A 57,671-nucleotide genomic window follows, 5' to 3' on the forward strand; every position below is an offset into this window, starting at 1 on the left:
TGGGAATATCGAATCATTCGAAAAGCGAAGAGTCGTGGGTGCGTGCCGTAAAGAATGGCGATGCCGTTAACTGGAAGACCAATACAGTCGGGACCGGTATTGTACCCGATGTGATGGGGATGACCTTCCGCGATGCGTTGTATTTGCTGGAGCGTGCCGGACTGATGGTTTGGTATGAAGGCACCGGCCGGGTTCAAAGCCAGTCGTTACTGCCGGGTGCGCGGATATCGAAGGGCGATCGTGTTTACATAAAACTGGGATAATGCCTGAACTGAAGGACATATTATATAACGTAAACATCACCTCAACCTATGGCGACATGGCTGTTGGTGTGAAAGGCATTTGCTTTGATTCGCGTAAAGTGAAAAAGGGATTTTTGTTTGTTGCCGTACGAGGCACCCAGTCTGACGGCCACCTGTTTATCGAACAGGCCATTGCCGGTGGTGCCATTGGAATAGTATGTGAAAAACTACCCGATACCATCCATGAAAAAAACACCTACGTCACAGTCAAAAATAGCGCGCGCGCGCTGGGAATTATTGCTGCTAACTTTTTTGGCGCTCCGTCACAAAAACTGAAACTGGTTGGAGTAACGGGCACCAACGGCAAGACTACGGTGGCCACGTTGCTCTATAAACTGTTTGGCTCGTTGGGGTACCGGAGCGGCTTGATTTCAACGGTGGAGTATAAAATTGTTGATCAAACACTCCCGTCAACCCACACTACGCCCGACCCGATTCAGTTAAATGAGTTGCTTAAAAAGATGGTTGAGGCAGGCTGCACACACGCCTTTATGGAAGTGAGTTCGCATGCCATCGACCAGGAGCGGATTGCCGGCCTGGAGTTTACCGGGGCAATCTTTACCAACATTACGCACGATCACCTTGATTACCACAAAACGTTTGAAAACTACATTAAGGCGAAAAAGAAATTTTTTGATGACCTGAGCAGCCGCGCATTCGCCCTGGTTAATGCCGATGATAAACGCGGCATGGTGATGCTGCAGAACACCAAAGCCAACCGGAAAACCTACGGCCTTAAAAAAATGGTTGACTTCAAGGGCAAGATCATCAGCAATACGCTGGAAGGGCTTGAAATGGAAGTTGACGGCAAAACCGTGTGGTTTAAACTGATTGGCGACTTCAACGCGTACAACCTGATGGCCGTGTATGCTGCAGCCGTGTTGCTGGGCGAATCGTCCGACCAGGTGCTCACAATCCTGTCGAACATAACCGGTGCTGCAGGGCGGTTTGAACTCATTGCCCCCGGTTCAAAAATCACCGCTATTGTGGATTACGCCCACACACCCGATGCATTGAAGAATGTGCTGGAAACGATTAAGCAATTCCGGTCAGGGCAGGAGCAGGTAATAACTGTTGTAGGCTGTGGCGGTAACCGCGATCGGGCCAAGCGCCCGCTTATGGCTTCCATTGCGGTGCGGTTAAGCGATAAAGTGGTGCTCACATCAGATAACCCGCGCGATGAAGAGCCGATGGACATTATCCGCGAGATGCAAACCGGTGTCGGGCCAACCGATGCACGAAAAACAGTTGTTATTGCCGACAGGGAAGAGGCTATTAAAACGGCCTGCCTGATGGCCAAGGAAAAGGATATTGTGCTGGTAGCCGGCAAAGGTCATGAAACTTACCAGGAAATAAAAGGAGTGAAGTATCCTTTTGATGACAGGGAAGTGGTTGAACGGATGTTAAAATTAATTGTCAATTAACTGATTGTTTAATGTGTCAATGTGCAGATTGAAATGAGGAATTACACGGAAAATATAATCGTTAAAATGACGTTCGAATTTGCTCTTGAAATAATGGAGTTTTCCGAAATCCTTCGGGAGAAGAAACGATTTGCCTTCGCTGATCAGGTTTTGCGTTCAGGCTGTTCCATAGGGGCTAATGTGAGGGAAGCACAGGGAGCCGAAAGCAAAGCTGATTTTATTCACAAAATGAAAATTGCGTTTAAAGAGGCTGAAGAAACCGAATATTGGCTGGAGCTATGTGATTTTGGGAGGAGTTATCCAAAACCCGGAATACTGTTGAATAAGATTGAAGGTATTCTTAAAGTTTTGAACAAAATAATTTCATCCTCTAAAAAAAGTAATGGAAAGGGTAGAATTAAGGAATTGGCTAATTGACAAAGTAAGTAATTAGAGATGCTGTACTATCTATTCGATTATCTCGACAAGCAACACGACCTCATCGGGGCGGGTGTGTTCCAGTACATCTCGTTCCGCGCGGGTATGGCAGCATTTCTTTCGTTATTGATCACCATCTTTTTCGGTAAAACACTGATTGGCTTTTTAAGGAAGAAACAAGTTGGTGAAGAAATCCGCGATCTCGGCCTTGAGGGCCAACTGCAGAAAAAGGGAACACCCACCATGGGCGGTCTTATTATCATCGCGGCTATTCTATTGCCCACTTTGCTCTTCGCTAAACTTGATAATATTTATGTCATTCTTCTTATAACAGCTACCGTTTGGCTCGGCCTTATCGGCTTTGTTGATGATTACATCAAGGTTTTTAAAAAAGATAAGGAAGGCCTTGCGGGGCGATTTAAAATTGTCGGGCAGGTTGGCCTTGGGCTTATCGTGGGGTTAACCCTTTTCTTTCATAACGATGTTGTTGTGCGTGAAGTGAAGCCCGTACCATCGCAAAGCCGGCTTTCCGAATCCGTGCAGGATATCAACGTGGATGCGCTGCAGGAAGAAGACGGAAGGCCGTACCAAAATGTTCGGTCAACCAAAACCACCATTCCGTTTTTGAAGAACAACGAATTCGACTACGCTTATTTTCTTCCGGCTTCGCTTAAGGATTTTACGTGGATAATCTATGTGGGTGTTGTCATCCTGGTGATTACGGCAGTGTCCAACAGCGCAAACCTTACCGATGGCATTGACGGCCTGGCGGCCGGCACTTCGGGAATCATCGGGCTAACGCTGGCTATTTTTGCGTACCTCTCCGGCCGGGTCGATTTCTCCAGCTACCTCAACATCATGTACATACCCAACCTGAGCGAGTTGGTGATTTTTTGCACCGCCTTCGTGGGCGCGTGCCTTGGCTTTTTGTGGTATAATGCTTATCCCGCACAGGTTTTCATGGGCGATACCGGCAGCCTTACACTGGGCGGTATCATAGCCGTGATTGCGTTGGCCGTGCGCAAAGAGTTGCTCATCCCGGTGCTGTGTGGAATTTTTTTCATCGAAAGCCTATCGGTGATAATTCAGGTAAGCTATTTCAAGTACACGAAGAAAAAATTCGGTGAAGGCAGGCGTATATTTTTGATGTCACCCCTGCATCATCACTATCAGAAAATGAATCTGCACGAATCCAAAATTGTGACGCGTTTTTGGATTGTGGGCAGCCTGTTGGCAATTGTTACACTGGCAACTTTAAAATTACGATGAGCAAGCGGTTAGTTATATTAGGTGCAGGCGAAAGCGGAACAGGGGCAGCCTTGTTGGCAAAGACTAAAGGCTTTGAGGTTTTCGTTTCCGATCAGGGAACCATTAAAGATAACTACCGCGATGATCTGATCAGGAACAAAATTGATTTTGAAGAAGGGGTACACACCGAAGCAAAAATTCTTAATGCCGATTTGATCATAAAGAGCCCGGGTATTCCTGAAAAGGCCGAAATGGTTGTACGGGCAAAACAAAAATCTATCGAGATTATTGATGAAATTGAATTTGGTTTCCGGTTTATCAAAGGAAAGGTAATAGCAATAACCGGTACAAACGGAAAGACCACCACCACCCTGCTTACCTACCACCTGATGAAAGCAGCCGGGTTCAGTGTGGCATTGGCCGGTAATGTGGGCGAGAGCCTGGCCCGTAAAATTGCGCACGGCAACCACGATTGGTACGTGCTCGAAATCAGCAGTTTTCAACTGGATGGCACCAAGACCTTCCGCCCGGAAATTGCCGTACTGTTGAACATCACCCCCGACCACCTGGACCGCTACGGGTATGAAATGCAAAACTACGTCAACTCCAAATTCCGGATCATCCAAAACATGGAAGCCGGCAATCACTTCATCTATTATGACGATGACGGGGTTATTTCTAAAGAAATCAACCAGCGGAAACCGGTGGTAAACCGTATTCCGGTTTCATTGAAAGCAGGAGCCTTGCCGGTTTATGCCAGCGGAACCACCATGCATTTTAAACTCGGTGCCGAGGTGTTTTCCATCCGGCAGGAAGAAACCACACTGAAAGGTCCGCACAACCTTATTAATACCATGGCCGCTGTATCAGCTGTTTGCCTGGCAGGCGCAAAACTTAAGTTAATTAAAGAGGGGCTAAAAACATTCCGCAACGCCCCGCACCGGCTGGAATTAATTGCAACGATCAACGGTGTTGACTTTGTGAACGACTCCAAAGCAACCAATGTAGATTCGGTTGTGTATGCTTTGGGAAGCTACACCCAGCCGCTCATCTGGATTGCCGGTGGTATTGATAAGGGCAATGATTACAACCTCATTAAAGATGACGTGCAGAAAAAAGTAAAAGCGCTCATCTGCCTGGGCAAGGACAACGATAAACTTAAAAAGTTTTTTACCGGCATAGTACCGGCCGTTCATGAAACACAAAGTGTTTCTACGCTGGTGCGGCTTGCGTTGCAGGAAGCTAAACCGGGCGATGTGGTGCTGCTATCTCCGGCCTGTGCCAGTTTCGACCTGTTTAAAAACTATGAAGACCGGGGCGAACAGTTTCGTAAAGCGGTGCTGGAGTTGAAAAAAGAAGTTGAAAACCAATTGGTATGAATAAACTAAAAACATGGGCTGACGAAAATCTGCAGGGCGACCGGGTAATCTGGGCGGTGGTTTTCATCTTGTCCATGATCAGCATTTTGGTGGTGTACAGTTCAATCGGCACGCTGGCCTATAAGCGCTCGGTAAGCCCCGAAAAATACCTGCTTACCCACACCCTACACGTGTTTATCGGGCTGGCCGCCATGTGGTTTGCACACCGTGTGGATTACCGCTACTATTCCAAACTTTCGCGGCTAGCGTTGTGGATCAGCGTGCCTTTGCTGATATACACCTTTACAAATGGTACTACCGTAAATGACGCAGCCCGCTGGCTCAACATTCCTATTATCAACACATCGTTTCAGCCGTCCGACTTTGCCAGTCTGGCCCTGATCATCAACCTGGCCAGCATGCTCTCCAAGCGGCAGCAAAACATTGCTGATATAAAGGAATCACTTATACCCATCCTGTTCTGGTGTGGCTTAATCTGCGGGCTGATTGCTCTTACCAACATGTCAACGGCCGTGTTGCTGCTGCTTACCTGCATGCTCATCATGTTTATCGGCAGGGTGCCGATGCGCTACCTGGCCATGCTGCTGTTTGTGGGTGTGTTGTTCGGTGCGTTGGCATTCAAGTTTGGTATGCGTGGCGGCACAGTGATTAATCGGGTGAATGATTTTATCGGATATGTGCAGGGTACAAAAGAACTGCCGTTTCAGGCAAAGCATGCCCACATCGCTGTGGCAACCGGAGGCATTACCGGAAAGGGTCCGGGTAACAGCGACCAGCGCAACATCCTGCCCCATCCGTACTCTGATTTTATCTATGCGATCGTCATCGAAGAATACGGTCTTATTGGTGGTGTGGTTGTATTGGTGTTGTACCTCATCCTGTTGCATCGCGGAATGAAAGCCGCCTACAACAGCGAGCGGGCATTTGCTGGATTGCTGTCGGCCGGATTGAGTTTCGACCTGGTGTGCCAGGCCATGATCAACATGGGAGTGGTGGTGGGCCTCGGCCCGATAACCGGACAACCGCTGCCGCTGATCAGCATGGGTGGAACATCCATGGTGTTTACCGGCATTTCACTCGGTATCATTTTAAGTGTGAGCCGGGGCGAGCGCGATGAAATGTGGCAGCAGCAAACGGAAATGAAAGATAAAAATGTAGAAATGAAGGCAGCGTAGTTTGAACAAAAGTTAGCATATAGAATATAGAACTTAGAAATGTTAAAAAATGAGTACTAGGGAAACTGCAAAATCATTTCGTGACCTGATTGTTTGGCAAAAGGCACATCAGTTGGTTTTAGATGTTTACCGGAAAAGTTCACTTTTTCCTAAAGAAGAAGTTTATGGTTTGGTTTCTCAGATCAGGCGCGCAGCAGTTTCTGTCGCAGCGAACATTGCTGAAGCATTCAAGAAAAGAAGCGCTAAGGAAAAATTGAGACTACTAAATATTAGCCAGGGGTCTTTGTCAGAAACCGAATACTACCTGATACTAGCGGAAGATTTAGGTTATGGCGATGAAAAGTCGCTCAAAGCAAATGCACAAGAGGTGAGCAGGATTTTACAAAGTTATATGAAGGCAATAAAAAGTAATTCTTAATGCGAAATACTAAATTCTGAATTCTTAATTCTTGAAGAGAGACAAACCATATCGACTCATCATCAGCGGTGGCGGCACCGGGGGGCACATCTTTCCGGCTTTGGCTATTGCCAATGCGTTTAAAGATCGTCATCCCGATGCGAAGATTTTGTTTGTGGGCGCCAAAGGAAGAATGGAAATGACACGCGTGCCCGATGCCGGCTATGAAATTGTTGGTTTATGGATCAGCGGCATCCAGCGCAGGCTCAGTCTTTCTAATTTGTTGCTGCCGCTTAAACTGATAACCAGTTATTTCAAGGCTTCGTCTATCCTTAAAAAATTTAAACCACACGCAGTAATTGGTACAGGCGGATACGCCAGCGGCCCGATTATGCTGGCGGCAACTTCAATGGGCATACCGTCATTGATTCAGGAGCAGAACTCATTTGCCGGCCTGGCCAATAAACAGGTGGCCGGCAAGGTGAGCCGTGTGTGCGTGGCCTACGAAGGCATGGAAAAATATTTCCCTAAAGAAAAGATTGTATTAACCGGTAATCCGGTTCGGAAGGATTTACTGGCAATAACGGATAAGCGCACCAAAGCATTAAGCCATTTCGGATTCGATTCATCGGTAAAGACGCTGCTGGTTCTTGGCGGAAGCCTCGGCTCAAAAACTATTAACGAATGCATTTATGCCGGTATTGAAAAACTGATGGATGCCCGCATCCAGTTGATCTGGCAAACCGGTAAGGGGTACTTCCATCAGTACTGCGAACTGCTCAAGAATACTGATAAACGAAAAATCCGCCTGTTCGATTTTCTGAAAGAGATGGATCTGGCCTATTCAGCTGCCGATGTGGTGGTTAGCCGGTCGGGCGCTTTGGCGGTTTCCGAGTTGTGTGTGGCCGGCAAACCCTGCATCCTGGTGCCATCGCCCAATGTGGCTGAAGATCACCAGACCAAAAATGCAAGGGCACTGGTAGAGAGAGGGGCGGCACGAATGATAACCGATGCGCAGGCAGGTGCAGAACTGGTTGATGAAGCGTTGAAATTATTGTTCGATGAGCAACAGGCTGCCCGGCTTTCGGCAAACATCAGTAAGCTGGCCATGCCACATGCCACCGAAAAAATTGTGGATGAAATTGAAAATCTTATCGGTATCCGGGCTAACGGTAGTTCAGTTGCCGGTATAACCAATCGGGCCATGTTAATCAGTTAAGCAGTGAAGTTGGAAAACTACCATAACGTTTATTTTCTCGGCATCGGGGGCATTGGCATGAGCGCCATAGCCCGTTGGTTCCTGAAAAAAGGTTTGCGTGTTTCGGGTTACGATCGCACACCCACTTCGCTTACGGCCGAGCTTCAACAGGAAGGTATGCACATTCATTTTGAAGATGGTGTTGAAAATATTCCTTCGGAGGTCCGGACGCAAAAAGAAAATACACTGGTTGTTTTTACTCCGGCCATCCCGAAGGATCACGCTGAGTTCAATTACCTGAAAGCACAGGGGTACACCATTATGAAGCGTTCGGAAGTGCTTGGCTTACTTACAAGAAATTACAAAACGATTGCAGTGGCCGGAACGCACGGAAAAACCACCACCTCCTCCATGATTGCCCACATTTTGAAAGCGGCCCGGGCAAACATGGTGGGTTTTCTGGGAGGCATTACCACCAACTATGAATCGAACCTGGTAATGGAAGGCGAGATAAATGCAAACACCCTGGTGGTGGTGGAGGCCGATGAGTTCGATCGCTCATTCCTGCGGTTGTTTCCGCATACGGGTGTAGTTACTTCGGCCGATGCCGACCACCTCGATATTTATGGCAACCATGAGAGTATGCTCACTTCGTTCAGGGATTTTATCCGGCAGATTAGTCAGGATGGTGAACTCATTATCCACGAATCGGTAGATGCCTTGCTTACGGCCGACATTCAGATAAAAAATAAAATCACCTATGGTATGAGCCGGGGACAATTTTTTGCCGGCAACATTGCCGTTACGCGGGGGCGTGACGGATTTTTTGAATTTGATTTATGTGGCTTTGATACAGTTCATCGTATCACGCTCGGTGTCCCCGGTTTTCATAATGTCGAAAATGCCATTGCGGCCGCCCTGGCCTGTTACCGGAACGGCATCTCGATGGCAGTAATCAAACCGGCACTGGCTTCCTTTAAAGGAGTGAAGCGCAGGTTTGAATTTGTGGTCAAATCAGATAAAGTGGTGTATGTGGATGACTACGCTCATCATCCTACAGAAATCGAGGCCTTTCTGCAATCCATGCGTTCGATGTATCCCGGCAAAAAGTTAACCGTGGTGTTTCAGCCCCACCTGTACACGCGCACCCGCGACTTTGCCGAGGGGTTTGCCAAAAGCCTGAGCCTTGCTGATGATGTGCTGTTAATGGATATCTATCCCGCACGCGAACTACCGATTCCAGGTGTGGATGCCGACCTGATTTATAATCACGTTACGGCAAAAAATAAGGAGCGCTGCAGCAAGGGTAATTTACTGGAGAAGCTAAAAAGCCGGGAGCTTGAAGTGCTCACCACCGTGGGAGCCGGAGACATCGACACGTTTGTTCAACCGATAAAAGAAATACTGAAAACGCGCTATGAAGGGTAAGTGGAAAATACGAAAGGAACTAAAAATCGGTGTGGCGCTGGCTGTGCTCTTTTTCTTCGTGGCTTTTACTGAGCGAAAGCTCGGTTCGCAATCGGTAAACGATGTAATTGTTAAAGTTGAAAATGTTGATGACAATCACTTCATCGATGAAGAGGATATTCTGAAGTTGATTCGGTTGGATCGCGAAAACCTGAAAGGGGCCGACCTGGCCCGGCTAAACCTGAAGGAAATTGAAAGCCGGATAAAATCCGATCGGTTCATTCAGGATGCCGATCTGTACAGTGACATCAAGGGCAACCTTATTGTGCGTGCCACCCTTCGCAGGCCCATTGCCCGCATCATCCGCAACGATGGGCCCGATGCGTATGTGGCCGAAGATGGAACCATTATGCCGGTAAGCAGCAAGTTTACCGCACGGGTAATGCTCATCAGTGGCGACCAAGTGCGCAAGCTGCTTGAAAGGGAAAACATTACAACTGATGAGTCGGGTCGGCACCTGATTACACTGCTGCACATGATTGGTAATGACGATTTCTGGCGGGCGCAAATAGCCCAGCTTCATATCACCGCTAAAGATAAAATCATCATGCTGCCGCAGATAGGCGCCCAGACGATTGAGTTCGGTACAGCCGATAAAGCCGAAGAAAAGCTGAAGAAACTGAAGATTTTTTATAAAGAAATTCTGCCGCAGATGGGCTGGAACCGCTATAAGCGGGTAAATGTGGAGTACGATAAACAACTGATTGCTGAATGAAATTTTTTAATACTAAACCTATAGAAAGACAAACAACCACTAATCGTTAACGCTATGGAACATGAAAAATTAATAGTAGGTCTCGATATCGGCACAACGAAGATCTGTGCCATCGTGGGCCGCAAAAATGAGTTTGGCAAGCTCGAAGTGCTCGGTATGGGCAAAGCCGAATCGGAAGGTGTTGTTAAAGGCATCGTCTTTAACATCGATAAAACCGTGTATGCCATCGAAAAGGCTATTAAAGAAGCAGGCGACCAGGCCGGCATTAATATCGGCCTTGTAAACGTGGGCATTGCCGGCCAGCACATTAAAAGTTTTATCCAGCACGGGGGTATTACCCGCACATCAAAGGAGGATGAAATTTCCATTGATGACGTGGAACGCCTCACCCAGGACATGTACCGCATGGTGGTGCCTCCCGGTAGTCAGATCATCCATGTGATGCCGCAGGATTACATGGTGGACTACGAAGAAGGCATCAAGGAACCTGTCGGCATGTCGGGCGTGCGGCTGGAGGCCGACTTCCACATCATTACCGCGCAAACCAATGCCATTAACAACATTAATAAATGTGTACGCAGAGCCGGACTTGAAATTGGCGATTTGATTCTGGAGCCGCTGGCTTCCAGCCTGGCCGTGCTGAGCAGCGATGAAAAGGAAGCAGGCGTTTGCCTCATTGATATTGGCGGTGGCACAACTGACATTGCTATCTTTTACGACAACATCATCCGGCACACGGCTGTTATTCCGTTCGGTGGCAACATCGTTACCAACGACATCAAGCAGGGCCTGATGGTGCTTCCGCAGCAGGCCGAACAACTGAAAACGCGTTTTGGCAAAGCCATAGCCGAAGAGGCCAGCCCCAATGAAATTGTTTCCATACCGGGCATCCGCAACCGGTCGGCCAAAGAGATTTCGGTAAAGAACCTGGCCAACATCATCCAGGCGCGCATGGAAGAGATCATCGAAATGGCGCATGCCGAAATCATCAGCTCCGGCTTTGAAAACCGCCTGGCAGGCGGCATCGTGATTACCGGTGGCGGAGCACAGCTCAGCAACCTGAAGCAACTGGTAGAGTACATGACCGGCATGGACACGCGCATCGGCTACCCGAACGAACACCTTGGCAAGAGCAAGATCGAAGCCGTAAAAAGCCCGATGTATGCCACGGCCGTTGGCCTGGTGCTGGCCGGCTTCCGATCGCTGGATGAGCGAGAGGATATTTATAAAGAAGCACGCGAGGTTGTTAAAACATCAAAAACAGTAAAGAAAAGTCCGTCAAAGAACTTCTTCAATGAGATACTGACGAAAACCAAAAGTTTGTTGATTGATGACCTTGACGGAAAGGATGAATACTAAACAATACAGAAACCACTAAACCCAATGAATATGTTTGAAACCGGATCGTACAAATTCGACATCCCCAGGCACACGATGGGGACGCCCCGATCGATCATCAAGGTGATCGGTGTGGGAGGCGGAGGCAGCAATGCCGTAAACCACATGTTCCGACAAGGAATTAAAGATGTGGAGTTTGTTGTGTGCAACACCGATGTGCAGGCGCTTAACGCAAGCCCGGTACCCACTAAACTTCAGATCGGGGCCGACCTGACCGAAGGCCTCGGCTGTGGGGCCAATCCGAAAATCGGCAAAGGCGCAGCCCTTGAAAGCAAGGAACTGATTAAAGAATTTTTGCAGGGAACCAAAATGCTGTTTGTTACTGCCGGTATGGGCGGTGGCACCGGCACCGGTGCCGCACCGGTTATCGCCAAAATTGCCAAGAGCATGGGCATCCTTACGGTGGGCATTGTTACCATCCCGTTTGCCTTCGAAGGCAAGAAGAAACAACAGCAGGCCGAAGCCGGCATCAAATCGCTGCGACACAGTTGCGACACCGTGCTGGTGATCGTTAACGATAAGCTGCGCGAAATTTACGGCAACCTGCCCATCGGTAAAGCGTTTGCCCAGGCCGATAACGTACTTACTACAGCTGCCAAAGGCATTGCCGAGATCATTACACTGGCAGGCTATGTGAACGTTGACTTCCAGGATGTGCGCACCGTGATGCTCAATGCCGGCCCGGCCGTTATGGGCACGGCTGAAACCCGTGGCGAAAACCGTGCACGCAATGCAGCCAGCGGAGCGCTCGCCTCACCGCTGCTTGACAACTGCGACATCATGGGCGCCAAGAAAATTCTGCTCTCCATCGTATCGGGTGCTGAAGCCGAGTTGCAGATGGACGAACTCATGGAAATTACCGGGTACATCCAGGAACAGGCCGGCCAGGAAGCTGAAGTAATCTTCGGCCACGGTGTTGACCCCGAACTGGGCGACCGCCTGCGTGTAACCGTTATTGCCACCGGCTTTGAAAGTGAAGCACCCGAGGAGGAGCCGGTTGCCAAAGAAGAAGAAAAACCCGCTGAACCGGAGGTTAAGAAGCATGACCTGGAGCGCAGCCAGATATGGCTGTTTGAGCAAGACAAAGCCGTTGAGCCTCCCCGCGATATTGAACTGAAAGTTACCAACGAGCCGGTAATGGGTGTAACCACACCACCGGAAGAAGAGCCGATGGAAGAGGAGTTTACGGAACAACGTGAAATCATTTACGATGAGCCCTACGGCAAAACCGAAACACCCGTAACCGATAACTTTGGTGATGAGGGTGATGAAGGGTTGTTCGGAACAATGGATGATGAGTTTGATGTGGCTGCTGAAAAATCGGCCGACCAGGTAATTAACGAGGAGGGCATGATGGCCCTGCGCACCACCAAAGAACGGCTGCGCCAGCAGGCCGAGCAGCGAAAGGAAAAACTGAAACAGGCCCGCAAGCAGGAAATGACCAAAGAGGAGTTTAATGAAAAGTGGGCATTGCCTGCCTACTTACGCAGGGGCGTGAAGATGGACAACGTGCCGCACTCATCCGATCAGTTTATATCAAAATATAACCTGAACGATGAAAACAGCCTGCTGGGCAACAACAGGTTTTTGCATGATAATGTAGACTGAGTTAAAAAGATTGAAATAGATCCGTGGTTTCAACGATTTCAAAGGTATGGCATCTCCGGTGTGACTGGTATTTTACTCCATTCGTAGTGGTTGTTGGTTGTAAATACTTTTTGCCGGCACCGGAATGCCTTCTTATCAATTCTGCCTGAGCAGGATTATTTTTTTGCCTTTGAAAGCCCCGGCAGTCGGCCGGGGTTTTTTATTTTTTACCCGGATAGTTCAGGCTATTATGTTCGGCTATCTGCGTCATCAGCGGAAGTAAAAAAGATGGTTTTTACAACCGCTTCGCGGGTCCTGCCAATTGGCACCAACCTTGCCTTGATGGAAGGGTAAACAGTTGGCTTATGAAAAATATAGCGTTTATTGCCGTGCTGACCGGGTTATCGGCCTGCGAATTTTATTATTACGATCCGTATTCCAATCCGGTAAGCCGGCTAACCGGCCGGTATTCGGTAAGCGAGTACAGCGAAACATACAATGCCTGGTACAACTATACGATTTGGATTGAGCCAACCGGTTATAACACCCAGGAAGTACGCGTGGATAACTTTTACGATGCAGGCATGCGGGTATATGCCACCGTTAGTTATAATAAAATTACCATCTGGCGACAAACGGTAAACGGCTACACGGTTGAAGGAACCGGAACGGTTTATGGCGATGAGATTTCGTTTACCTACAGCGTGCGCGATAACCGCACCAACTCGCGTACGGATTTTTGCGAGGCCACTGCGTGGCGGGATTAGAAATCAACGTTTTGGGTTTATTTAGTTGCGGGAGCAGTAGGGCTTAAAAATGAAGCGTAGCGGAATGTTTAGCCCGACTTGCTCCCGAACTGTCCCCCGTGACCGACCTACATTGTGAAACATAAACTTTAATTTAACACCAAGCCCCCACATTGCAGAAACATTTTGTTAGCGGCTGGCATTTGGCTCAGTCTTTTTATAAAGTCTTAATGCAGTGTAAAATATCCATAGTAAGTAAAAGAAGAATACAAGTCTTTGTCCAAGGGCAGGAGTATTTGGGAATATAAAAGGCCACGCACCAAAAATGATTGTCAACCAAGTGAATGTCAAAGTCGGTTTAATGGATTGTTTCCAGTAGTCAGTTTTTTTCATTTGTCGTGGATAGGTAAATGCCCCAATCAAGAAGAAAATGTAACTCCCAAAGCTACCGATTGTATGAAGAAGCATTGTTGTCGATTGTTTGTTGTCGAAATCTCCGGGGAATAATCCAGAGAATGACATAAATAGTCCGCTTAGTACGAAACTTATAAGTGGCAACTTGCTTCCTTGTCCGTTAGATATTGATTTAAAGAGTCCGTAAGAATAAATTGAAATCAATAAACCAGTGAGGATATAGCCTAAGATATTCCAGGTCCATTTATTTGGAGCATCTAATGAACCAAGTTCACTTACTGCTTTTGTAAGGAAGTTATATTCAGGTCTAATACTTGACATAATAAGATATGTCAACCAGAATGTTACAGGTCCCAAAAGTCCCAAAATTGCATATTGTTTCTTTGTCATTACTTATCTGTCAAGGTGTGATAAACTTTTAAAATGCTTGCCGCTAACGTTGGTGTTTGCGATGTGGCCGGAATAGGAGGGCTTGAAATGGAGCGAAGCGGAATGTTTAGCCCGACCTGCTCCGAACTGTTCCCCGTGACCGATCTACATTGTGAAACACAAACTTTAATTTAACACCAAACCCCCACATTGCATAAACATTTTGTTGGTTACCGTGGCTTCCTATATCTTTAATTTCTTGGGGTCTCGTCTTGGGTCGAACAACGTCACTATTTTAATCGTGTCGGTCGATGTCTCGTAATAAATGGCTGTTTGCTTTGTCAATACAGACCGTCTAACATTTTTTCTTCTGCTTGTCTTGGGGAATAGTCGTGGATTGATTGAAATAAGTTCAAGTCTTTTGTCCAGTTTCTTTACAAAGTTTGTGACTTCCTTCTCAGTCCATTTGTATAGGAGATAGTCGATGATATTTTGAAGGTCAAATATTGCTCTGTCGGACCACCGAATTCTATAACCACTTCTCATAGAGCTTTTTCACTTCCTTATGTGGTTTTAGTCTGCCAGCTTTAATATCAGCCAGTCCTTTGTCAATTGCATTTTTTTCTTCGTCTGAAATCTGGTCCCACCAGTCTGTTTTTGAACGGCTGTCCTTTAACATTTTTAGTCTTTCGATGGATGTCTCGTCCTTTAATGTCGTCACCCACTTGATAATTTCAAGTTTATCCTTCTCAATATTCATATCGCTTACTTTAGCTTTCATAGTCCCCTAATTTAATGATTTTTTATCTGTGAAGCCATACTCTTTGCCAAGTTTTGGTTTGCGGGTCGGCAGTTGCTACTTGGCAATGTGTATGGCTTTTGGGTTGGCTTTAATAATTAAATGTCAGTCCTACTCCAAAACCCATATCACTGTCGTAATGTGTCCTGAAACCTAAGTTTTTACTTGCGATATAATTCAGTCCAAACATATATTCTCTGTCCGTATTTACCATAAACGCAGCCCTAAATCTTTTTGAAATGGGTATATCTTCACGTCTTAATTGTACTCTTACATTTCCATCGTGATAGACTTCTGTTTGCAAAATTACAAGCATTGGCAGAGTATAAGCGACCCCTAAACTAAACTGTCTCCTGTTGTCTTTGGTATTTGTTTGTCCAAAAAGATTTCTTTCAGGTGTATCATGATTTCTGTATCGCCAATCAAATCCAATAAAAGGCATAAGCCATTGGTTTCTTCCAATGTATCGTCCTATGTGGGTTTCTGTTTCGTAACCGTGTCTGTCATTATAACCCAAACGCCATTCTGTGCCAAAAATCCAACGGGTATTTTGCATCATAGCCATTCCGTCATTACCATTTGTTGCAAAATCGTTTTGGAACATAAAATGAAGTTCGTTACTCTCTCTTTGCAATTTTTTGTAAGCCCATGTTTTGTCAGGTAACAAGGGGTTAGGTGCTTGGTTTTCTGTGCTAAAAACTCGGTTCATTCCTGCCATCATATGATAGAGAATATGACAATGAAAAAACCAGTCACCTTCTAAATTGGCTTCAAATTCTATAACATTGGTTTCCATTGGCATTATGTCCGATACATTTTTTAGTGGTGCATAATCGCCTTGCCCGTTGTTTACTCTAAAGTCGTGTCCGTGCAGGTGCATTGGATGTCGCATCATTGAGTTGTTGTAGAGTGTTATTCTTACAATTTCTCCTTTTTTGATTAGAATTTTATCACTCTCGGCAAGCACTCGGTTGTCCATACTCCACACATAGCGGTTCATATTGCCTGTTAATTCAAACCTTAATTCTCTGATAGGAGCATCTTTTGGCAAAGTGGTTTTGGTAGGTGATTTCAGCATTGCGTAGTTTAAGGTAACAATGTTACTGCTCGGCATTGTATGGTTGCTATGGGCTGAATATTTGGTTTTTTTAGGCTTATTTTCTCCTGTGATTTCAGGGTACATTACTGTATTCATATCCATTTGTTGCAAGGACATATCCATACCCATATCGTTCATTGTGCCATCCATTTTCATCATATCGTTCATCATTTTCATTCCTTCAAAGTATTTCAGTTTAGGCAATGGGCTTGCCAACTGCTTAATACCTGAGCCTATGTAAATTGATGCTGATTTGGTGCGGTCTTCAGGGGTTGCCAATAATTCATAGGAAGTATTTTCTGCCGGAATGGTAACGATGACATCATACGTTTCTGAAACTCCTATAATCAATCTATCCACTTCCACAGGTTCTACATCATTGCCGTCATTGGCTACTACGGTCATTTTTCCACCTGCATACGTGAGCCAAAAATAGGAAGATGCTCCACCGTTGGAAACTCGCAGACGCACTTTATCACCTGCTTTGAATTGTGATAATTGGCTTTCAGTTGTGCCGTTGATAAGGAATTTATCATAATAGACATCACTCACGTCCATTGCCAACATTCGTTTCCATTCGTTGGTCAATTTGGTTTTAAAATGCCCCGCTTTTATGGCTTCGCCATAACTCTGAACAGCATTTTTCTTTATGGCAAACCAATCATTGGCATTGTGCAACATTCGGTGAACATTATCAGGATTATAGTCTGTCCATTCGCTCAAAATAATAGGCACATAGGGCCAATCATCTATACCTTTTCTGAAGGTTGGGTCGCCTTCACGTTTGAGTAGCACCATAGAACCATACATTCCTATTTGTTCTTGGAGTCCGCTGTGGCTGTGATACCAATGTGTACCGTTCTGAATAATGGGAAAACGGTAAATATGCGTAGTATTGGGCTTAATCGGCATTTGGGTCAAGTATGGAACGCCATCTTCTTTGTTGGGCAAATACAATCCGTGCCAGTGCAATGATGTACTTTCTTTGAGCCTGTTATGTACGTGAATTTCTGCCGTGTCGCCTTCGGTAAAGGTGAGTGTAGGCATAGGAATTTGCCCATTTACGGCTATTGCCCTTTTTTCTTTTCCTGTAAAATTTACGATAGTGTCTTTTACGTAAAGGTCATATCGCACCACTTTTTGAGCGAAAATGGTTGTAGTTGCCAATAGTAAAACAACTATCGGCAACAGTGTTTTAAAAATATTTTTTTGATTATCCATTTAACATATTTCATTTTAAATTAGGTTTAAAAGCATCCAAGCACTCATTGCTATCATCAGAGCATCTTCAATAATGGTAACAGTACTCATTGGCAGATTGAACACTGCACCCAAACAGGCACATTGGATTTTCTTTTTGTTTAATACCGATTGTAATACGCCAACAATACTGATGCTCATTACCGTAAATGTTACGCCATTGGTTAGGAGCGGATTGAAATTGATTAAAAAAGCAATACCCAAAGCCAATTCTGTGAAAGCATAGATATAAGCCCAGGCGGGTAACCGCTTTGCTACTACATCATACATTACATAACTTTCGGCAAAGCCTTTCAGATTTAGCATTTTGAAAAACGAAAACACCAAAAAGAACCCCGCCATAAAATGTCGCATCCACTGCATTGTATCAAACTTCTCATTAGCAAACTGTATTAATACTGTTACCAACGAGATATGGAAAAATATCATCAAGATTGGCTTGTAGGTGGCTAACCAGCCTTTGGTTTGTTCTGCCAATTCACTGTGTTGCTGGGCAGAAATATGGTATTTATCAGGCAAGGCTTTTTGCAACCTATCCAATGGAATGTGTTTATCCATTGTAATTGTGGCTGAATTTTCTTCTTTTGAAACTTCAACACTCACCACATTTTCTACCATCAACAACGATGATTTTACTTTTGCTTCGCAACTTGAACAGGTCATTCCTGTTACCTGATATGTATGTACCATAATCTTAGATTTTAGAGGTTAAAAACGATGGCACAAAGTTCTGAAGCTATTAACTCATCTTTGTTGTGGTATTTTGGGTTTGAGTTGTAACATTTATAAGTCTTCAATTTGCCTTCGTTTTGTGTCTTTCAATTGCTTGTAATGTGAAGGCGAAAAGCCCGTAACTTTTTTGAACTGATTACTCAGATACGCCACACTGCTATAATTCATCTGAAAAGCAATTTCACTCAAAGTCAATTCATCATACAGTAGCAATTCTTTCACCTTTTCAATTTTTTGGTTGATAAAGTATTTTTCAATGGTCGTATCTTCTACTTCTGAAAACAAATTGCTAAGAGATGAATAATCCTGTGCTAAATTTTTTGACAAATAATCGGAAAGATTGACATTGAGTTGAGCGTTTTGTTGATGCACCAATTCAATTATCAAAGTTTTGATTTTATCAATCAATCGGCTTTTTTTGTCATCAATCAGTTCAAAACCAAAAATTTTAAGATGTTCGGCAATTTCACTCTTTTGCCTTTCTGAAATGGGTGTTGCAGTTTCCACTTCGCCCAAATTAACTGCAAGTAGTTGAAGTCCGAGTTTTTCCAACTCAGACTTCACTACCATTTTGCAGCGACTACACACCATATTTTTGATGTATAGTTTCATTTACTCAATGGTTTCAATCGTTTTACCACATGTGAGCATTTGCGAACCGAAGTATGGGTTCTTAATGGTGTTTTCCTTGCTCAACCAATTAGCACCTTTACCGTTGTTTGCCATTGGGCAATGTTGATAATAGGTAGGCGTTACTTGTTTTGAAACTTTCAAGAGTTGATACATATTGTCAGACAAGGTATTGAAATGGTCTCTTTGATGCCCCACATCTTTCGTCTCTTCAATGTGTTCAGCATCAAATTTCAAGTCCTTCATTACTTTCATCCAAACAGTATGTTCTTCATTAGAAAGTTTGTTCATCTGCACCGAATTAAGGGCGTTGAGTAATTCTTTTGCTTTGGCAGAAGCCAAATTTCCATCAGATTTTACCAAAGCATCTTTTAGAGCAAAGTAATTTGCAAAAACCGCTGTAATTTGATGGACTTCTTGGTTAGTTTCTGTTGACTTGTCAGTTGCCCCACCGTGATTGTGCTTAGAATGGTCATCCTTCGGTTCAACTTTTACCGTTTCCGATTTTTTCACACGCTCGTACCTGCAACATTCTGGAAGTTTAGCATACACATCATCAGGTGCAAGAAATTGGTCGCTATCGTACCCTGCCAACGCAATACGCTTTAAGATTTCGTCTTGACTGGTCTTGCTTGGGTCGTAGGTAAGAGTAGCCATTTTGGTATCTTTGTTCCAATCTACCTGTGCTACTTTCTTGATGTTTCCTGCTTTTTCAATGGTGCTTTCACACATACCACAGTTGCCGTAAATTTTTACGCTTACCGTTTTAGCGTTTTTGATTTGAGCGTTACACGCTGTAAACGATAGCAATAGTGTTATTGCCATCAATATTTTTATTGATTTCATCTTTTTAAAATTAAATGTTTAACAAAAAATTGAGATTGAAAGCCAGTGATTGCTTTCAGATGGACAGACCTATGGCTGTCAAGGCAAGAAATCAGCCTATTTTTGGCGGTAGCCAAATGGAAAGGAAACCTGATGAATAAAAGCTGTCTTGGTAATAAAAATTCGGCTTGTGGGGGATTAACTTAAATCCTGAAAATTTGACAAAGTAAGGAATAGTAAAATATGTGTGGTTTGCCGGACAATGACAGTTTGGGTTGCCACATTTTCCATCACAATCTCTTCCGTGATTATTGCATTGTACATTGTCTGTGTCGCAACAACTTTTCTTTCCTTTTTGAGTATCAGATTTTTTGGTACAGGTATTTTCTAGGTTTTCCGATTTTGACCCACAAGCATAGGTGTCTGGTGGCGTCAGTAAGAAACCCGTCAGACTTAATAATGCTATGTAGATAAATCTCGTCATATTGTTTAAACGCAAATTTACAAATTCTATTCGGTCAAGCGTTGACAAAAAACAGCTCTTTTGGTTTTTAGGGTTGGCTTTTGTGTCGGCAAAAACCAAATGTGCTGTTTGTGCGGTCGGCTTTTTACAATGAGGCACAACGTTTGTGTTTATTTAGTTGCGGGAGTAGGAGGTTTTAAAAATGGAGCGCAGCGAAATGTTAAAACCGACCTGCTCCGTCATTGTCCACCGACACCGAACTAAATTAAGAAACGAATTTGAATTGGCACACAAAACCCCGCAATTAAATAAACACGGTGTTGCTGGCTGTGCGGCCATTCTCCAATCTTTAATCGTTAGCCTGTATTTAGTCCACCGTTTTATTGTCCTACGTCTCCTTTTATTCTCAGCCGTGCGGTCGGACATTTTTATAATATACTTTGTCCACTTGGAGAAACTGAGCACACTCTTTTGCAAGCTTTGGTGTCGGGGGGGTAACGACTAAGCAACTGTGTAAAGGCCCGATTCGGCCTTGCTGAAAGGGGATGTGGAATGTACCACTTTCAGCCGAATCGGTTGCATTTAAAGACTTAACTTTAAACACAGTTACCATGGAAAATCAAGAACAACACCCACTACTCAAAGAGATGCTCACCCCTGAGTTTCTCAAGCAATTTAAGAATTCGAAAGACCTCAACAGCTTTATCGATGAACTTTTCAAAAAGGGCATGGAGCAAATGCTGGAAGGTGAACTCGATGGCCATTTGGGCTATGCCAAACATTCACCAGAAGGGATTAACTCCGGGAACTCACGGAACGGAAAAACCCGTAAGACCATCAAGACCACGCGAGGTGAACTACAGATAGAAGTACCTCGGGATCGGAACAGCACGTTTGAGCCCGTCCTGGTTCCCAAGCGCAGCCGGTTCGTAGAAGGCATCGAAGAAATTATCATCTCCTTATATGCCCGGGGTATGAGCGTACGCGACATTGAAATACAAATCCGGGAAATCTATGGTGTGAATGTTTCGGATGCCACTATTTCCAACGTTACCTCGCGGGTACATACGTTGGTAACGGAGTGGCAAAGCAGGCCTCTTTCATCGGTGTACTTTGTGGTGTGGATGGATGGGATCGTATTCAAAGTCCGGCAGAATGGGAAGGTGATCAACAAAACCATTTACCTGGCCGTAGGCCTTAATGCTCAGGGGTTTAAGGAAGTATTGGGCATGTGGCTGGGTGAAAGCGAAAGTGCTTCATTCTGGATAAGTGTACTTACTGATTTAAAAAGCCGTGGCGTGGAAGATATTCTCATCACCAGCACCGATAATCTGAAGGGCTTCACCGATGCAATCACCAGCGTGTTTACCCAATCGGTAACCCAGATTTGTGTAGTTCATCAGATCAGAAATGCGCTTCGCTACGTTGTCTGGAAAGACAAGAAACAATTTGTAGCCGATTTGAAGACTGTTTACGGAGCACCAAACAAAGAGCTGGCTGCTCAAGCCTTAGAGCAGCTTGAAGTAACATGGGGCAAAAAATATCCGCATGCTATCAAGTCGTGGAAAACGAATTGGGATAACCTCACGCACTTCTTCGATTATCCGATCGAAATCCGAACGCTGATCTATACCACGAACATTATCGAAAATCTCAACGGAAAAATCCGCAAGTATACCAACAACAAACTTTCGTTCCCTGACGACCAGGCGGTGGTGAAAGCGGTGTACCTGGCTTTACGGGAGATCACCAAAAAATGGACCTTGCCCGTGAGAAACTGGCCACTAATCGTAAATCAATTTTTAACTATCTTCGAAGGCAGATGCAAAATATAAAACCTTTACGCAGTTGCTTAGTCGTTACCCAGCACTTACACACTTAATTAGGCAGTGTCGTCGGGGGGGAATGTGTGGCTTGCAAATGTGTGTGCGGATAATTTTATTCAATAGTAAATTGGCTAGGACTAAAATCAAAAACTTTTGTAATAATGTCTGGGTTTAACTTTCTTTTCTCAAACCACCTTTCTCTCCAATAGTCAGTCAAGTCTTTCTTTGATAAATCATAGTACTTTGGTCGTTTTGCATTGTCATTTAATACTTGTTTAAAGTTTTTAGCTAATGGTACAAAGTAGATACTTCTTTGAAAGGAGTGGCGTAATAAAAAGTCTGAGTCAAAACCTAACATGTCACCAGCAGTTCTAATAACACGCATAACCCAACTTGGCCCATCACCAAACTCGTGATTAATCTCAATATTTTTTGACCTTAAAAATTTTACCATTTCCTGAATAGTTTCATCAGATAAATGAAGTGTCCCATAACCCTTTGTATGACCAATTGGTTGATAAAGCATTAAATCTTTATACTTAAGGCGATTGTATTGAGAACTCTTTCCGTATAAGCTTGTTGTAAAAATTCCTACTAAAGAGTTGGCAATTCTCTTATCAATGATTGTAACCTTGTCTTTATATTTCTCTCTATAAATCTTTCTTACTTCATTTGATGCAAGCAGAAGGGAAATGAGTTTACCGCCCAACAAATAATTGTATGGGGGCAGCGCACCAATTACAAATGCGTCCATCGTGTATATTAAGTTTTTTGTCCGGGTTGCTTTGTCCCATCCAATAAACTCATCTCTTTCCGGTATATGAATAATAGGACTTCCTAAAGCTGCAATTCCAATTACCGGTCTATTCGGAAGAGCTTTATCTCTAATTAAAAGTTTTATCCTTCTACCAACATAATCGCTGTATGGTGAACTCCAATAGTAGCGATACATTCTAAACAGAGCGTGTTGCTTGTCAGTTTCACAAACCTCTATTACTGGTTCAATCTTTGAGGATAGAACCTCGTATCCATTGGCTAAGTTCTTTCGTGCAAGTTCAATATGCTTCTCAATCCATTTTTTGTTTGAATTTATCGCTTCTTCTCTCTTGATTGACATAGCTTGCTTTATTGTCTCCTTGTCGTAAGAAGCGGGAGGAAAAACCTCAATTTTCTTTTTGCCAATTCGTATATCCCAATCCAAATTCCATAGGTCACGGAGAATTAGGAGTTTAACTTTTTGCTTGGGTGATTTTCCCTTTAAAGAAAACTGAACAAACTCTTTTTTACTAAGTTGTTTGTCAACTACAGTATTTTTTTCAAATGCTAATGATTTCATTCGAGTTTTAAGTTCAAAGTTGAATGTTGTGCCAAAGTTCAGCTTGGCAACACAAATATTCTCGATTTTCATGTCGATGTGTTGTTAATTCGTCCACATCAATTTCAAACATTCTTGCAAGTAATATTGGTTTTAGTTGATTAGCATCATAGAATACCTCCGTCCCTAATTCATTTAAGATTTCTTCAATTATTCTGAAAAGCTGACCTACATAAATACCTTTCAATGTATTGTCTTCAAAGTAATGAGTATTTAAGGTTTTTTGACCTAGTTTTTGCCTAAGTGAAGTGGCCAATTCATTGAATACTTGAGTTGCTCGATTTCGAATTTCAATTGCGGGTGAATTTCCATATGCGGCCTCTGTTTCGTCTTGTCTTATTTCTGGTATATACAATTCTTCAAAACTTCTGATTCGGACAGGTAATACAAACGGCTGCTTTGGAGCACTCCACATATAACAATTTCCTTGAATCGGTTCACCTATTAAATGTGCAAGTATATCATGGGAATAGTGAGAATTGTATTTACCAAGTGTTCCAGCGTCACCCTCTGACAATAAATGGAAGCAGAACCAATTATCAGCTTGACTAAGGAGTTCAGGAGCCATCGAGCCCGGTTGTTGAGTAACGAGAATTGCACCTAAGTCGTATTTTCTTCCTTCCTTTACCCACTCAACAAATGGGCTTGATTCTTCAAGACTTCTACCTAAAACGCTTTGAGCTTCCTCAATAATTGAAATCACAGGAATTGGTGCTGTTGTTCCTGTGAAGTTTTCTTGATTAAATGAGAAAATTCTGCGCATTAAGAGCCCTGCAATGTTGTATCCAGCGGTTGAACTTAACATACTAATGTCAACTACAACAACAAAACCGTTTCGTAAAGCTTCAAGTGTGCCATTAATTAGTGTACTGTGAGGGTCATGTAAGTGGCGAACTACATTAAACATGTTGCTTTTGGCAGCATTTATTTCTGCTGAGGCATTTTGAATTTGTTGTCCCTGATAGCCAAGAAGTCTCCCAACTTCTGCATCAGCTGCGCCAAGTCCGTCTCTAGCTATCAAGTCAACAAGTAATCTCCAATTTGTATCATTAAGAGATTTTAATTTAATAACGTTCTGGTTGTCTTGTCTTTCTGATGATATTGCAATTCCGATAACATCTCTGGCGGGAAGTTCTCTTATGTCCAATCTAACTTCTCCAGCTTTCCAACTTTGATAATATGGATTAATTCCGGTTCTATTTGTAAATACTATTATTCTATCCCTCAGTTGTGGAACGTCACATAAGCCAGGTCTATTGTTGCTTATATTAGGCCAAAAATATTCACCGTCAGCATCAAATATCAACACCCCTGCATTATGCCTATTTTGAGTTTGTGGAATACCACCACGATAAAGTTCAGAAATTAAATATTTTATTAGGTTTGATTTCCCATAACCAGCTCGCGCGAAAACAACTGACCTTTTGGAAACAAGGTTGTTTATGTTAAAAGTTACTTTCAACTCAGGGTTAATTTGCCTTAACATAGATTCAGGGGATGATGTCCTTCCCGAAAAGACGAATTCTCCAAGAACATAATCTCCTAGGTCAGTTGTTCCTCCACTTAATTGACAGAGCTCTCGAAGTACACTGTCACTTGGGAGCGCAACTTTGGCCCCTAAATGGGGTAATCTCCTTTGAGATGGAACAAATATGATTTTCTCAACCTCCCTTTCTCTCCCTTCAATGGTCTCTCTGACTTTGATGTTTTTTACTGCACCAAGTAGTTTTATTTGAACTTTGTATTTGAGTTTCTGCTTTTTTAAGTCTTCTGGAACATCCTGCTCTCTTTCCTGCATTGTATTAATGTAATCTTCACCTTCAGCTGAGGCTAAAAGTCCTGAAGGAACAAACTTTGTAATGCGTCCCAGAGAAGCTTCTTCTGGGGTTGCAAGTTGAATTAGTAAGAACTGACCAAGTTGAGGTCTGTCTTGCATTTCAGAATTATAAGGTGTAACAATTTCTGCTGCAAATTCGAAGCCTCTTTCACTGAACCCTTTGAAGGTTCCCATTAATTTTGACTTTGAGAATAATTCAGGCATTGCGGTATCTTATGTTAGTTAAATTTTGTCCAAGGTATTTCATTCTTAAGACTTTCTCTTTTTCTTCTGGTGTAAGATTTTGTGTTATTCCTTCAAAGAGAATGTCTTGCAGTATGTCAACTTCGAGGCCATTTACTTTTGCAAAGTCATGAGCTTTTTGAACACACATTGGAAAGTCTGGAATCGGAAAGCCGGGTTGTGCATCTTTAGTTAGTTGACCAATTATGGTATCAACTTCGCCTAGTTGCCATTCAGCAATATCAACAGGCCAAACTGGGTCAAAAGGACGATTGCCAAATTTTACAAGAAAAAGTTTACCCATTGATTGATATAAATAAGAGCCATCTTCTCCTGGTTCACTTGTTTCTAAGGTATCAAGCCATGTTCTATCATAATTGTAACATTTGGCTTCAATGTCTTCTGGTACTCGAACGTAACATGGATAAGGTTTATGCATAGTTTCCTCTAACTCCAATGCAACAGAAAGTCTACTCAAAACAGCGCTTTGTTTTGCTACGCCCACCATTGAAACTGTAATGTTCTTTTTTTTATGCTCTTGGTAGGCTTGCCTAATTAATTGGTCTAGCTTAGGAAAGATTTCTCTTTTAAATGATTTTGTTCTTAACATTCCCTCTCTTACGATAATTGTGTGCGAGCCCCAAACCCTATATTTCATAAGGTCATAAAGTACAGCCCATTCAACAATGTCTCGGTATATTCTTACTGCACCCGTACTTTTACCCGGTTCACCTAAACCCTTTAGCAAATAGGACAATCCAACAACATTAGTATTTAAGTCTTCGCATAATCTTCTTAACGGTTCAACTAACAATGGGCTAGATGTCTCAACGCGGTTGTTTAGTTCATTTGCCTTAGAATTCGAAGCAATTGCATCTAATGCACACTGATCACCAAGCGAATCCACAACGCGAACTAACTCTACTGTTGCTGGATTAAAGTAAAGTCTGTTATCTCCACCATCTGATGAAACAAAGGAAACCGCATTAACTGAAAAAGGTCTTATTGGCTTGACGTCACCTTTCAGTCTTCGAGCAAATTCTCTAAACTCATGCAATACAGGCTCTTCTGTCTTGTACGCTTGGAATACTCTATTTTTTAGTTCTTGAAAATTGTCCTCTGCAAGCATTGTGAAATCAATATCAGTTTATCAAAGATAAATTTTTTATTAAACTGTCCGAGGGCTGGATTGGCTCTTTTGGCTGCTTTGGTTGCGGGTGGGTTTGTGTGGCAGCCAAATGTGCCAATACGGGTGGGGCGATTTTAATAAGGTCGCGAGTCAGTCATTCACCCTATTATTATTAAGTCAATCGGTTATATTTTGCAAAGTCCACGCTGTGTCAAAGTCGTTCAATTGTCCTCAGAAATCTTTGTTAGTAAAATGTCTACTGTTAGTTGTTTACTCTGTCCGGCCGCATTGCCAGCAACGTTTGTGCTTATGCAGTGGCGGGAATAGGAGCGCTAAAAAATGGAGCGTAGCGGAATGTTTAGCGCGACCTTCACGTCACTGTCAACCGTGACAAAACGTTGTTTGAAAACTAAAGCTACAAATTACACCGAACCCCGCCATTGCATAAGCATTTTGTTGCCAGCCGTTTTGTCACCTATCTTAAATTCTTGTCAATGAAGTCGGTGGTGTAATTTTTCATTGGATCACTATTTCCTTTTTGTCTCTCAGTAGCTAAAAACTCTTCAAACTTGTCGCGTAAATGTGTCATGTTATTGTCTCGGTTATTCTTGGCTTCCTTTAGCTTGTCAAAGTATTCTTCTCTCTTAATTTCTTTTGTCTGTCCAAAATAGTCCATAAACTCAAATCTGTAGAATCTTTCGCTTGTTAAGTCACTGAAGCAAATTTCAATTTTGTCTGCCCAATGAATCCAAAATAGTTCAAGCCTTTGATTTTCATTAAGAGATGTGCATGAAACCCACTTTGTAAATGAGTTCGTCTTTCTATCAGTCGTGTAACGAACAATTAGATTTAATGCAGGGTTTTTAGCGCCATTCACTGCAAACCAACTGTCTTTAAATATCCCTTTTATTTGTTCAGGTTTGTCAAGTGTAATAAAAAGAAGAGGTCTTATTTGAAGCCTGTTAAATGCCTTTGTTGCTTCATAAGTTATTAAGGAAATGTATCCTAACACGATTAAATTGACGATGCTTAAAAAGTAGCCGTTAAATGTTGCGAAGTCAGCCCATCCGTCTGAATTATCTGCATAGCCGTTATTGAAATGACTAAAATACAGTATCAGTCCTCCCAGAAGGATTGTTATTGAAATTCCAAGTGTCCAAAAAAGTCCTCTCATATCTCGTCACTCAAACAAAATGGCTGGCAACATCCATCTATGTCTATTGTACATATTTCACTTATAAAAATAGCCAATTCAGGCCTTGTTGCTGAAACAGATCTTCAGGGTTTCTCTAAATACTGATGGGCTTTTTCAACATCCTCCGGAACATCAATGCCCATGGTCTCCATCTGGGTTTCAATGACCTTAACGCTATAGCCGTTTTCAAGCCACCGCAGTTGTTCCAGTGCTTCGGCTGTTTCAAGCGCTGATACCGGAAGGCGCGTAATCTTTTCAAGTACATCGCTCCGGTAGGCATACAGGCCAATGTGTTTAAAGAAATTTCCGCTGGCCGGCCATTCAACCTCCGGCCTGTTGCGCACATGCGGAATGGGCGACCGGCTGAAGTAAAGCGCATTGCCTTCTTTTGAAAAAACAACCTTTATAATGTTCGGATTAAATACCGGTTCGGAATCGGTAATGCGTTTGGCTAATGTGGCAATCTCGGTTTTCCCGTCAAGGGCCCGTGCCAGCAAATTAATTTGTTCCGGCTGTATGAAGGGCTCATCACCCTGCACGTTGATAACATAATCGAACTTTTTCGGCTGCCGGGTAAGGGCTTCGTAGCAGCGGTCGGTACCGCTTGCATGCTTTTCGTTGGTCATCACCACCGCTCCGCCAAAGGCCTTTACATGATCATAAATAAGCAGGTTATCGGTGGCCACCACCACCTGGTTTATGTGCGCAGCTTTAGCTGCCTGTTCATACACGCGCTGGATCATGGATTTGCCGCCTATGTCGGCCAAAGGTTTTCCGGGAAACCGGCTTGAGGCATAACGGGCCGGGATGATGGCTATGATGGATTGCATCGGGCAGGCAGAGTGTTTACATGGTTTATTAAAGGCAAAGTTTACATTAAAAATTCAGAGTGGAAATACCGCGCCAAACCGGGCCACTGCAAAACCCTGTTCCTTCACTTTTTCAAGGGCCATGCCTGCCGGGTTAAGCAGCGGATTGGTATGATTAAAATGGATAAAATGAATTTTGCCCCGTTCCGATTCCGGTAATGCACCAAATAGTCTCATGCTTTCAATAACGAACGGATGGGGTATTTCGCTGATGTTGCGGGTTTGAATTTCTTCGCCATCGAAAAAAGTGGCATCCAGAAAAGCGTAATCAACGGTTTTCACAAGGTCAACAATGTTTTTATCCCATTTTTCCCATTTGTCAATATCGGGGATGAACAGCAACTTTTTGGAAGAACCTTCAACAAGGTATCCGGCTGTTTCAGAAAACTCATCGCGGTGCGGAACTGTAAATGGAGTAATTGAAACGGAAGGTGATAACCGAATTTTTTCTTCCGGCCTGATCCCGATAAGGTTAATATTTTTCAGATAAACCAACTGGCTCCACGGTCCGTTTGTTTGCAGGTAGTCCTTCATGCGCGGAAGGGCGTACACAGGCACTCCGTTTGCATTCATGCCTTCCCGGCCCAGGTACATCAGGCCGGCATAGTGGCCGATGTGTGCGTGCGTAAGCAAAATGCCATCGGGCGCCTTGTTCTCAACACCGGCAAGGTCGTTCAGTAATTTTAGCTGACGGGGTAAATCGGGTGTGGCTTCAATGATCCAACGCTGATTGGTTTTCGGATCGATAATACCCAGCGATACAACCATGCGGGTTGGATCAGGGTTTTTAAATAGGTCTGTGCAGCAATCTTTTTTACAGCCAATATGAGGCGAGCCCGCATCCTGCAGATACTATGTTTGAAAGAGCATAAGCCCCAGTGTACTAACTTTAATAAGTTATTGTATTAAAACAAAACACTCAAGGCTTATGCAAAAACAAGTTAACAAAAAATTGGATTTCAGTGGACAAAACATTTACGTTGGTTTAGACACGCACAAGAAACAGATCACGGTAACCATCATGGGCGAGAATTTGCACCTTAAAACTTTTAGTCAGCCTCCGGATGTCGATGTGTTGGTAAAATATCTAAATCGGAATTTTCCGGGTGCAACCTACCATGCTGCTTATGAAGCTGGGTATTCAGGATTTTGGTTGCAAGAAAGACTGCAGGCAAGTGGCGTTAACTGCATGGTTGTTCATGCAGCCGATGTGCCGACCAAAGACAAAGAGAAAAAACAAAAACGCGATCCCTTAGACAGTCGAAAAATTGCCAGGTCGTTAAAAAGTGGTGAGCTGGAGGCCATCTATGTACCCAGCAAAAATTGTCAGCAAGACCGCAGCCTGTTACGGGCTCGTCAGCGGATTGTAGGCAATCAAACACGATGTCGTAATCGCATCAAAGCCTTATTGAGTTATTTTGGGATTAATTACCCCGAACAATTCACCAGGTCGGGCACACATTGGTCTAAGCGATTCATGGAGTGGCTTAAGAAAGTGGACATCGGGAAAAGTGGGAACAACACATTAGCTACTTACCTGGCTGAAGCAGAATTCTGGAGAAGCACACTAACTACCATCCTCAAACAGATAAACACTCTGTCTGGTGAAGAGAAATATGCTAAGCCGGTAGAACTGCTGATCAGTGTGCCTGGCATAGGCCGGTTAACAGCCATGATGGTGTTGACTGAGTTAGAAGATATCAAACGATTTAAAAGTCGTGATTCATTATGTAACTACATTGGCTTGGTGCCCAATGTTTCCTCATCGAGCGACCGTGAACATGTGGGCGACATCACACAACGAGGCAATAAAACGTTAAGGAAGTGCTTCATCGAAAGTGCCTGGGTTGCAGTACGTACCGATCCGGCATTGACTATGAAGTATAACCAACTATGCAGCCGAATGAAGGGTAATAAAGCCATCATTCGTATTGCCCGGATGTTGGTGAGCCGACTGCGTTATGTGTTGATTAACAAAACGGAATACGAACTTGGCGTAGCCGCTTAACCATATAAAAGTTATAAACGGTGGGCACAATGTAAGGGGACTCTTGCAGCCTCTGGATTTCAGAGTGACTGCTTTCCGCAGATTACAGCCCACCTTTATAAAAATATAAAAGGTATCGTGCAGCTTCCGAAAAGGAATGACTGCTTATAGAAGATTGATTTTATACTTGGTAAAGGGTAAAGCCAGGGCTATGTTGGAAACTCTTTTTCGGTTTTCCTAAAAAAGAAAGGACTGCCAATTTTGCCTATTAACAGTCCAAATCTTTTTCAGTGTAAACCCTGCTTGTTCGCTGAGGTTTCCAATCGCAGCCACGCAGGTAAAACAATAACAAAATTAGTGCATCAGGACTTGACTTTCAACATAGAAGAGTCCCTAAAATAACCAGCGATGTTTCTTTGATTGAGGTAACCTGCGGCTGCGGTACTTGGTTAGGGTGTTCCCGGTTACAGCCCGCCAGCAGAATAATAAAAAGAAGGAATGCCCTCATGAAACTTTTTTAACCCGAAGTGAGGTCGTCTCATCATCAAGTACTTCAATGGGGTCGCCTTTTTCCAAAAACTCACCGCGGGTGTACGCATCATAAAGCTGCCCGTCAATCATTACTTTACCTGCCGGACGCAGCACCGTATAGGCTGATCCTTTTTTACCTTTCATCGATTCGGTAGCGGGTTTTACCATATATCCTTCTGCGCTATCCTGTGTTTGCACCAACGCAATCCGCTTGAATAAGCGTGTATTGGAAAGACGGGCTCCGCCAACAAATAACACGATAATACCACCGAGTATACCGCCAAAGGCTGCGGCAACGGCATAGAGGATTTCGTTGGCCGGAACAAATTCAAAATCAAAGGCATCGTTATTTACCATTATCAGAATGAGCGAACCAACTGTAAGCGTAATACCGGCAACACCGGCAATGCCAAAACCGGGCAACACAAAAATCTCAACGGCAATCAGGGCTATCCCTGAAAAGAGTGCAATAATTTCCCAGTTTTCGGCCAGGCCGTTCAGGTAGTAAGGAACCAGATAAAGCACCAGCGCTACAATGGCTGCAAACAGCGGGAAGCCCACACCCGGTGTTTGCAGTTCAAAGTAAATGCCTCCTATAATGATGAGTATGAGCAAACCGCTGATAAACGGATTCAGAAAAAAGGCAATGATGGTTTCTGTTCCGCTCAGCTCAAATGTTACCAGTTCGTAGTTTTCAACCTTATTCCGTTTTAAAATTTCTTCAACCGATTCCACTTTGGCTTCACAAAAGCCGTGCTGAATGGCCTCTGATGTGGAGAAGGTAATAATCTCGCCTTCTTTCTTTACACTGTCAATTACAAGATCTTCATCCACCATGCCTTCGGCTATGCGCGGGTTGCGCCCTTTTTCTTCGGCAGTGGAGCGCATGATGGAGCGCATGTATGACTGGTACTTGTCTGGTGCCTTTTCACCGGTGGCGCTTACCACAGTGGCTGCCCCGATGCTGGCACCGGGCGCCATGTAAATGCTGTCGCAGGCAATGGAAATTAATGCACCGGCCGAGGCGGCATCCGAATTGATGAATACCCATATTGGTTTTTTAAAGGCCATAATGCGGTCCACAATCTCTTTGGCATCGGTTAATATACCGCCATAGGTATCCATTTCAATTATCACAATATCGGCTTTAATGGTTTCTGCGTTGGTCAGGGCAAGGTCAACGTAGCGCCTTGTGCGCGGATCAATCTCGCTCTTGATCTCCATCAGCATTACTTTTGTTTTCTGGGCATTAACGGCAGAGGCAAGACCCAGCAATAAAATGAGCATGTATTTCATCGGCAGTTTTTCTGAAATCGTTGCGTTAAAATTAACCAAATCCATGCAACAATAGTTTGGCTGATTATTTGTTTACTTAATTGCCGGAAGGCTTTTTTGGACGTGCGGGGATGGTTAACTTTATGGAAAAGTTGGTGTACCTGCATCCTGAACTGGCAGGCTTGACCGGTTATCCGGAATTTTTTAATGTTGATTATGATTAAACTTTTGATTTTTACCGGCCTGGCATTTTATGGCACCGAAGTGCAACCCGACTCGGTTGGGACGGAAGTCATTAACGGAAAGATTTTCATCATCCACCGGGTTGACGAAAAAGAAACACTTTACGGAATATCAAGGCGCTATGGGGTAACGGTTAGCCAGATACTGGAGTACAATCCGACAGCCGATGCCGGCCTTGAAGTGGGGCAGATTTTAAAAGTGCCCTATGTGCCAAGAAGCAAACCACAGCCGGCCCAGGGCAACATCCACAAGGTAGCCGAAAAGGAAACCCTGTTTTCAATTTCACGAATGTACAACGTAACCGTTGATGAGCTTAAGCAATGGAATAACCTCGCGGATAATGCGCTTGCCGTAGGACAGGAATTGGTTATAAAAAAGAGTGAATCACTGGTAACAACACAACCCATGCCCGCTCCGCCCCCGGTCAAATCAGTTCAATCCATGCACACGGTGGCTTCAAAAGAAACGCTGTTTTCTATCGCCCGGCAGTATGGTGTTTCCGTTCAGCAACTGAAGGAATGGAACGGCTTAACTACCGAAGAGTTGAAAATCGGTCAGCAGCTTTTGGTGGCGCAGCCGGTATATAATAAAGAGCAACCGGTGGTTGCCACAGTAACTGAACGGCCTGTTACCGAAACTCCGCAGAAAGAAGTTACCGCCTCCGTTGTTGATTTCGGCAAGCCGGTAATCATATCGGAGCCGGTGCGTAGCAGCAACGAAATTGTTGAGTCGGGTCTGGCCGAACTGATTGAGGGCACCGAAGCCAACCGCAAGTATCTGGCGCTGCATCGCACCGCCCCGGTGGGTACAATCCTTAAAGTGCGCAACGAAATGAACGGCCGCGAGGTGTTTGTGCGGGTTATCGGCAAACTTCCGGATACGGCACTGACGGACAAACTGGTTATCCGGATTTCCAAATCGGCCTACGACCGGCTGGGAGCAATTGACCCGCGGTTTCGGGTTGAAGTTACTTTCTATAAGTGAAGAGCGCACTCGTAATTATTGCACAGCTTTTTGTGCTGAAAATTGGTTTGACTCAAAATCTTGTTCCTAATCCTGGTTTTGAAGAATTAGTTCTTTGCCCGAACAGCTACAGTACCGATCGCAGGGATTTTAATCCGCCCGGTTGGAATTCGCCTACCCGCGGAACGCCCGATCTGTTTCATGCCTGCAGTTGGGGCGAAGCTGATGTACCTTACAATTGGGCCGGGTCATCCAATGCACACTCCGGTAAAGGGTATGCCGGTATTTACGTGTGGTCGCACAGTCATAAAGATGTTAATTACCGCGAATACATTCAATGCGAATTAGCCGAACCGCTTAAGGCCGGCCGATTGTACCGGTTGGAATTTTATTTTAAGCTGGCGTCAAACTCGGTTTACACCATAAATCGTATTGGGCTTGCTCTTGTACCGAAAGCCGTTAACCTCAGCCATGATCAGGTACTGGAAATACCTCCTGTATTGTCGGTTGAAAAGGATTCGGCCATCACGGTAACAACCGGATTGTGGGAACAAGCTTCAATGGATTATAAAGCTGTTGGAGGAGAGCAGTTTCTGATTATTGGTAATTTTTTTGATAACCAATCAACCAAAGCCATGCGGCTTCCGCACCGCATTGGTAAGAATCACATGCTTACCAACAGCGCCTATTATTACATTGATGATGTTTCGGTTGTTTCACTTGAACCTGATCCGGTACCCGACACAGTTGCCATAACCGGATTTGATGCACAGGCAGTTGAGCTAAACCGGGTTTATATTTTGCAAAACATTCAGTTTGAGTTTGACAGTTATGTGTTGATGCGCTCGTCTTTTGCGGAATTGGATAAGGTGGTAAGCTATCTTAATGCCCATAAAGATGTGTCGGTGCGTCTTTCCGGTCATACTGATTTTATCGGTTCGGATGAGTACAACCTGAAGCTTTCGCGTGAACGGTCACGCAGCGTGGCCGATTACCTGATTTCAAAAGGCATTAGCCCAACCAGGATAACCACCTATGGTTTTGGAAAATCGAAGCCGTTACGAACTGAGATGACCGATGAAGCACGCAGTATAAACAGGCGCGTAGAGATACGATTTGTTAACTGATAGACGGTACGGCAGCCTGCTGCCACGATTCGAGTCGCTTGTTCATCATCGAAAACCACAGCGGTGGCAGGAGGGCGATCAAAATCATAGTAGGATAACCAAACGGCAATTGCGGGCTTTCATCGTAATGGTTAAGCACCTGATAGCGCTTGATGGCGTTGGCGTGGTGATCGGAATGGCGCTGAAGCTGAAATAAAAAGAAATTGCTGATAAGGTGGCTGGCATTCCACGAGTGAAGCGGGTTAACCCGCTCGTAGCGGCCAGGTGCTATTTCTTTTCGTTCAATGCCGTAATGCTCAACGTAATTTACCAGTTCGAGCAGGGTAAAGGCCAGAATGCTTTGCGCAAAAAAGAAGGCCGGTAGTTCAATGGCCGGTCGCTTAAGCAGGTAGCTGGCCAGCAGGGTGAAAACCAGGCAAAAGAGCACCGGCAGCAAGGCAAACCAAATCATCTGGTTTTTGGGGTGAAGGACAGGAAGGTTCTTCCGGTTAAGCCGGGCTAACTCCAGTTGCCAGGCGTGCGCATAACCTAAAAATACCGAGCGGAACCAGAAGGCGTAAAAGTTTTCATTCTTGCGTGCCGTTGCCGGATCGTGCGGGGTGGCCACCAGTACATGATGGCCCTGGTTATGTTCAATATAGAAGTGCATGTAACACACGGTCATCAGCAATAACTTGCTGTAAAAGCGCTCAAGACGGCTCTTCTTGTGCCCCAATTCGTGCGCCACCGTTATGCCAATGCCCCCGGTAACCAGCGCAAAGCTGATGGTGAAGCCTATCCACTCCGGCAGGGTATTGATTTTTCCGGACGTCACTGCGTAAAATCCCCATAGTATGAATGCCAATTGAATGAACGTCCATAAATATGTAACGAACCGGTAAAAAAATTCTTCGCTCACAACCTTTACCCGCTGTGGTTCAACATTCGTTGTATCCAATCCGCTGGCCTGATCAATTACAGGTATAATAATAAAAGCGAAAACAATGGCCAGGTAATTCCAGTAGCCATCCAGGTAAAAGCCTGCAATAACCAGCGCGGGGATGATGAAGGCGGTAAAAAAGCCGATTTTTTTTGCCATGCAGCTAAAATACCAAAATTGGTGCTATTCGGAAATCGAGTAGAAGAGGGGTTTCTTTTCCAACGTAGCGCTTTGATCAATCTCTTTCAGAATCGATTTGTTGGAATCGATGAACTGGTTATAAGCCTGTGCCGCTGCATCGTAATCGGCCCGATGAACTTCAATACGCTGGTCGGCCAGGCGCAACCGTTCAACCAGTTGCTGCAACGTGCTGTTATATGCATACGAAGGAATGGATTCGGCCAGGGCGCTGATTTCGGTTACAAGTGAGTTAGAAGCAAAGTCATACTCTTCCACTACATCGCTGTTGGTCATGGTTTTTTGGGTAAAACGAATACGGTGCAGTTGGTCAATCCGGTAGTTAAGTGATTGCCAAAGTTCATCATCTGTTTCGCGGGTAACTTTCAGTTCGTGCAGGATGGCTTTCATGGCTTTAATGCGTTGGTTATCATCATACATCATCCGGTTCCAGGTATTCAGCATACTATCCTTCAGCAGCAGGTAGGTATCGGTAAGCGAATCAATCTTTGTATAGCTGGTAAGATGTTCAGAAGGCTTCCCTGTGCAGGCCCCCAGCAGGACAGCCAGCAGTAAAACGGATAAACCCAACACAAGATTCTTCATGGTATAAAGCAGTACGCGCAAAAGTATAAAATTGTTGGGGCTGCCCGCCCTACTTTTGTCAGGTTGTAAGGTTTAGCACAAAATAGCTGGTTTTTATACCGGTTTAAACTGTTCAAATGCTTCCCGGCAGTCGTTGCAGTAGTGAATGGATCGGCACAAGGTTGGCCCGAACGGATTTTTAAGCTCGGTGTTTGTGCCGTTGCAGCGCGGGCAGGGCACATGCTCCAGTATGTCCAGGTCTTCAAGCAGCACCTTGCCTGCAGGTGGCGGGGCCAGTCCGAATTGTTTTAATGCACGTCTTCCTTTTTCGCTGATTCTATCGGATGACCAGGATTTCTTAAAACTGATTTCAACTTCGGCATGTGTCACACCTTTTTCCTTCAACCGGGTAAGCACATCGCTCTTCATCATATCTAATGCAGGGCATCCAACGAAAGTAGGTGTCATTTCAATAAATACCGATTCTTGTTTTATGTTGATTCCGGTAATCACACCCAAATCGACCAGTGAGAGTACGGGTATCTCGGGGTCTTTTACTTCATCAAGCCACTCCAGAATTTGTTTTTCGGTATAAGGCATGGCCGTTTTATTACCACTCCGCAGTTGGATCAATGCCGAATACTTCACTCATTTCATCGAGCAAGGGCTGCAGGTGTTCGCTGTGCTTACCCAGGCGGCCACCATAAACAGGTTTAAGTAGTTTCCAATCAGGCAGACTTAATTGAGTTTGGCTGAGTACCAGGTCAATCTGCTTCATCCATTTTTCCTGTAAAATATCTTCACCTCCAAAAATTCCCTGCGTTATCAGATCTTGTTCGTACGGTGAGGGTTCAAAAATACCCAATGCATGGGGCAAGGCTTGTTGTAATGCAAGCTGCAGCCGACTAACGCTTTCTTCGGTAGCGCTGCCCAGTTGTTTTACCCAGGTGTTGGCGTGCAGTGTGTGGTAACGCAATTCAGCACGGACTTTTACGGCCAGTTCAGCCAGCGGTTTATACGATGAACGGGTAAGCATTTCGAAGCGCAGGGCCTCGGCTGTATCATAGAGAAAATGCCTGATCAGGCTGAAATCGTATTCGCCATTAGGTAGTTCAACCAATATGCAATTATGAAACTGGCCGGCATTGCGGGTAAAGGCCACGGTGTCCGGTTCCTGTTCGCCCAACTGGTGAAGCAACTGATACAACGCATGGCTTTGCCCGATCTTATCCTGGGCCATGCTGGAGAAGGCAATGTCTTCTTCAAGCAAGGGCCCCATGCCGGTCCATTCGGAGTTTCGGTGGCCGAGGATGAGCTGATCATCGGCCATTTTATAAAGCAGCTCCTTTAATGCAGCGTTGTTCATGGTTAAACTTTAGTTCGTTCCAGAAATTCTTTGAGCTTATCACCGCCTTTATAATCCGAGGCATCCCTGAATTTTTTCTCGGGCAGGGTAAGCCACAGTTCCTTTTCTTCGGGCGAGGTAAACCGGATGTCGGCTGTGCGGATGGCCCATACATTATAAACCAGTTTGGAACCATAAAGTTTCCTGGCTTCACTCATGGCTTCGGCCGGATTGGCGGCTTGTACGGTGCCCGCGTGCTGATGTTGCTTGCCGCGCCTCAGTAAACAGTATATTTCATACGAAACTTTATCTCCCGGCTGCTGTTCTATCAGGTTGATAAAATCCCATGCGCTTGTGTTTCCATCTGTCATGGCTGAAACATACACATGGCGTGTATCGGCCACATACAGCGAAACACAGGTGAAGCGTCTGGTGAAAGCCTCTTTGGCCAGTACAAAAGCCAGCTCTGAATCGGGGGCATGCACGATGCCTTCATGCTGAAAGGGTTTTCCTTCTTTTGCCTGTACAAATACCTCAAAGGTGCCGAGCTGGTCGAGCGGTGCTTTCGGTTCAACCTGGCCGGGCTGGCCTACTTTCGGCAACCGGTTTACGCGTGGGTCAAGCGACTTCATCGCGACAAATATACGCTTCCTTCAACCGTTTGAAAACGGTTTAAACCGGTGCTGATAAATGTCATGTTTCGGGGTAACCTGCGGTTTCTTTTTGCTGTTGCTTACTGTATGAAGTACACGGATTTATTGTGGATGCTGGATGTGCTGTACCGGTTTTACCCCCGGTATCATACCCATGATTTGATATTGCTTGCCGAGGATATCTGGAAATGGGTGAATCATGAACTGCCGGAAGACAGTGCCGCGCTGGTGTATCTGAAAACCTCCTTTGGTTCACCGGCTGAAGCGCTTCAGTGGATATGGGATGAAATTGAAATGCTGGCGGGATTTTACCGGTTTCCAAATTAGCCTGTTACGCTAAAGGCGTAACGTAGGCCATGCTTGGTTTTTTTAACGCTTCGCGCACCCACCGGCCGCGCTCTTCGGCTATGCGCCTTACCTCCAGACGTTCTTTGTTACAGGGGCCGTCACCATTTATCACCCGCTTAAATTCTTCCCAGTCGGGTTCGGTGTATTCCCACCGGCCGGTATCCGTGTTCTTTTTCAGATTCGGATCAGGTATGGTGAAGCCAAGTTCCCAGATTTTTGGCACATACATATCAAGGAACTGGTTGCGCATGTCATCGTTGGAGGCCATTTTCACCTTCCAGCGCATCAGCACTTCGGTGTGGGCCGAAATTTTATCGGATGGGCCGAAGAAATGCATCATCGGTGTCCACCAGCGGTTAATGGCTTCCTGAAACATTTGGCGCTGCTTTTCTGTGCCGGAAGCCAGGTAAATAACGCAGTGATGTCCATATTTCAGGTGGAAAGATTCTTCGGCACAAATCCGATCGAGGGCACGGCAGTAGGGGCCGTAACTTCCTTTGGCATTGGCCAGTTGGTTTACGATGGCGCCTGCATCTACCAGCCACGAAATAAAACATGAGTCGGCCCAGGTAAAGGCAGGGTAATTAAAGATGTTGGAGTATTTTGATTTGCCGGTAATCAGGTCGGTAATCATCTGTTCGCGCGTTTTACCCAGCGTTTCGGCAGCGCTGTAAAGCAGTTGTGCGTGGCCTACTTCGTCCTGCACTTTGGCCATTAACGAGAGTTTGCGCTTAAAGCCCGGAGCGCGGGTAATCCAGGTGCCTTCGGGTAACGCTCCGATAATTTCGCTGTGGGCGTGTTGCTCAATCATGCGGATGAGTTGTTTGCGGTACAACTGCGGCATCCAGTCGGTGGGCTCGATTTTTTCACCGCGGTCAATGCGGGCTTCAAACTCGGCCAGTTTAACCGGGTCTTCCTGCGCCAGGCTATCGGTTTTAATTCCTTCAAAAGTTTGTCCTCCTCCGTACATACCAGTTATGGGGTTTTCTTTAAGGTAACAACCAACCTTTGGTTTAGTTCTTCTTTAATCCGTTTATCAGCATATCGGCAAGCTGTTTGCCCAGGGCTTCCGGTGCAATGGAGTTCTCCGGACTGTACCACAGGGGCATCCAGTTTAATGATGAAAACAAGGTCATAACAGAAAGCTTGGTGTCAATGTCTTTTTTAAATTCGCCAGATTGCACACCCTCTTCAATGATTTTTTTAAACCGGTTGATGTAGTTGATGCGCAGCAGCAGGAAATCGCGCAGATAAGGCTGGCTGAGGTGGCGGTGTTCGTTCATGAAAACGGCCGAGGCAGTCAGGTCGCGGGCCATTACCCGCACGTGGCCTTCAATACCGCTACGCAGTTTTTCGCTGGCCGAGGCTTTCATTTTCTCTACAGCATTAAGCGAAGCGCGGAATTCGGCTGCCATATCGAAACACAGCGTGCGGAGGATTTCTTCCTTCGATTTGATGTGCGAATACAGGCTGGCTGCTTCAATGCCCAGTTTCTGGGCAAGGTCGCGCATGGAGGCCGCGGCATAGCCTTTCTCCCTGAAAAGCTCAGCCGCTTTACGGATAACCTGCTTTTTACGCGATATCGTTGCAGTAACTTCCATGAAATGCATCTCAAAAATACAATAAAATGCCCTGATGCTAAAAGTGAAATGCATAATTTGGAGACACGGATAACAACCGGTAAGTCATGCAGTACCAGTCGGCAAGTGAGTATTTTTACAAATTGTATGCCCGGCTGTTCGTACTGGTACTGGTGCCGCTGATAGCCTTCTTGTTTTTATTTTTAGCCGTTACAACAGGGCACTTGAGCAATCCTCTGGGTGTTGACGGGCAATCGGTTGTGTGGTTACGCTATGTATTTTTATTTGTATTTGTTGCTGATTGGACGTTAGCCTTTCAGTACTACAGGCGTTCATTAAAGCCTGTGCGAACGTTAGTGAGTCTTGCCGACCGGCTAAACAGGTATTACTATCTTGTATCCATACGGTTTGTTATCATCATTACCGGATTGGTGTTGCTGGCCGCAGGGTACTACCTGCTTGCCGATGAAGTGCTGGCGGGTATCTTCATTACCAGCCTGCTACTGCTTGTTTTAATTTGGCCTTTCCCCGGGCGCGTGGCCAGCCACCTGCACTTGAAAGGAGATGAACAACGATGGGTGCGTGACTGGAAATAAAAAAGCTGCCGGAGTAAACAGCAGCTCGTATTGGAAGGTTATGCAGCCTACTCAGAAAATTATTCCGAAACTGAATGCATTTAATTTTGGGTTGTTAGGCTGACTGGTAGTAAACAACTCATTCAGATCGTAATTAAAGAAAAGATCGGTAGAGCGTATGCCCAGCTGAACCCGCACTCCGTAACGGAAATTTTGAAGGTAAAAGTTGTCTTTGTTCTTATCCTTTTCTTTATCACCATCTTCTTTATAAATCACTTTACTGTGGCTGCCGATGCGGTAGCCGGCATACGGGCCGATGCCGATGCGGAATTTACTTCCGTTCGAATCCCAGAATCGGGTTTTATCCCCGCGGCCGCCAAAGTCAAGCATGGGTATAAAGTAGGCATTTACAAAACTCATCGAGAGTTTGCTCTTGGAATAATTTCTGGCCGGGTCTAAATCTTCTGCAAATACCACCCCGTTTTCATCTTTCGACATAACGACATTATCGTTTTCGAACTTAAAGGTATACCAACTCATACCCAGGCCCCATTCAATAAACAGCTTACCGGCAACCGGTGTATGCTGTACGGAGGTAAGCCCCAGGTACCACGAGCCCCAGGGCCGCGCGGTGTATAACGCATTGGTTTCATCCGGAAATTTTCCGTTTTGCAGGTAATTGTTAAGGCCCAGGTCAATATTAAAAGAGTGCCGGGTTCTTTTGCTGCGGTAGGTTCGGTTGCTGCGCCATTCGTTGTCATCATCGTCATCCCACACTACTTCAGCGGGTTCATCGGGTGTTTCAACGCGTGGCGTATCAGCAACTGCAACTGCCTGATTTTTTTCAATACGGTTCAGGATGTCGGTAAACAACGCCTGAAAATCGTATTGCCGAAGCGTTGAAAGGTCGGCATGGTCTTTTATCGTAAATACCACGCGGCTGGTTTTTGCCAGTTCAACAATAACGGTGTCGGTTTTTTGTTGAGCAAAAGCCTGCAGGGCAATGCCTGCGAAGAAGGTACTTAAAAAAATGGTTTTCATCATCATCGTTTAGTTTTTCTTGTCTTTTTTGTTATCCAGGAAATTAAAAGCAAACAGTTCGTTTTTCCTGTCGCGCAGGTCGCCCAAAATATCCTCGTTGCTGAGGTTGTGAGCCAGGCCTGCCAGCTTTTGTAAACGAGATGATTTTTTATGTTCCGGGGTTGCACCAATTTCTTCCGGCTTTAATAAATATTTTGAATGGATTTCTTCAGCAGTGAGCACAATAACCAATCCGGTAGCCGGTTGAGTGATTGTTTCTTCGTTGTTCGGAGCCGGAGTGGTGTGTTCATTTATCTCAACAGGCAGTTCGATGGCGGCTATTGGTTGAAACACCTTGGCGGGAGGCTCAGGTAACATTTTCTTTCGTGCTGATTTTGTAGCCTCATGTACAACCGGATCGGCACCTGAAGGAATTTTTGCTGTGATTTCAACTGAATTACGTTCAGGCTCGGATGTTTGCTGTGCAATAACGGGCTCCTCTGTTCCGGTTAAGTTTACGAGCAGCAGCGAGGCAACGGCAAACAGGGCAACACCTGCGGCAACCTTTAGCCATACCATTTTTTTGGCTGATTTATTAAGTTCCGATTCAACGCGCGTCCACGCTTCCATTGCAGGCGGAATAGCGTGGTGTCCGAGTTTTGATTTAAATAACGAATCAAGTTGCTGATTCATGGTGGTGGTGGTTATGGTTAAGGCCATCCATGTCGGCCAATAATTTTTGAAGGTATGAGCGCGCCCGGCTCAACTGCGACTTGGAGGTGTTTTCGCTTATTCCCAATTGGTCGGCTATTTCTTTATGCGAGTACCCGTCAATGGCATACATGTTGAATACAATTCGATAGCCCGTGGGTAATTGCTGGATTAGTTGCAGCAGGTCTTCCGCTTCCAGGTGGTTGCTTATTATGTTATAGTCTGGCTCACGGTCAGCCGCTTCCAAATCAGTTTCAAGGTACATCGACCGGTTTCTGCGCAAAAAGGTGAGCGCTTCATTTACCACTACCTTGCGAATCCATCCTTCAAAACTTCCTTCACCTTTATATTGTTCAATGCGTTCAAATATCTTTGTAAAGGCAGTTACCAGCACGTCTTCGGCATCCATACTGTCCTTTACATAGCGATAACATAGAGCATACATTTTGGCAGAATAGCGGTTGTAAAGGGATTGCTGGGCGCTCCGCTCGCGCCTGATGCACCCCTTAATCAGCTGTTCTTCCTGTGCCCGGTAAATAGTAAACTCCATTATGCAGTTCGTTGGTAAGATGCGCCCTGGCGCCCATGGGTTGCACGGCTTGTAAAAATAAATGTAAAGGCGTGCTTTTTACGCTATTCTGGTGGTAGAAACAAATATTCCGTTACCGGGTTGGCTAGGCCTGTGCCACCAGCCACCCGACAAATAGTATGAGCAGAATGATGATAATCATGGTTAGTCTTTTATTACTTCGGGGTTTCCTTTATAGGTTATTTTGCTGGCTATACCCTCGTTCATTTCCAGCCGCCCGGTAACATGCACCTTTGCTTTGGATGCCCCCGATGTGCGGATGTCGGCATCGCGAACGCGGAAATCGAATGCGCTCAGTTGCGAGGCGCCACTGATGCGGGCATCCAGTGAAGTGCCTTCTCCCTGAAGGATTAATTCAGAGGCACCGTTCAGGTTAACCCGCAGGTCGCGCACGTTGGCCTCGCCCCGGATTTCAACCGCACCTGATGCATCTAGTTCCAAATCGTCTTCGGTAAAATCTTTAAACCGCACTTTGCCGGCTCCGCTTACTTCCATGCGCTCCAGCTCAGGCATTGTAATGCGGATGTTCATTTGTTCCAGCTTAAGGGGGTTGCGTCTCCAGTTTATTCGTTTCTCATCGTCATAATCAATAATCAGTGTGCTGCCTCTGGTGTATATTTTGTATTTCTCTTTTTCGGTATCCCGGCCGATCCACTCTACAGCATAGGTATTTCCACGGGTAATGGTTACATCGAGCAGGCCGTTCAGTTCAAGTTCACTAAAATCCTCCAGGCCATACTGATCAGTAGCTGATGAGTCCTGCGGAAACGGTGTTTCTTCTGATTTGCTTTCGCAGGTTATGCACTTCAGCCATCCATCAGTGGTAATGAGCCAGGTGTTGCCGTTACGGTTTTCGTATTCAATATACTGCGAGAGCAACCGCCAGGTGTTATCATCGAGCACGAACGGATAATTGTATGGGATGTACAGCGTCATCTTTAACCGTTGTGCCCGGAACACGGCCCCGTTACTGAATTGGATGTTTGAATCAAACGTCAGGACAGAATCCTGTTGCTGAACGGTATAGTTAATCATTTGCGCATTATTGGCTGCTTCCTGGCGGGTTCGGCCCTGCGCCTCGAAATACTGTACCAGTTTAAAGGTCTTTCCTTCGTAGCCTTTTAATGATAGCGTGGTAACGTCATAATCGTCCAGTCCGGTTTCGCGGATTTTCAGTACAGCTGTTTTGCCTTGTAAGTCGTAAACCGTTTCCACTTTGTGTTCCCCATCTTCTTTAAAGCTCATTACAATTTTCGGCACGGTTGCGCTGAGCACCACAACGGATGACAGGAACAGGATAAACAGGAACCAGCCGGTGGCGGCATTAAATACTACCCGGTTAGCGATGGCCGAAATGCCCAGCAGCAGGATAATAATGCCCGGAATGAGCGACCCGATAAAGGCCACCGCTACGGTAAATGTTGGAATGGCGCGCGAAAACTCTTCAATCGGGAAACTGATATCCTGCCAGCCCAGCAGCCAGGCCGACTGGAAGGTAAAGAGGCCCAGGAAGATGCCAAAGGCAACCAGTACACCAATAACCAGGATGAGGCCTGTAAATGCAATAAGGATACCAATGGCCACTCGCAGTACTTCGGCTATCGGAGTTAGTATTTTACCTAAGCCGGTAATAAGCATGCCCAGCAGGCGGAAGGGAAAAAGCAGGATCTTTGTAAATGCATTCTCTTCACTACGCTGTGCATCGCTTCCTTTTTTTATGTTCGATTCAATATTTGAAAGGGTTACCGGCTCGCCCTGCATCTGCATTTTATCGGTAATGGATTTGGCCTCGGGCAATACAATCCACAGTACAATGTAGGTTACAATTCCAAGGCCACCGAATACGGTGAGGATGATAAAAAGTATGCGGACAATTACCACGTCCATGCCGAAGTATGCCGCCATACCGGCCGAAACTCCGCCAAGCACTTTTCTTTCCGGATCGCGGAAGAGCTTTTTGGTAATTTGGGGCTCATCCAGGTCATAGGAACCCGGAATAACTATCCACAGCACAAGATACACCAGTAGAATAACTCCATAAGCCAGTGTTAAAAAAGCAAACAGCAGGCGTATCCACACCGGGTCAACGTTAAAATAATTGCCTAAGCCTGCACACACGCCACCGAGTATTTTGCGCTTTTGGTCGCGTAAAAATTTCTTGTCGGTTTGTGATGAATAGGATTGTTGGCCCGAATTTGTTGTGCCCGAATCGGGTTGCACAAAATCCTGTTCTTCGGCTGCTTTGAAATCGTGCACGCTGCCCATGGTGGCAATCAGGTTTTTTACGTCTTCGCTGGTAATCACCTGTTTGCTTTCGCTGAGCTTGCTCAGAAAAATTTCGGCAATGCGGCTTTCAATATCGGCTAAAATTTCGCTGCTGTCGTCAAACGAACTGAAGTATTTGTTTACCGAGTCGAGGTATTTCTTCAGCGCTTCGTAGCCGTCTTCTTCAATATGAAAGATGATGCCGCTGATATTGATGCTGATATTCTTTTTCATAGTCGGGATAATCGAATGGTTAGGAAGTTGCTTTTGATCGTGACGTGATCATTTCCGTGGAATGGATGACCTCATCCCAGGTTTCGGTAAGTTTCTGCAGAAATTTCATACCCTTATCGGTAAGTTTATAGTATTTGCGTGGCGGCCCCGATTTTGACTCGACCCATTTGTATTCCAGCAGGCCCGAATTCTTAAGCCGGGTAAGTAATGGATACAGGGTGCCTTCTACCACTATCATACGGGCATTGGTGAGTTCATCCAGCAGGTCGGATGCATACACTTCGCCCCGCGAAATAATGTGAAGGACACAATATTCCAATACCCCTTTGCGCATCTGCACTTGTGTGTTCTCCAGGTTCATAACAGCCGGCCTTTGGCAGCCGGTACTTGGCATCACCAAGTACTAAGCCAAAGAACGTGATTTTTAAAAAAGCTTGTTTTTGAACCAAAATGAGTGGTTTTATCTTTTGAGGCCGGGTCGTAATTCCGTTCACTGGTCATAATTGAACAGTGCAAAATCAGAAGCGTACATGTTACGGGCTATTTTTAACGTGCTGCCGGAATAATAAACACGGTAGTCATAAGGTGGAGTTTGGTTCAGGTGAGGGAACTCCAAACCATAGGCCGAAAGAAACTTCTGTAATGCTTCCGGCTTTTCCAGTTTAAAAATCTTCACCGGGATTTTTCTTTTTAAATACGATGCAACAAACTGGCGCTGCGGGCGGAAGTGCTGATCCTTCAAGCGGTCGGGGATTTTACTGATCCGATACACAAACTCATCGAATGAAAGTGATTTTGGCAGTATGCCGAAAAGGTAATCGTTGTAAATAAAGTCGCTATCGTTTCGTTCAAAAAAATCGCGGTACACCGATACCAGCCGGTGTAGCGGATGGCGCACTACGGTAAAGCCGGTTAATGTTTTCAAAGCCGGCCCAACCTTGTCTTCAAGCCAACAATCCGTAATCAAATTTACCTGGGTTGAAGTAATGGTTTTGGGTAAATCCGGAAAATTGATTTTTAAAAGAGCAAACGAGCAGGATGTGTTTGCGGCCTTGGGTATGCGCACGTAAAAAAGTTTCTTTTCCGGGGCAACTAAATGCCCGCCTTGCTGGCGAAGTGAACTTTTTAAGTGTGCACCTGTGCTTTTAAATTGATGAACAATTAAGTTCTTATGAGGAAGCGGCTTTTCAGGAAGACTTTGATTTGGGAGAAATTTTTCAAACCCCGCCAGTTGACTTTTTTGTAAAAAAGCAAAATCAGTAGCCGGGGTTTTAAAGGAGCCGTGTTTGGCTATAACGGTAAGTAATGAAAGTAGTCCGGCCACAAACGTAAAACTAAAAAAAAGGCCGGCATGCAATTGCCTTTTACTTGGTGCCGCAAAACGGTATAAACGCCAATCCTGCCGTATATTGCAGGGTGAAAAGGTTGGCTTTCAGTAAAATACCGATGAATTGGCGAGGATTGGTGCTGTTTAATGTGCTGGCTGCGGTAATACCCGCTTTTTCTCAGCACGGCAACGAATGGATTCGGTTTAATCAGTTCTACTATAAAATTCCGGTTGCCCAAACCGGCCTGTACCGCATTACCTATACCGATTTACAGAATGCCGGCTTTCCGGTGTGGAGTGTAGACCCCCGAAGATTGCAACTCTTTCACCGCGGTGAAGAACAGGCCATATATATAGAAGGAGAGTCTGACGCGGTTTTTAACGTAACCGACTACATTGAATTTTTCGGTGTAAAGAATGACGGGACTTCTGATGCCTCGTTGTATAAACCAGCAGCGCACCAGCCGCACCCGTACCATAACCTGTTTAACGATACCACCTGGTACTTCTTAACCTACAACCTGCTGCAAGCCGGCAAGCGGATGCCCGTTACCTGGGAAGTAAATGTGACCAGCATACCCAAAGAAACCTCTCACCTTCATGAAAACCTGATGGTGCTGTCAAATCAGTATGCTACCGGCATTGGTTATGGGGCAGCACCAAACAATTTTATTCAAAATACTTTTTTTGATTTAGGCGAAGGCTGGACCGGCACGTTGCTTCGGCAGAATGAGCAAGCCGATTACGTGCTCACCAATCTCACCAATCAGGTGCAGGCTGACGGAACCCCGGTATTACAGGTGCAGGTGGTGAGCCGTGCCGATGTGCTTAACCGCGTGGAAATTTATGCCGGCCCGAATACGGCAGGTCTGCGACTATTGACCACTCAAAACTTTTCAGGGTTTACACCGGTTACACTTACGCTCCCCATCAATTGGACGGACATCGGGGGAGACGGCAACATGACGGTGCGTGTTCGTGCCCTCAGCCAGGGTGCCGGTGCAGCGCGCCTGAGTGCTTCATATATTAAATTGACTTTTCCGCAATCGTATAATGCCAGCGGTGCCACCGAAAAGTTTTTTAATCTGAATGAAAATCCTTCCGGTAAATCATACATCGAAGTTCAAAGCCCACCGGCTGGTGCACGGCTGTTCGATGTCACTTATCCGGCCGATGTAGTTTGGTATAAGCCGCCCACACCGGCTTCTCCTATGCATCCGGTTATATCCGGAACAACGGTTTCGCGAAAACTCTTTCTGGCCTCAGCTGCCCGTTCGGTTACAGGAATCAAGCGGGTACACTTCCGCCAGATTAACCCGCCAGAGCATGATTACATCATCATCAGCCACCCGTTGTTGCGTCAACCTGCCGGTGGCTATGCCGATCCGGTTAAAGCGTATGCTGAATACCGTGCATCTGTTGAAGGTGGTGGTTATGATACACTGTTGGTAAACATCGGCCAATTGTACGATCAGTTTGCTTATGGCGAAACCACACCGCTGGCGATTTACCGGTTTATGAAATTTTTTACCGATACGCATGTGCCCAAATACCTTTTCATTATCGGTAAAGGACTTGACCCTTCCTGGAATTACTTCCGTAATCCGAATGCCCCGGAGTTTGCCGTTCATAAAAACCTGGTACCCTCGGCCGGCATGCCGGCATCTGATATGCTTTTCACCATCGGCTTGGCCGGCACTACCTATGAACCGGCCGTACCTACTGGCAGAATTTCTTCTACATCGGCCGCACAGGTAGCGGCTTATCTGAATAAAGTCAAAGAGATGGAAGCCCAACCCTTTGATGCGCTGTGGCGTAAGCAACTTATTCATTTAAGCGGTGGCATCGCTGCCGGTGAGACGGATGCGTTCAGGATTTTTCTGGAGCAATATGCAGAAGTAGCCAAAGGCCCCTACCTGGGCGCCAGCATAAAAGCGCAGGCCAAGAACACAACAGAAGTGGGCGAACTTATTAACATAGCCGAGGAAGTGAATAACGGCACCAACCTGATTACTTTCTTTGGCCACAGTTCACCCACAACAAACGATTTTGAAGTAGGCTTTGTGACCGATCCGCTGCTGGGGTACAACAACCCGGGCAAGTACCCGATGTTCCTTATCAACGGCTGCAACTCGGCCGATTTCTTTACTACCACGCTGCGCTGGGGCGAAGACTGGGTGCTGGCCGCCAACAAGGGGGCGCTTGGCTTTATGGCGCATACATCGTTTGGTTATACGGCAACGCTTCGCAAGTATTCTGATATTTTTTATAACGTGGCGTATGGCGATTCAGTGTTTATAAAAATTGGTGTTGGCGATATCCAGAAAGAAGTGGCCAGGAGGTACATGCTTACCAGCCCGCCTACCGAAATCAATCTTACCCAGGTTAGCCAGATGCTGCTGCTGGGCGACCCGGCTGTAAAAGTATTCGGGGCCACAAAACCCGACTATGAAGTGAGCAGCAATACGCTGGCGGTCGAGTCGCTGGATGGTGAACCGGTTACCGCGCTTACCGATGAATTTTCGCTGCGGTTTATCATCCGCAATTTCGGGCAGGCCCGGCCCGATGTGCTGCCCGTGCGGGTAACCCGAATCTACAACGATAATTCAACTGAATCGTATGACACGCTTTATCAGCCTGTCTATCATGCCGACACCGTTTCGTTTGTAATCCGGCAGCAAAAGAACAAAGGCTTTGGCAATAACACATTCAGGGTAGAGTTGGATCCGTACAACCAGTACCCTGAACTGAATGAAGAAAACAATGCCGCTGAACTTAACCTGTTCATACCGCTTAATGTTACACGCAACCTGTTTCCGTACGATTTCGCAATTGTTAACTCAATAACTCCAAAACTCACATTTTCGAGTACCGATATTCTGGGTACAGCCCGCGATTTTGAACTGGAGGCGGATACAGTCAATACATTTGACAGCCCCTACCGGAAACAATTTGTGGTAAACGGTGTGATTGCCGAAAAAACCATTGACCTGCTCACGCAGGATTCGCTGGTGTATTACTGGCGTACCCGGTTTAAGGATCCGCAACCCGGTGAGAGCTCCGATTGGGTTCAATCGTCATTCAGCTACATTGCAGGTTCAGCCGAAGGCTGGGCACAGCTTCACTTTCCGCAATACCTTAAAAACAGTTCGGTAGGATTGGTGAAAGATGCCGAATTGCGCCTGCTGAAATTTGAAGAAAGCACCATCCCGGTGGATATCCACACCTTCGGCAGCAACCATCCCGCACCCCATACCGATGTTTCGGTAAAAATTAACGGCAGCGAATACAATCCCTCAACCTTTGTGGCTGTATGCCGCGACAACACCATTAACCTGATTGCGTTCGACCGGCATTCAACCATACCGTATGCAGGTCTTGAGCTTAACCCGTTTATCGGCCTGGCATGCGGCCGAAGGCCTCAGGTGATTAACAGCTTCAAACCGAATGAACTGGTAACAGGCCTTGGCAATGATATTTTTCAATACATGACCAACGTATCCGATGGCGATTCGGTGGTGGTATTTTCCATTGGTGATGCAGGATATTCCTTGTGGCCGGCCGCTGCCAAACTTCAGTTTGAGCTGATTGGTATTTCCGGTGCACAAATCAATTCCCTCCAACCCGGTGAACCCGTTGTGTTCTTCGGAAAAAAGGGCGCCTTGCCCGGTACAGCACGAATGTTCCGGCCCGCAGCCGCACCCGTTAATGAACAGGAACTTTCGGTGAGCGGTACCATCAGCGGAGGGTTCAGTGCAGGAACAATGACAACCACACGCATCGGGCCGGCAACAGCGTGGCAAAGTTTTACCGCACAGGCAGTGTTTTCAGAATTTCCGGTAACGGATTTATACCGCTTCAATATATATGGACTAAACCTTCAGGGTCAGTCTGATTTGCTTGTGCTTGATGCGGGCAATTCTGTTGATCTTTCGTTCATTGATGCCGGGCAATACCCTTACCTCCAGATTGAGTACTATGCTGAAGATGTTACCAACCTAACCCCGCCCCAGTTGACGAAGTGGCTGGTGCTGTACACCCCGGTGGCCGAAGGCGTACTCACTTATTCGGGCGAAGCCGGACCTGTTACCTTACACGAAGGTGAAACCTGGATTGGTAATTACGGGTTTAAAAACATTTCGCAGAAAAATTTTTCCGATTCGCTTGTGGTGCGGATGGAGGTATTTAATCAGCAAGCCCTGAGCAACGACCTGCGTACTGTAAAAATTAAAGCACCTGCACCCGGTGAGACCACACCCTTTACGTTTACTATAAACACCATTGAAAAAAGCGGACTGAACGATGTAAAAGTTTTTGTTAACCCGCGCCTGGTGCCTGAGCAATATTATGAAAACAATGTGTTGGAACTGTACAACCACCTCGATGTACAGGCCGATGTATTCAACCCGGTACTTGATGTAACGGTTGACGGCCGCTACCTGCAAAACGGAGACTATGTTTCACCGAATCCGAAAATCACTATCCGCTTATGGGATGAAAACTCGTTGATTAAAAAGACCGATACGCTGGGTGTGAAAATTTTCCTTACCTACCCGGAAGAAACAACACCAACCCCTGTTTATTTCAACCGCGCTGATGTAGCGTGGTTTGCCCAAACGGATGTAGAAGATTTTCGTGTTGAATTTCTACCGGTAAACCTGCCGGAAGGGGAGTACACGCTGCAGATTGAAGCCCGCGATGCGCGCAACAATGCCAGCGGTGCCGAGCTGTATACAATAACATTTAATGTGCGGTATGAACAAACGGCCTTATTGCTGGCACCTTATCCCAATCCAATGTCTTTTATTACCTCGTTTGTGCTGGTGCTCTCCGGTGAAACACCGCCCGACAAGTTGGTGCTTGATGTTTTTAACGGCAACGGCCAGCCTGTACGAACGGTTGAATTTGGCGACTTTGTGATTGGCACCAACCGGCTGGTGTGGGATGGAACCGACAGCAGGGGCAATACGCTGTCGAATGGATTATATCTATACCGGGTAAGATTAATCAGCAATGGCGAGTTGGTTTCTGTGGCTATACCGGAAGGCGAGCAGTTTCTGAAGAACGGGTACGGGAAGCTTGTAGTGGCGAGATAGCGAACTTAAACCTTGGCCGTCTTCCATCCGCCTCGTGAAAAAAGCCATAAGGTAAACAGCCCTACCGAGGTCTCGGAAATGAACACACCCCAAAACACACCCGACTGCTGCCAGTTTAAGTGAATGGCCAGGAACCACGACAGCGGTATCTGGATGAGCCAGAAAAACACCACGTTAATTTTGGTCGGGGTTTGCGTATCGCCTGCACCGTTAAAGGCCTGCACCGAAACCATCCACCAGCCGTACACAAACAGCGAGTAGGAGAGTATGCGCAGCCATTCAGCGCCTACGGCAATCACCCGCGCATCGGTTGTGAAAATACCCATCAGGGCGTTGTTAAAGAAAAAATAAACAAACGAAACACCCACCAGGAAAATCATATTGTACCCCCCGATTTTCCAAACAGATGATTCAGCCCGTTCGGGACTGCCCGCACCGAGGTTTTGCCCCACCAGGGTGGCCGCTGCATTGGATAGTCCCCAGGCGGGCATCATGGTAAACATCATCAGCCGGATGGCAATGGTTGAGCCGGCCACCGCTTCGCTGCCGATTTCCGACAAAATGCGCATCAGGAAAATCCATGACGTCATGGCCACAATCATCTGGCCTATGCCGCCCAGTGAGGTTCTGAAAATGTTCAGGATGATTTTTGCATCCCAAACCAGTTGAGCGTACATGGCTTTAATGTGTTTTCCGCCATGAAACAGCGTGTACAACTGAACCAGCACCCCGGCCCCCCGGCCAATGTTGGTGGCCATGGCCGCGCCTTCAATGCCGAAGGCCGGAATAAATCCCCAGCCGAAAATCAACAACGGATCCAACAGGATATTAATGCCATTGGCGATCCACAGCACACGCATGGCGATGGCGGCATCGCCCGCACCGCGAAATACTGCGTTGATGATAAACAGCAGCATGATAACCGCATTGCCACCCAGCATCCATTGCGTGTAGCGGTAGCCTTCGGTTAGCGCCCACGCATCGGCACCCATCAGTTGAAGCAACTCCTTGGCGTAAAAGATTCCGGCTATTGCAAATGGCAATGATGCGAGTATGCCAAGGAAGATAGATTGAATGGCTGAGCGGCCGGCCTCTTCGTTGTTTTTCTCGCCCACTCTTCGCGCAATAATGGCCGTTACTGCGGTGGCCAATCCCATAGCAATGGAGTATAAAAGAAACAGGTAGGTTTCGGTAAGTCCAACGGTAGCTACGGCCGAAGGGCCCAGTTTGCCAACGAAGAAAATATCAACCACAGCAAAGGTGGATTCCATTACCAGTTCGAGGATCATCGGAACGGCCAGCAGGAAAATAGCACGCCTGATACCTATTTGGGTGTAGTCGGCCTCGGTGCCGCTCATGGCATTTTTAAGTTCCTGCCAAATGGATGGACGCACCGGAGTAGCGGGAGGGGATGAAGAGGGGTTTTGTTGCATGGTTGTGGCTTACCAGATTTCAAATGTACCCTATTTACTAACAATCTTGTTTCAACAGCAACTAATTGTTATTGGTATCAGGCTTCCAGCAGTTGCTTAATGTTGAACTTTTTCATTTTTAAGAATGCTTGCATTACTCTTCCGGATCGCTTCTCATCACTCATCAGGCTATCCAGAACAGCAGGCACCACCTGCCAACTTACCCCAAAGGTATCTTTCAGCCAACCGCACATGCTTTCCCGGCCTCCTTCGGTTAGTCGGTTCCAGTAGTAATCAATTTCTTGTTGATCATTGCATTCGATAACAAACGAATTGCCTTCCGCAAAGTCGGCATCGTGCGGAAGGGAACTGCTCATGGCATTAATAATGAAATTATTCAACTTAACCTGTGCAAACAGCAGGGTTCCTTCCGGCTGTTTTGCATGGGGTGGATAGGGAGCTTCCAGTAAAACTGTTGAGTTACTGAAAATACCGGTATAATGATTCAATGCACGTTTTACCAGGCTGCTCTTGGCATTGGCGAACAATAGGCTCGGAACAATTTTCTGATGAGAATTAATGGCGTCAACGTCCAGTTGCCAGTTCACACCAAACCGGTCCCTTATCCATGCATAGTTTTCCGACCAGTCGTATTTCCCCAACGGCATGAGGATATCGCCATCTGTTGAGAGTAAGTGGTATAACCGGTTAATCTCGGTTTCGCTGCCGCAATACACATAATATGAAATGGCTGAGTTTACGCTAAAGGACGGTCCGCCATTTAACGCCATGAATTTCGTTCCGCCAGTTATAAAGGTTGTGGCTAATGCTGATTTTTTAAGGATGGCCGAACCCGGAAAAGCGGAGCAATAGAATTCAGCAGCTTTGTGTGCGTTGTTGTTAAACCACAAACAAGGATAGATATTGGTGTTCGTCATGGGATTATTTTTATGGTTGTTTTTCTTTGACCGGGGCCCTGAATTGCATTTTGTTAACCTCCCATAACACCGGTCTTGACTTTGCCGGCCCGCTTGTAGTGTGCGATAATTACTCCGGTTGGTGTAACAGAACTTTTTTCCAAAGTAAATGATGCTGCGCTCGAACTATTGTTGAACAGATTTTTTCCCTTACCCAGAATTAATGGATGAATTTTTAACCTGAGTTCGTCTGCTAAATCATGCTTAAGCAATAAGTGAACGAGCTCGCTACTGCCCCAAACCTGCATATCCGGACCTTTTGAGTTTTTCACTTTTTTTATGTCAGCTATGGATTTGATGAAGACAGAATTATTCCACCGCGACTTTTTGCGGGTTTTTGAAAGGACGTATTTTGTTCCATTGTTGATACCCGGCCAGAAGTCTGAATGAGCAGGCCAGTAATCCTCCCAGATTTCAAACGTTTTCCTGCCCAACAGATAATCTGCCGGTTGTTGTAATTCCTCCTGTACTACGTTGGCATACGTTTGATCATCATACGGAGCAACCCAACCTCCATATTTAAAACCGCCTGATGGGTCTTCTTTGGGGCTACCGGGTCCTTGCAAAACGCCATCCAATGTGATCATCGACAGGATAATTATTTTTCTCATGCTTAATGAATCCGGGTTTAGTCCTTAGCAGCACAATTGAACATCCAACGCACTCCAAATTTATCCGTGCAACTTCCGAAGTAATCACCCCAGAACATATCCTGCAACTCCATTTCAATGGTGCCTCCGGCCGAAAGTGCCTTGAACAGCCGTCTTGTTTCTTCGCGCGTATCGGGTTCGAGGTTAATGTACACGTTGTTGCCCATGTTCACTTTAAAGCCCATGGATTCAGGTGCATCGGTGCCCATTAACCTATGGCCGCCCAGTATAGGCAGGCATACGTGCATCACCAGGTTTTTGTCAGCCTCTGCGATAGGCGGGGCATCGGGTGAAGGCGGAATGTCGCTGAATCGTGAAATGCCGCCATCGAAATCATTACCAAAAACAGATTTGTAAAAAGTAAACGCTTCCTCGGTTTGCCGCGGAAAGTTCAGGTAGGTGCTTACGGTTGCCATGAGTTTAGTTGTTAGTTATTCGTTGTTAGTTGTTTGAAGCAGCTTCGCAAATGGCCTTTAGTTTCTTTAACGCACGAGGCCATGCTTCGGTGAAGTAATCTTTGAACTGTGCATTGGAGTCCATTTCCACTTTAACTATCGTTTTACCATTTGCTTCAGTAAATGAATAATCTTCGCGTGAACCTGCCCATTCGTCAACACCCGGGCCGCTGGTAATTTCATTTCCATCGCTCACCATTCCGTAATGTTCAAGTGAAACATATTTGTTGGGTATCAACTCAGCAACCCGGCTCACAATACCTTCGGTTTTACCTTCCTGGTTGGTTCCGATAAAAAGTATTTTTGTGCCTTTTACCCAGTTTCCCTTGTAATGCGATGTGGGGTTGAATTCGGCTGTCCATTTGCGGTACGTTTTATCATCAAGCATTGTATGATAGACCTTTTCGGCAGGGGCATTAATAGTGGTTTCAAAAACAAGTCGCTCAAACTTTGAGGAAAGCTCAACATATTTTTTAAAGTTATCCAGTATCGCCTGCCACCCCGCGCGCTGCATTTCTATGGAGTGAACGCTTTCGGTTTCGAATGTTTCAGACACGGAGGTATAATCTCCATTGGGCGCAAACGTAACAGAAACCTTTCGTCCATCCGACATCGTGTAGTCAATTTTCCGGTGCTCATCCACGCGGGTATAGATTCCGGTAAAGTCAAAACTCATACTTCCGTCACGGGCGGCCATGCGTGAAAGAAATTTACCTCCAACCCGCAAATCGTTTTCGGCATGAGGGGTATGCCAGTCATCCGATGCCTTATTCCATCGGGTAACGTGTTGGGGTAGTGTCCAGAGTGGCCACACTTTTTCTACCGGTGCGTTAATGGTGGCTTGCACGGTAATGGTTGTTTTAGCAGCAGTTTCCATAGTTTAGTTGAGTTTAATTTTTTGACAATGCGTTTTCATCCATGTAAAGTATTTCCCACTGGTGGCCGTCAAGGTCGGCAAAACTGTGGCCGTACATCCAGCCGTGATCCTGCGGTTTCATGTAGGTTGTTCCTCCGGCTTTAACGGCCTTGTTAATCACCTCATCTACTTCAGCCCTGCTGGAAGCATCCAGTGCAATCAGTACTTCGGTATGCCTTCGGGCATCGCAGATTTCTTTTTTTGTGAATGTTTTGAAATAGGGCTCTGTGATTAGCATGGCATAGATGTTTTCGCTGATAACCATACAGGCGGCCTTATCATCGGTAAATTGTGGATTGAATAAAAAACCAAGTGATTTAAAAAAAGTCATCGAATCACCAAGATTTTTTACCGGAAGGTTTACAAAGATTTGTCGAGCCATGATTTTATGGGGTTGCTATTCAATAGGGGTTGGTCATTTTCAAGTATTTCAATGTAGAACCCGAGTCGGTTCAATAACTTAACTACGTCTTCACTATGAATTGGTTCTCTTTTGCTTTTTATCCGCATAACTTTGTCGCAATCTTCTAGATCGAAATTAATGACGTAGGCAGGATACACTTCCTTCAGCAGGGACGAAATCATAAGTGCTTCATGGTGATGGGTGATTTGCGTTTTGAACACTTCAATTTGCATGTGCGATGGGTTAACAATACAAACGTAGCACACAACCAGATACAACAAGGGGTGTAAATCTGCCATTCACGGGGGTTGTTTGCGACAACCTTAACCCTTAGTTTTGATAAAAAACTAAGGATATGAAAACCATTTCCATTTTAGTGCCACGGGGTGCGGTGGCTTTGAGTTGCATTGAGGGTCCGTTTATTCTTTTTAATAAAGCAAACGAGTTTCTGACCAGCGTTGGGCAGCAACCGCTTTTTCAGATTCAGCTGGTAGGCCTGACTCCTGATGCGCAGGTTTACGATCAGTTTTTTACTGTGAAACCGCATACAACCATTGATCAGGTAGAGCATACTGACCTTATTATAATTCCAGCTGTGAACGGAAATTTTACGGAAGTAATTGATACTAACCGCGATTTCCTGCCCTGGATTAAGCGGCAACATGAAAAGGGAGCAGAGGTAGCCAGCCTGTGCGTGGGTGCCTTTTTACTGGCGTCAACCGGTTTACTCAACGGGAAGAAATGTTCAACGCACTGGAGTGCCGTTGATACGTTCCGCGAAATGTTTCCGGACGTGGAACTTGTCTCTGAT

Annotated in this window: 55 protein-coding genes (2 of these 55 only partly in view); 21 read left to right on the top strand and 34 right to left on the bottom strand. The window is 45.5% G+C overall.

Going from position 1 to position 57,671, the window contains the following annotated elements; genetic code table 11:
• The 13 genes from HRU69_08265 to HRU69_08325 form a co-directional block, all read left to right on the top strand.
• Positions 1–263, top strand: partial view of a transpeptidase family protein gene (locus HRU69_08265; GenBank protein ID QOI97483.1) — the final stretch only. Its footprint begins 1,831 nt before the window's first position; only the last 263 of its 2,094 coding nucleotides appear in the window; its start codon lies off the left edge, out of view; it ends in the stop codon at positions 261–263.
• Entirely contained in the window at positions 263–1,726 is a 1,464-nt protein-coding gene (locus HRU69_08270; GenBank protein QOI97484.1) for a UDP-N-acetylmuramoyl-L-alanyl-D-glutamate--2,6-diaminopimelate ligase, read from the top strand. Before HRU69_08265 ends, HRU69_08270 begins: the two co-directional genes overlap by 1 nt.
• 33 nt (positions 1,727–1,759) lie before the next feature.
• Positions 1,760–2,143, top strand: a complete 384-nt coding sequence (locus HRU69_08275) for a four helix bundle protein (protein QOI98868.1) — start codon at positions 1,760–1,762, stop codon at positions 2,141–2,143.
• A gap of 18 nt (positions 2,144–2,161) precedes the next feature.
• Positions 2,162–3,412, top strand: a complete 1,251-nt coding sequence (locus HRU69_08280) for a phospho-N-acetylmuramoyl-pentapeptide-transferase (GenBank protein QOI97485.1) — start codon at positions 2,162–2,164, stop codon at positions 3,410–3,412.
• Positions 3,409–4,770 carry a UDP-N-acetylmuramoyl-L-alanine--D-glutamate ligase gene (gene murD / locus HRU69_08285; protein ID QOI97486.1) on the top strand — a complete coding sequence of 454 codons (1,362 nt, stop codon included), beginning with the start codon at positions 3,409–3,411 and terminating at the stop codon, positions 4,768–4,770. Before HRU69_08280 ends, murD begins: the two co-directional genes overlap by 4 nt.
• A complete protein-coding gene (locus HRU69_08290) occupies positions 4,767–5,945 on the top strand; it encodes an FtsW/RodA/SpoVE family cell cycle protein (protein QOI97487.1) in 1,179 nt (392 codons plus the stop codon). Before murD ends, HRU69_08290 begins: the two co-directional genes overlap by 4 nt.
• A gap of 49 nt (positions 5,946–5,994) precedes the next feature.
• A complete protein-coding gene (locus HRU69_08295) occupies positions 5,995–6,363 on the top strand; it encodes a four helix bundle protein (GenBank protein QOI97488.1) in 369 nt (122 codons plus the stop codon).
• A 31-nt stretch (positions 6,364–6,394) separates the two neighbouring features.
• Positions 6,395–7,561: an undecaprenyldiphospho-muramoylpentapeptide beta-N-acetylglucosaminyltransferase gene (gene murG, locus HRU69_08300; GenBank protein ID QOI97489.1), complete on the top strand. Its 1,167-nt coding sequence runs from the start codon at positions 6,395–6,397 to the stop codon at positions 7,559–7,561.
• A gap of 3 nt (positions 7,562–7,564) precedes the next feature.
• Complete coding sequence (locus HRU69_08305) at positions 7,565–8,968, top strand: UDP-N-acetylmuramate--L-alanine ligase (GenBank protein ID QOI97490.1); 1,404 nt, start codon at positions 7,565–7,567, stop codon at positions 8,966–8,968.
• The gene (locus HRU69_08310) at positions 8,958–9,722 is read left to right on the top strand and encodes a cell division protein FtsQ (GenBank protein QOI97491.1); all 765 of its coding nucleotides are present in this window, start codon (positions 8,958–8,960) and stop codon (positions 9,720–9,722) included. Before HRU69_08305 ends, HRU69_08310 begins: the two co-directional genes overlap by 11 nt.
• Before the next feature lie 54 nt (positions 9,723–9,776).
• A complete protein-coding gene (gene ftsA / locus HRU69_08315) occupies positions 9,777–11,081 on the top strand; it encodes a cell division protein FtsA (protein ID QOI97492.1) in 1,305 nt (434 codons plus the stop codon).
• Between the two features lie 30 nt (positions 11,082–11,111).
• The gene (gene ftsZ / locus HRU69_08320; GenBank protein ID QOI97493.1) at positions 11,112–12,728 is read left to right on the top strand and encodes a cell division protein FtsZ; all 1,617 of its coding nucleotides are present in this window, start codon (positions 11,112–11,114) and stop codon (positions 12,726–12,728) included.
• A 344-nt stretch (positions 12,729–13,072) separates the two neighbouring features.
• On the top strand, positions 13,073–13,474 hold the full coding sequence (locus tag HRU69_08325) for a hypothetical protein (GenBank protein ID QOI97494.1): 402 nt from the start codon (positions 13,073–13,075) through the stop codon (positions 13,472–13,474).
• A 168-nt stretch (positions 13,475–13,642) separates the two neighbouring features.
• Here the strand turns inward: HRU69_08325 and HRU69_08330 are convergent, their stop codons facing one another.
• From HRU69_08330 to HRU69_08365, 8 genes are all read right to left on the bottom strand, one after another.
• Positions 13,643–14,257: a DUF998 domain-containing protein gene (locus HRU69_08330; GenBank protein QOI97495.1), complete on the bottom strand. Its 615-nt coding sequence runs from the start codon at positions 14,255–14,257 to the stop codon at positions 13,643–13,645.
• 222 nt (positions 14,258–14,479) lie between these two features.
• The gene (locus HRU69_08335; GenBank protein ID QOI97496.1) at positions 14,480–14,782 is read right to left on the bottom strand and encodes a type II toxin-antitoxin system RelE/ParE family toxin; all 303 of its coding nucleotides are present in this window, start codon (positions 14,780–14,782) and stop codon (positions 14,480–14,482) included.
• Positions 14,766–15,017 carry a hypothetical protein gene (locus HRU69_08340; GenBank protein ID QOI97497.1) on the bottom strand — a complete coding sequence of 84 codons (252 nt, stop codon included), beginning with the start codon at positions 15,015–15,017 and terminating at the stop codon, positions 14,766–14,768. The genes HRU69_08335 and HRU69_08340 overlap by 17 nt, the downstream gene beginning before the upstream one ends.
• A gap of 109 nt (positions 15,018–15,126) precedes the next feature.
• On the bottom strand, positions 15,127–17,355 hold the full coding sequence (locus tag HRU69_08345) for a multicopper oxidase domain-containing protein (GenBank protein ID QOI97498.1): 2,229 nt from the start codon (positions 17,353–17,355) through the stop codon (positions 15,127–15,129).
• Between the two features lie 15 nt (positions 17,356–17,370).
• Positions 17,371–18,084, bottom strand: a complete 714-nt coding sequence (locus tag HRU69_08350; GenBank protein ID QOI97499.1) for a heavy-metal-associated domain-containing protein — start codon at positions 18,082–18,084, stop codon at positions 17,371–17,373.
• Between the two features lie 93 nt (positions 18,085–18,177).
• A complete protein-coding gene (locus HRU69_08355; protein QOI97500.1) occupies positions 18,178–18,738 on the bottom strand; it encodes a helix-turn-helix transcriptional regulator in 561 nt (186 codons plus the stop codon).
• A complete protein-coding gene (locus HRU69_08360) occupies positions 18,739–19,602 on the bottom strand; it encodes a DUF3347 domain-containing protein (GenBank protein ID QOI97501.1) in 864 nt (287 codons plus the stop codon). It lies immediately after the preceding gene.
• A gap of 91 nt (positions 19,603–19,693) precedes the next feature.
• Positions 19,694–20,065, bottom strand: a complete 372-nt coding sequence (locus HRU69_08365) for a hypothetical protein (GenBank protein ID QOI98869.1) — start codon at positions 20,063–20,065, stop codon at positions 19,694–19,696.
• Positions 20,066–20,691: 626 nt separating this feature from the next.
• Here HRU69_08365 and HRU69_08370 point away from each other — a divergent pair.
• Entirely contained in the window at positions 20,692–21,879 is a 1,188-nt protein-coding gene (locus tag HRU69_08370; GenBank protein ID QOI98870.1) for an IS256 family transposase, read from the top strand.
• A 103-nt stretch (positions 21,880–21,982) separates the two neighbouring features.
• Here HRU69_08370 and HRU69_08375 read toward each other — a convergent pair whose 3' ends face one another.
• From HRU69_08375 to HRU69_08400, 6 genes are all read right to left on the bottom strand, one after another.
• Entirely contained in the window at positions 21,983–23,278 is a 1,296-nt protein-coding gene (locus HRU69_08375; GenBank protein ID QOI97502.1) for a DUF4338 domain-containing protein, read from the bottom strand.
• The gene (locus HRU69_08380; protein QOI97503.1) at positions 23,220–25,286 is read right to left on the bottom strand and encodes an ATP-binding protein; all 2,067 of its coding nucleotides are present in this window, start codon (positions 25,284–25,286) and stop codon (positions 23,220–23,222) included. The genes HRU69_08375 and HRU69_08380 overlap by 59 nt, the downstream gene beginning before the upstream one ends.
• Positions 25,279–26,433 carry a hypothetical protein gene (locus HRU69_08385; GenBank protein QOI97504.1) on the bottom strand — a complete coding sequence of 385 codons (1,155 nt, stop codon included), beginning with the start codon at positions 26,431–26,433 and terminating at the stop codon, positions 25,279–25,281. The genes HRU69_08380 and HRU69_08385 overlap by 8 nt, the downstream gene beginning before the upstream one ends.
• A gap of 475 nt (positions 26,434–26,908) precedes the next feature.
• On the bottom strand, positions 26,909–27,607 hold the full coding sequence (locus HRU69_08390; GenBank protein ID QOI97505.1) for a hypothetical protein: 699 nt from the start codon (positions 27,605–27,607) through the stop codon (positions 26,909–26,911).
• Positions 27,608–27,711: 104 nt separating this feature from the next.
• Positions 27,712–28,458 carry a 3-deoxy-manno-octulosonate cytidylyltransferase gene (gene kdsB, locus HRU69_08395; protein QOI97506.1) on the bottom strand — a complete coding sequence of 249 codons (747 nt, stop codon included), beginning with the start codon at positions 28,456–28,458 and terminating at the stop codon, positions 27,712–27,714.
• Positions 28,459–28,512: 54 nt separating this feature from the next.
• Entirely contained in the window at positions 28,513–29,265 is a 753-nt protein-coding gene (locus HRU69_08400) for an MBL fold metallo-hydrolase (GenBank protein QOI97507.1), read from the bottom strand.
• A gap of 160 nt (positions 29,266–29,425) precedes the next feature.
• On the opposite strand from HRU69_08400, the gene HRU69_08405 reads away from it, so the two are divergent.
• Entirely contained in the window at positions 29,426–30,505 is a 1,080-nt protein-coding gene (locus tag HRU69_08405; protein ID QOI97508.1) for an IS110 family transposase, read from the top strand.
• Between the two features lie 483 nt (positions 30,506–30,988).
• Here the strand turns inward: HRU69_08405 and HRU69_08410 are convergent, their stop codons facing one another.
• Positions 30,989–32,302 (bottom strand): nodulation protein NfeD, encoded by a 1,314-nt coding sequence (locus HRU69_08410; protein QOI98871.1) that lies wholly within the window; start codon positions 32,300–32,302, stop codon positions 30,989–30,991.
• A 204-nt stretch (positions 32,303–32,506) separates the two neighbouring features.
• Here HRU69_08410 and HRU69_08415 point away from each other — a divergent pair, with 204 nt between their 5' ends.
• Together HRU69_08415 and HRU69_08420 are read left to right on the top strand one after the other, a co-directional pair.
• Positions 32,507–33,517 (top strand): LysM peptidoglycan-binding domain-containing protein, encoded by a 1,011-nt coding sequence (locus tag HRU69_08415; protein ID QOI97509.1) that lies wholly within the window; start codon positions 32,507–32,509, stop codon positions 33,515–33,517.
• On the top strand, positions 33,514–34,623 hold the full coding sequence (locus tag HRU69_08420) for an OmpA family protein (protein ID QOI97510.1): 1,110 nt from the start codon (positions 33,514–33,516) through the stop codon (positions 34,621–34,623). Before HRU69_08415 ends, HRU69_08420 begins: the two co-directional genes overlap by 4 nt.
• On the opposite strand, the gene HRU69_08425 is transcribed toward HRU69_08420, so the two are convergent.
• The 5 genes from HRU69_08425 to HRU69_08445 form a co-directional block, all read right to left on the bottom strand.
• Entirely contained in the window at positions 34,616–35,701 is a 1,086-nt protein-coding gene (locus HRU69_08425) for an alkane 1-monooxygenase (protein ID QOI97511.1), read from the bottom strand. The two genes, HRU69_08420 and HRU69_08425, sit on opposite strands and share 8 nt — an antisense overlap.
• A 24-nt stretch (positions 35,702–35,725) precedes the next feature.
• Positions 35,726–36,325 (bottom strand): LemA family protein, encoded by a 600-nt coding sequence (locus tag HRU69_08430; protein ID QOI97512.1) that lies wholly within the window; start codon positions 36,323–36,325, stop codon positions 35,726–35,728.
• Positions 36,326–36,418: 93 nt separating this feature from the next.
• Positions 36,419–36,904, bottom strand: coding sequence for a phenylacetate-CoA oxygenase subunit PaaJ (paaJ, locus tag HRU69_08435; GenBank protein QOI97513.1), 486 nt, complete (start codon positions 36,902–36,904; stop codon positions 36,419–36,421).
• A 10-nt stretch (positions 36,905–36,914) separates the two neighbouring features.
• Complete coding sequence (paaC, locus tag HRU69_08440; GenBank protein ID QOI97514.1) at positions 36,915–37,670, bottom strand: phenylacetate-CoA oxygenase subunit PaaC; 756 nt, start codon at positions 37,668–37,670, stop codon at positions 36,915–36,917.
• A gap of 2 nt (positions 37,671–37,672) precedes the next feature.
• Positions 37,673–38,281: a phenylacetic acid degradation b gene (locus tag HRU69_08445; protein ID QOI97515.1), complete on the bottom strand. Its 609-nt coding sequence runs from the start codon at positions 38,279–38,281 to the stop codon at positions 37,673–37,675.
• A gap of 108 nt (positions 38,282–38,389) precedes the next feature.
• Here HRU69_08445 and HRU69_08450 point away from each other — a divergent pair, with 108 nt between their 5' ends.
• Complete coding sequence (locus HRU69_08450; GenBank protein ID QOI97516.1) at positions 38,390–38,629, top strand: hypothetical protein; 240 nt, start codon at positions 38,390–38,392, stop codon at positions 38,627–38,629.
• 4 nt (positions 38,630–38,633) lie between these two features.
• Here HRU69_08450 and paaA read toward each other — a convergent pair whose 3' ends face one another.
• Together paaA and HRU69_08460 are read right to left on the bottom strand one after the other, a co-directional pair.
• Entirely contained in the window at positions 38,634–39,620 is a 987-nt protein-coding gene (gene paaA, locus HRU69_08455; GenBank protein ID QOI97517.1) for a 1,2-phenylacetyl-CoA epoxidase subunit A, read from the bottom strand.
• A gap of 43 nt (positions 39,621–39,663) precedes the next feature.
• A complete protein-coding gene (locus HRU69_08460; GenBank protein ID QOI97518.1) occupies positions 39,664–40,251 on the bottom strand; it encodes a TetR/AcrR family transcriptional regulator in 588 nt (195 codons plus the stop codon).
• Positions 40,252–40,337: 86 nt separating this feature from the next.
• On the opposite strand from HRU69_08460, the gene HRU69_08465 reads away from it, so the two are divergent.
• Positions 40,338–40,826 (top strand): hypothetical protein, encoded by a 489-nt coding sequence (locus HRU69_08465; GenBank protein QOI97519.1) that lies wholly within the window; start codon positions 40,338–40,340, stop codon positions 40,824–40,826.
• Between the two features lie 51 nt (positions 40,827–40,877).
• On the opposite strand, the gene HRU69_08470 is transcribed toward HRU69_08465, so the two are convergent.
• From HRU69_08470 to HRU69_08495, 6 genes are all read right to left on the bottom strand, one after another.
• Positions 40,878–41,846: a hypothetical protein gene (locus HRU69_08470; protein ID QOI97520.1), complete on the bottom strand. Its 969-nt coding sequence runs from the start codon at positions 41,844–41,846 to the stop codon at positions 40,878–40,880.
• 9 nt (positions 41,847–41,855) lie between these two features.
• On the bottom strand, positions 41,856–42,518 hold the full coding sequence (locus tag HRU69_08475; GenBank protein QOI97521.1) for a hypothetical protein: 663 nt from the start codon (positions 42,516–42,518) through the stop codon (positions 41,856–41,858).
• A complete protein-coding gene (locus HRU69_08480) occupies positions 42,502–43,086 on the bottom strand; it encodes a sigma-70 family RNA polymerase sigma factor (GenBank protein QOI97522.1) in 585 nt (194 codons plus the stop codon). Before HRU69_08480 ends, HRU69_08475 begins: the two co-directional genes overlap by 17 nt.
• A 183-nt stretch (positions 43,087–43,269) precedes the next feature.
• Positions 43,270–45,624, bottom strand: coding sequence for a PspC domain-containing protein (locus HRU69_08485; protein QOI97523.1), 2,355 nt, complete (start codon positions 45,622–45,624; stop codon positions 43,270–43,272).
• 19 nt (positions 45,625–45,643) lie between these two features.
• Entirely contained in the window at positions 45,644–45,985 is a 342-nt protein-coding gene (locus HRU69_08490) for a PadR family transcriptional regulator (GenBank protein ID QOI97524.1), read from the bottom strand.
• 129 nt (positions 45,986–46,114) lie between these two features.
• A complete protein-coding gene (locus tag HRU69_08495) occupies positions 46,115–46,948 on the bottom strand; it encodes a sulfotransferase family 2 domain-containing protein (GenBank protein ID QOI97525.1) in 834 nt (277 codons plus the stop codon).
• A gap of 122 nt (positions 46,949–47,070) precedes the next feature.
• Here HRU69_08495 and HRU69_08500 point away from each other — a divergent pair, with 122 nt between their 5' ends.
• A complete protein-coding gene (locus HRU69_08500) occupies positions 47,071–52,047 on the top strand; it encodes a hypothetical protein (protein QOI97526.1) in 4,977 nt (1,658 codons plus the stop codon).
• Positions 52,048–52,052: 5 nt separating this feature from the next.
• Here HRU69_08500 and HRU69_08505 read toward each other — a convergent pair whose 3' ends face one another.
• The 6 genes from HRU69_08505 to HRU69_08530 all read right to left on the bottom strand — a co-directional run bounded on the left by HRU69_08505 (position 52,053) and on the right by HRU69_08530 (position 56,839).
• A complete protein-coding gene (locus HRU69_08505; GenBank protein QOI97527.1) occupies positions 52,053–53,480 on the bottom strand; it encodes an MATE family efflux transporter in 1,428 nt (475 codons plus the stop codon).
• 77 nt (positions 53,481–53,557) lie between these two features.
• Positions 53,558–54,397 (bottom strand): VOC family protein, encoded by an 840-nt coding sequence (locus HRU69_08510; protein QOI97528.1) that lies wholly within the window; start codon positions 54,395–54,397, stop codon positions 53,558–53,560.
• Positions 54,398–54,450: 53 nt separating this feature from the next.
• The gene (locus tag HRU69_08515; GenBank protein ID QOI97529.1) at positions 54,451–55,047 is read right to left on the bottom strand and encodes a dihydrofolate reductase family protein; all 597 of its coding nucleotides are present in this window, start codon (positions 55,045–55,047) and stop codon (positions 54,451–54,453) included.
• A 17-nt stretch (positions 55,048–55,064) separates the two neighbouring features.
• The gene (locus tag HRU69_08520) at positions 55,065–55,502 is read right to left on the bottom strand and encodes a VOC family protein (protein ID QOI97530.1); all 438 of its coding nucleotides are present in this window, start codon (positions 55,500–55,502) and stop codon (positions 55,065–55,067) included.
• Between the two features lie 25 nt (positions 55,503–55,527).
• Complete coding sequence (locus HRU69_08525; protein ID QOI97531.1) at positions 55,528–56,418, bottom strand: SRPBCC domain-containing protein; 891 nt, start codon at positions 56,416–56,418, stop codon at positions 55,528–55,530.
• A gap of 13 nt (positions 56,419–56,431) precedes the next feature.
• A complete protein-coding gene (locus HRU69_08530) occupies positions 56,432–56,839 on the bottom strand; it encodes a VOC family protein (GenBank protein QOI97532.1) in 408 nt (135 codons plus the stop codon).
• A 376-nt stretch (positions 56,840–57,215) separates the two neighbouring features.
• Between HRU69_08530 and HRU69_08535 the strand changes: the two genes are divergently transcribed.
• Positions 57,216–57,671, top strand: partial view of a helix-turn-helix domain-containing protein gene (locus tag HRU69_08535; protein ID QOI97533.1) — the 5' portion only. Its footprint extends 531 nt past the window's final position; only the first 456 of its 987 coding nucleotides appear in the window; its start codon is at positions 57,216–57,218; its stop codon lies beyond the right edge, outside the window.

Source organism: Flammeovirgaceae bacterium (genome assembly GCA_015180985.1).
Classification (GTDB): domain Bacteria; phylum Bacteroidota; class Bacteroidia; order Cytophagales; family Cyclobacteriaceae; genus UBA2336.

Coding starts and splice junctions, on each gene's coding strand:
- HRU69_08270 (QOI97484.1), top strand. CDS start 263: ATGCCTGAACTGAAGGACATATTATATAACGTAAACATCACCTCAACC.
- HRU69_08275 (QOI98868.1), top strand. CDS start 1,760: ATGAGGAATTACACGGAAAATATAATCGTTAAAATGACGTTCGAATTT.
- HRU69_08280 (QOI97485.1), top strand. CDS start 2,162: ATGCTGTACTATCTATTCGATTATCTCGACAAGCAACACGACCTCATC.
- murD (QOI97486.1), top strand. CDS start 3,409: ATGAGCAAGCGGTTAGTTATATTAGGTGCAGGCGAAAGCGGAACAGGG.
- HRU69_08290 (QOI97487.1), top strand. CDS start 4,767: ATGAATAAACTAAAAACATGGGCTGACGAAAATCTGCAGGGCGACCGG.
- HRU69_08295 (QOI97488.1), top strand. CDS start 5,995: ATGAGTACTAGGGAAACTGCAAAATCATTTCGTGACCTGATTGTTTGG.
- HRU69_08310 (QOI97491.1), top strand. CDS start 8,958: ATGAAGGGTAAGTGGAAAATACGAAAGGAACTAAAAATCGGTGTGGCG.
- ftsA (QOI97492.1), top strand. CDS start 9,777: ATGGAACATGAAAAATTAATAGTAGGTCTCGATATCGGCACAACGAAG.
- ftsZ (QOI97493.1), top strand. CDS start 11,112: ATGTTTGAAACCGGATCGTACAAATTCGACATCCCCAGGCACACGATG.
- HRU69_08325 (QOI97494.1), top strand. CDS start 13,073: ATGAAAAATATAGCGTTTATTGCCGTGCTGACCGGGTTATCGGCCTGC.
- HRU69_08330 (QOI97495.1), bottom strand. CDS start 14,257: ATGACAAAGAAACAATATGCAATTTTGGGACTTTTGGGACCTGTAACA.
- HRU69_08335 (QOI97496.1), bottom strand. CDS start 14,782: ATGAGAAGTGGTTATAGAATTCGGTGGTCCGACAGAGCAATATTTGAC.
- HRU69_08340 (QOI97497.1), bottom strand. CDS start 15,017: ATGAAAGCTAAAGTAAGCGATATGAATATTGAGAAGGATAAACTTGAA.
- HRU69_08345 (QOI97498.1), bottom strand. CDS start 17,355: ATGGATAATCAAAAAAATATTTTTAAAACACTGTTGCCGATAGTTGTT.
- HRU69_08350 (QOI97499.1), bottom strand. CDS start 18,084: ATGGTACATACATATCAGGTAACAGGAATGACCTGTTCAAGTTGCGAA.
- HRU69_08355 (QOI97500.1), bottom strand. CDS start 18,738: ATGAAACTATACATCAAAAATATGGTGTGTAGTCGCTGCAAAATGGTA.
- HRU69_08360 (QOI97501.1), bottom strand. CDS start 19,602: ATGAAATCAATAAAAATATTGATGGCAATAACACTATTGCTATCGTTT.
- HRU69_08365 (QOI98869.1), bottom strand. CDS start 20,065: ATGACGAGATTTATCTACATAGCATTATTAAGTCTGACGGGTTTCTTA.
- HRU69_08370 (QOI98870.1), top strand. CDS start 20,692: ATGCTCACCCCTGAGTTTCTCAAGCAATTTAAGAATTCGAAAGACCTC.
- HRU69_08375 (QOI97502.1), bottom strand. CDS start 23,278: ATGAAAATCGAGAATATTTGTGTTGCCAAGCTGAACTTTGGCACAACA.
- HRU69_08380 (QOI97503.1), bottom strand. CDS start 25,286: ATGCCTGAATTATTCTCAAAGTCAAAATTAATGGGAACCTTCAAAGGG.
- HRU69_08385 (QOI97504.1), bottom strand. CDS start 26,433: ATGCTTGCAGAGGACAATTTTCAAGAACTAAAAAATAGAGTATTCCAA.
- HRU69_08390 (QOI97505.1), bottom strand. CDS start 27,607: ATGAGAGGACTTTTTTGGACACTTGGAATTTCAATAACAATCCTTCTG.
- kdsB (QOI97506.1), bottom strand. CDS start 28,458: ATGCAATCCATCATAGCCATCATCCCGGCCCGTTATGCCTCAAGCCGG.
- HRU69_08400 (QOI97507.1), bottom strand. CDS start 29,265: ATGGTTGTATCGCTGGGTATTATCGATCCGAAAACCAATCAGCGTTGG.
- HRU69_08405 (QOI97508.1), top strand. CDS start 29,426: ATGCAAAAACAAGTTAACAAAAAATTGGATTTCAGTGGACAAAACATT.
- HRU69_08410 (QOI98871.1), bottom strand. CDS start 32,302: ATGCTCATTTTATTGCTGGGTCTTGCCTCTGCCGTTAATGCCCAGAAA.
- HRU69_08415 (QOI97509.1), top strand. CDS start 32,507: ATGATTAAACTTTTGATTTTTACCGGCCTGGCATTTTATGGCACCGAA.
- HRU69_08425 (QOI97511.1), bottom strand. CDS start 35,701: ATGGCAAAAAAAATCGGCTTTTTTACCGCCTTCATCATCCCCGCGCTG.
- HRU69_08430 (QOI97512.1), bottom strand. CDS start 36,325: ATGAAGAATCTTGTGTTGGGTTTATCCGTTTTACTGCTGGCTGTCCTG.
- paaJ (QOI97513.1), bottom strand. CDS start 36,904: ATGCCTTATACCGAAAAACAAATTCTGGAGTGGCTTGATGAAGTAAAA.
- paaC (QOI97514.1), bottom strand. CDS start 37,670: ATGAACAACGCTGCATTAAAGGAGCTGCTTTATAAAATGGCCGATGAT.
- HRU69_08445 (QOI97515.1), bottom strand. CDS start 38,281: ATGAAGTCGCTTGACCCACGCGTAAACCGGTTGCCGAAAGTAGGCCAG.
- HRU69_08450 (QOI97516.1), top strand. CDS start 38,390: ATGAAGTACACGGATTTATTGTGGATGCTGGATGTGCTGTACCGGTTT.
- paaA (QOI97517.1), bottom strand. CDS start 39,620: ATGTACGGAGGAGGACAAACTTTTGAAGGAATTAAAACCGATAGCCTG.
- HRU69_08460 (QOI97518.1), bottom strand. CDS start 40,251: ATGGAAGTTACTGCAACGATATCGCGTAAAAAGCAGGTTATCCGTAAA.
- HRU69_08465 (QOI97519.1), top strand. CDS start 40,338: ATGCAGTACCAGTCGGCAAGTGAGTATTTTTACAAATTGTATGCCCGG.
- HRU69_08470 (QOI97520.1), bottom strand. CDS start 41,846: ATGAAAACCATTTTTTTAAGTACCTTCTTCGCAGGCATTGCCCTGCAG.
- HRU69_08475 (QOI97521.1), bottom strand. CDS start 42,518: ATGAATCAGCAACTTGATTCGTTATTTAAATCAAAACTCGGACACCAC.
- HRU69_08480 (QOI97522.1), bottom strand. CDS start 43,086: ATGGAGTTTACTATTTACCGGGCACAGGAAGAACAGCTGATTAAGGGG.
- HRU69_08485 (QOI97523.1), bottom strand. CDS start 45,624: ATGAAAAAGAATATCAGCATCAATATCAGCGGCATCATCTTTCATATT.
- HRU69_08490 (QOI97524.1), bottom strand. CDS start 45,985: ATGAACCTGGAGAACACACAAGTGCAGATGCGCAAAGGGGTATTGGAA.
- HRU69_08500 (QOI97526.1), top strand. CDS start 47,071: ATGAATTGGCGAGGATTGGTGCTGTTTAATGTGCTGGCTGCGGTAATA.
- HRU69_08505 (QOI97527.1), bottom strand. CDS start 53,480: ATGCAACAAAACCCCTCTTCATCCCCTCCCGCTACTCCGGTGCGTCCA.
- HRU69_08510 (QOI97528.1), bottom strand. CDS start 54,397: ATGACGAACACCAATATCTATCCTTGTTTGTGGTTTAACAACAACGCA.
- HRU69_08515 (QOI97529.1), bottom strand. CDS start 55,047: ATGAGAAAAATAATTATCCTGTCGATGATCACATTGGATGGCGTTTTG.
- HRU69_08520 (QOI97530.1), bottom strand. CDS start 55,502: ATGGCAACCGTAAGCACCTACCTGAACTTTCCGCGGCAAACCGAGGAA.
- HRU69_08525 (QOI97531.1), bottom strand. CDS start 56,418: ATGGAAACTGCTGCTAAAACAACCATTACCGTGCAAGCCACCATTAAC.
- HRU69_08530 (QOI97532.1), bottom strand. CDS start 56,839: ATGGCTCGACAAATCTTTGTAAACCTTCCGGTAAAAAATCTTGGTGAT.